Raw genomic sequence first — 55,083 nt, 5'->3', positions numbered from 1 at the left:
CACTGGTCAGCGAGTAGAGCGTGAGGCCGAGCTTGATGGGGGAGGTGAGGGTGGTCATCGGGGCCTCTCAGCGCGCGGTCAGCGTACGGCGGTTGGTCGCGTGGTTGGTCACGTACTTCTCGGGGGCGATCTGCATGTACAGCAGCCGCAGCTCGACGGCCACCTCGACCTCGACCTCGCTTCCCTCGCCCGGCGGCTCGTCGCGCGGGACCACGACCTGGAGACGGTCCTGGATGAACCAGAGCGTGTCCCACTGGTCCGGCAGCTCGTCCACCCGGTAGGTCCGCCCGCCCAGTTCGACCCGGAGTTCGTCGCGGGGGACGCGCTCGCCGTCCAGCGTCACGTCGATGGAGCTGACGCTGGACAGCCACAGGCTGCGGTACCAGGGGACCTTCAGGGCGACGGCCAGGCCGTCGGGGCGCCGGGTCAGGCTGTCGTCGGTCAGGACGGTGTCATCGGTGGACATCTAGTTGTTCCTCTCTGCCGGCCGGCCCACCAGGGCGCGGGCCTCGGCCGGATCGACGATCACGCGCGAGCCGGCCGCTTCGGCGCTCGCCCGGACCAGGGCCTGCTCACCGGCGACGACGTCGAAGGGGTCGTCCCAGTCGTTCCAGTGGAAGCCCTCCCACTCGCTGGAGATCGCCCCCAAGTAGCCGCTCCTGACCCAGAGGTCCACCAACTCCCGCACGGGCACGGAGGGTTCGTCGCCGTCGGCGTCGATCTCGTAGAACTTGCCGTGGGTGTGGACGGTCCAGGGCAGCACGTCGGCCCAGTCGGAGGCGGGGGCGTGGCCGAACAGTCCGGTGATGTTGACGGCCATCTCGATGGCCCGTCCGCCGGCACCGTGGCGGTGCGCCAGCTCCATGACCTGCCGGAACCAGCGCCCGTGCTGGGGCTCGGTCATCGGCGGGCCCTCGGCGTGGTGCTCGCGCCACAGCCGTTCGAGCCCCTGCACCAGGTCCTCGGGGTATCCGGCCGCGCGGTACTTGCGCAGCAGCGTGGACGGCACCGCCCGCAGCGACGCGCCCCAGTCGGGCACGAAGCCGAGCAGCGGGGAGCCGAGCTTCTCGTAGCGTTCCAGCAGCGCCTGGATGCGGGGGTGGCGGGGGTGCTGGTGGGAGTGGATCTCCAGGCCGAGCCGCACGCCGTACTGTTCGGCCACCGGGAGCAGCCGCTCCATGTCGTCGGGGGTGAGCGAGATCTGCACGCGCACGACGGGGAAGCCCAGCTCGCGGGCGACGGCGATCTGGGGGCGCATGTAGTCGACGAGTTCGTCGTCGGTGAGCATCCGGTCGCGGCGCAGCCCCGAGTCCGCGTTCGCGCTGAGGCAGGTCGGCACCAGGCCCGTCTCGTCGGTCAGGGACCGGAAGCGGTCCACGAACGCCGGGTCGACGTCCGGGAAGCCCTTGATGCTCTGGAAGCCGACCAGTTCCAGGCCCGGCCCGAGGCCGCGCCGGGCGACCTCCCGGACCAGTTCCTCGAAGGAGTGGCGGCGCCCGTGGAAGGCGCGGGTGAAGCTGTACAGGGTGACGCCCTGGACGGGCGTGCCGAGAGTGTTCATGCCTCCGCCATCGTCTTGGTGTCGCTCTCCTCGATCCTGAGGACGCCGAGGTCGGTCGTGATGTAGGGGATGTAGAGGCTCAGCGTCACGCTCACCTCGTGCTCGTCCCGGTCCGCGAGGGCCGGCAGCGCACCCTCGATCTCCGCGGAGTCGAGGACGTACCACCACAGGTCGTGGCGGGCGGGCAGTTCGTCGAGCCGGTGGGTGCGGCCGTCCACGGTCCAGGTGATCGACTCCTGCGGGACCTCGGCCCCGTCCACGGTCCAGCCGACGCCGGCGACCGACGACAGGGGCAGTGCCCGGTACCAGGGCATGCGGACGGAGACGCGCACCCGGTCGCCGCGGAACGTCAGGGTTCCGGGTTCGATGATCTGTTCGGACATCATGCGGGGGGTCAGCCTTTCAGTCCGCCTGCGTAGCCCTGGATGAACTTCTTCTGCATGAAGAAGTAGAAGACGAGAATGGGGATCATGGAGATGATCACGACCGCGAAGATCAGGTTCCACTGCGAGACCAGCGAGCCGACGTAGTTGTACATGACCACCGGCAGCGTCTGGTATCCCGAGCCGTTCAGGAAGATCAGCGCGGTGAAGAAGTCGTTCCACACGATGAGCCCCGCCAGGATGGCGACGGTGCCCGTCGCCGGGGCGAGCAGCGGGAACACCACCTGCACGAAGACCCTGGTCCGGGACGCCCCGTCGACCGTCGCGGCCTCCTCGTAGTCGCGCGGCAGCCGCCTGACGAACCCGCTGTAGAGGAAGACGGCGAGCGGGATCAGCATCCCCGTGTAGATCACGACCATCCCGAACGGCGTGCCCACCAGCCCGAGGTTGCGGGCCTCGACGTACAGCGGCACCACACCGAGCTGGGTCGGCAGCAGAATCGCGATCGTGAAGAGGTAGAAGGTGTAGGTGCTCCAGCGGCTGGTGCTGCGCGCGAAGACGTACGCCGCCGGCGCGCCGATCACGATGAGGGCGACGATGGTCCCCGCCGTGATGAGGACGCTGCTGAACAGCCCCTGGAAGATGCTCGACGAGGCGTCGCCGGACGGCGACAGCAGTGTGGTGAAGTTCTCGAAGGTCGGGCTCGTCGGGAAGGACAGCGCCGACGTGCCGAGCACCTGGCTCTGGGTCTTCAGCGAGGTGGAGATCAGGAAGTAGAAGGGCATCAGCATCGCGAGCGTCGCCAGGAGCGTGGCGATCTCGAGGACCAGCGTCTTCTTCGTATAGCGGAACACGGCTCGAGTCCTGTCTAGAGACGGTCGCGGGTGAGGAACTGCTGGACGGCGGTGAAGATGAGGATGAGGACGCTCAGCATCAGGGCCAGGGCCGCGCCGAAACCGAAGTTGCCGAAGACGAACGTGTGCTGGTACACCTCCGTCGCCAGGGTCTGCGTGGCCCCCGACGGGCCGCCACCGGTCAGCGCGAGCACCTGGTCGAAGATCCGCAGGCCCTGGATGAGCGACAGCGTCGTCGCGATGGCGACGGACGGCTGGATGATCGGCAGCGTCACCGACCGGAACCGCCGCAGCGGACCCGCCCCGTCCAGGGCGGCGGCCTCCTCCAGTTCCTCGGGCACACCCGCCAGGCCGGCCAGGTAGATCACCATCGTGAAGCCGATGCTCTGCCAGACCATGACGATGAGGACGGCCGCGAGCGCGAGCTTCGGCTCGGCCAGCCAGTCCTGCCGCCGGCTCTTCAGTCCGACCGCCTGCAGCGTGTCGTTCAGCGGGCCGTCGTAGGCGAAGATGAACTTCCAGATGTACGAGACCGCGACCGGCGCGATCACCACGGGCATGAAAAGCAGGGTCCGCAGGACGAACCGGCTCTTCAGGCCGCGGTTGAGGGCCAGTGCGAACAGCAGCCCCACCACGTTGCTGAAGAACAGGAAGCCGAACGCCAGGAGCAGCGTGTTGACGAGCGCTCCGGTGAGTTCCTCGGTCTGGAAGATCTTGGAGAAGTTCTTCAGGCCGACGAAATGGAAGGAACCGATTCCCGACCAGTCGGTGAAGGCGTAGAAGGCTCCGCTCGCGGTCGTCGCGTAGATGAAGGCCAGCATGAGCAGCATGGCCGGCAGCGCCCACCACCAGTAGCCGAAGCCCATGTGGAACGGGCGTGGTTCAGCCGCCGTGGTCTTCACCTTCACGGCCGCGGCGGCGCGGCTCTCCGTCGTCGTCATTCTGCCGTTCCTCGTCCTGTTCACGGTCCGGCCGGTACGCGGGACGGGCCTGACCCGTCCCGCGCAGCGGTCAGCTTCAGCTGGTCCAGGCGGCGTCGGCCGCCTTGAGCACGTCACCGACCGACTTCTGGCCGGTGAGCAGGCCGGTGACGCCGCTGCCGAGGGCGTCGTAGATCTGGCCGTTCGGCCAGGCGTCGATTCCGTACGGGCGGTACTGCTTGTTCTTGAGCATGTCCGCGATCGGCTGGTACTGCGGCAGCAGGTCGGACGGCGAGATGCTCTTCCCGACCGGGATGCTGCCCTGCGCGTCGGCGAACTTCTTCGCCTCGGCCGGGGAGACGGCGAACTCGATGAAGCTCTGGACGAGCTTCGGGCTCTTCGTCCTGGCGTTCCCCGCCAGACCGATGTTCGCGGTCAGCGCCGGGTAGGTCTTCGTGCCCTTGGGTGCCGGGAACGGCAGGGCGGTCAGCTTCACCGCGCCGTGGGCCGCGTCCATGATGTCCTTGGTCGCTCCGCTCGGCGCGAAGAAGCCGAAGAGCTTGCCCTGGCTGGCGCCGTTGGTGAGGGCGTCGAAGCCGGCCCCGGCCGCGCCGTCCTGGAAGCAGCCGGCCTTCTTCAGGTCGACGACCGCCTGCAGGGCCTGGCGCCAGCCCTCGGTCTTCGCGAACGAGGTCTTGCCCGCGGCGCGGTCCTCGTTCCAGTTCGGGTTCGGGCCGTACACCGTGGACGAGGCGATCGCCATCGTCAGCAGGCCGGTGTTCTGCGATATGGAACCCGCCAGGCCGAAGACCGACTTGCCCGCCTTCTTGGCCTTGGCGCACTGCGACAGCACGTCCTGGAGGGTGGAGGCGGGCGTGATGGTGACGCCGCTCTTCTCGGCCAGGTCGTTGTTGTAGACGATTCCGCTGACGGCCAGGGAGACCGGGACCCCCAGGAACTTCCCGTCGGCCGAGTAGAGCTCCTCCGTCCCCTCGGGCAGGACGCTCTTCAGACTGGAGTCGAGCTCCAGCAGGAGGCCGGCCTTGCCGAGCTGGCCCACCGAGCCGGCCTGTCCGGTACCGGCGTTCACGTACATGACATCCGGGCCGTTCCCGGCCTGCATCTGCGTCGTCAGGGTCTGGTTGTAGGTGTTCAGCGCGATCCGGTTGGTCTTGATGTGGACCCCGGGGTGCGCGGCCATGTAGTCCTTGGCGAGGGTCTCGAACGCCTTCTCCCCTGTGTTGGCGCTCGCGTAGGACAGCGTGATGGTCTTGGGCTCCTCGCCGTTGGCCGAGGTGCCGCCCCCGCTTCCGCAGGCGGTCAGAAGGAGTCCGGCGGCCAGAGGCAGCGCCACGGCCGTGGCGCTGCGGCGGCGCCGGGCGATCGAGAACGTCGTGGGGAGCCTTTCGACGTGGCCAGGGGGCGACCGGAGGAGCGGGTGCCCGCCGGGTTCACTGACTGTGTGTCGCGAGTGTTACAGAGCTTCCGCCGCTCATCAACAAAAGTTTGCTGATAGTGGTCATAGGATCGGTCTATCCGCATCGCAGGCGGTGCCCGGTTCGCTGCCCGCCGGGAACCCTTGGGAGACGGCCGGGAGACCCTCCACGGCGCCGCTTCCCGGGGAGCCGGGACCCACCGGAGCCCGTTCCCTCGGCTTCCTCCGCTCGGCCATGCGGTTGATCCGGAACAGGTGGTACTTTTGCCGGGCAACGGAAAAATGAAGCCCGCGCCGGACAGGACGGGTCGATGAAGGAGGGGACGTGCCCTCTGGGCGAATCGACAGCCTCGCCGCCGTCCTGGCGGCGATCCGCGGCAGTGACGGCATGACGCAGCCCCTGCTCACCCAGCAGGTCGGCCTCGGCCGCAGTGTCATCGCGGCACGCATCGCGGAGCTGGAGTCGGCGGGACTCGTGACCCGCGCGGGAGTGGGGCCCTCCAGCGGCGGCCGCGCTCCCCGCCTGCTCCGCCTGCGCACCGAAGCGGGCCTGGTCATCGGCGTGGCCATCGGCGCGACCGGCATGGAGCTCGGCCTGGCCGACCTGTCGGGCCGCATCCTGGAGAGCGCGGCCGAGCCCATCGACATCGCCGACGGCCCCGAGGTGGTCCTCACCCGGGTCGAGGAAGTCGTCGACGGGATGCTGGCCAGGGCCGGCGAGGGTCAGCCCGTCTGGGGCGTCGGCATCGGCGTCCCGGGCCCCGTCGAGTTCAGCACCGGACTCCCGGTGGCCCCTCCGATCATGCCGGGCTGGGACGGGTACCGGATCCGCGAGCGGTTCTCCCGCCGCTACAACGCCCCGACCTGGGTCGACAACGACGTCAACCTGCTCGCGCTCGGCGAGCTGCGCGGCAACCCCGCCGCCGACGAGACCACCGACCTGCTGTACGTGAAGATCGGCACCGGGATCGGCGCCGGGCTGGTGTCCGGCGGCCGCCTGCACCGCGGGGCCAACGGCTGCGCGGGGGACATCGGTCACGTCCTGGTCGCGGAAGCCGAGAACGTCACCTGCCGCTGCGGCAACGACGGATGCCTGGAGGCGGTCGCGGGCGGGGCGGCACTCGTCCGGGAAGGCCGCCGGCTGGCCAAGAACGGCGGCAGCCAGGCCATGCTGGAGACACTCTCGACGACGGGCACGCTCACCTCGGCGGACATCGCACGGGCCGCCGCGAACGGCGACGCCGCGGCCCGCGCCCTGCTGGCCCGCGCCGGACGCCTGGTCGGGACCACGCTCGCCACGCTCGTCAGCTTCTACAATCCGGCGCTCGTCGTCCTCGGCGGCGGAGTGGTGAGCGCCGGCGACTACGTGCTGGCCGCCATCCGCGAGACCGTCTACCGCCGCTCGCTCCCGCTGGCCACCCGGACGCTGCGCATCGAGCCGTCGTCCAGCCTGCACGCGGGCCTCGCCGGGGCCGTGCACCTGACTCTGGACGAACTGTTCGCCCCACCCCGGCTCGAGCAGTGGCTCCCGTACTCGACCCCGGTCGGACACCCGGACCTGGCCGGTACGACGGCCTGACAGACGCCGACACACGCGACATCTTGCGGGAATTGCCGGAAAGTATTCCGTATCGGCGTCACTGAGAGGCGGGAGCGGTGCGGCTCGCGAACATGAACCTCAACCTGCTGGTGTCCCTCGCCGCGCTGCTCGACCAGCGCAGTGTCACCAGGGCCGCCCAGCAGCTCGGCCTGAGCCAGCCGTCACTGTCGGCTTCCCTGTCCCAGCTCCGCAGGCATTTCGGCGACGAACTGCTCACCCGGGTGGGCAACGAATACCGTCTGACCCCCCTGGCCGAACAGCTCAGGCCCTGGGTCAGGCTCGCCCTCGACGACGCCGAGCGGGTGTTCTCCGCGCGGCTGGCCTTCGACGCGAAGGAGACCACGCGGGAGTTCAGCGTCATCCTCAGCGACTACGCCTGCGCCGTCCTCGGCAACCCCGTCGCCGAACTGCTCGGCCGGGAAGCGCCCAACGCCCGGCTGCGGCTGGTCCACTCCACCACCCAAGCCGTCGACCAGGCCGAGCAGACCCTGCTCACCGCCGACCTGATGGTGGTCCCGCACGGATTCGTCACCGACCTTCCGCACGCGAACGTGCTCACCGACACCTGGGTCGTCGTCGCCTCCGCCGACAATCCCGACGTCGGCGACACCCTCACGGTCGAACAGCTCGAAGCCCTGCCGTGGGTCGCGACCTATCACGGGCTGACGTCCTCCACCTCGGCCGCCCGGCAGATGCGCATCCTCGGGATCGAACCGCGGGTCCAGGTCGTGACGGAGAGCTTCCTGGCCGTCCCCGACCTCGTCGCCGGGACGCGCCGGATAGCGCTGCTCCAGGAGCGGCTGGTACGCCGGCTCCCGGCCGGCGCGGGCATCCGCGCGCTCCCCTGCCCCTTCGGCGTCGGCCCGCTGGTCGACGCCATGTGGTGGCACCCGGTCAACCACGGCGACGCCGAGCACGTCTTCTTCCGCGGCCTGGTGCTCCGGGCCGCCGAGCAGGTGCGCGGGGAGCCGGGTGGCCCCCCGCGCGTCACCGGGCCGTGACCCTGAAGACCCCGCGGGCTCCCCGCTCGGCGTCGCTCATGATGTGCGAGACGAACGGGTAGTCGCCCGCCTGCGGGAAGGAGAGCTCGACGAACCCTCCCGATCCCGGGGCCAGGTCGAGGATCTGCGCACCGCCGTGTCCGGGGTCGTCCGGGCGGAGCCGGTAGGCGCCCTCCTGGTAGACGGTGTCGAACTGGCCGCCGACGACGTGGAACGCGCCGGCCCGGTCGGGCGCCGCGTCCAGCACCCACACCCGGACCCGCTCGCCGACGCGAGCGGTCGGCCGGTCGCGGGTGTACTGGTTGGCGTAGCCGTTGAAGACGACGGCGTCGGGCAGCCCGGCCGACAGTTTCTCCGGGTCGGCCGTCCCGCCCTGCGCGCCGAGGTACAGCTCCGACTGGACGATCACGTACTCCCGGTCGACGTGCGGAAGGTCCGGGGGATCGATGACGACGGCCCCGTACATGCCGTTGGCGATGTGCAGCGACATGGGCATCGTGGAGCAGTGGTACATCCAGATCCCGCTGCGGGTGGCGGTGAACCGGTACGTCAGCGACCGGCCGGGCTGGATGGTGCGCATCGGCCGGTCGGGGGCCAGGGCTCCGGCGTGGAAGTCCACCGAGTGGCCGGTGGTCCCCCGGTTCACCAGCGTGATCTCGAAGGTGTCGCCGACCCGGCCGCGCAGCACGGGGCCGGGGGCGGTCCCGTCGAAGGTCCACAGCTTCTGCCTGACGCCGGGCGCCACCTCCCGTACGACGTCCCGCACGGTGAGGGTCTCGCGGTGCACCGTGTGCCCGGCACCGCCCCGGGCGGGAAGCAGCCGGGCGTCACGGCCGGTGAAGCCGGCGGGCGGTTCGGCCATGGGGTCGAACGCCTTCGCGGCGGAGTCCCGTGCCGACTCGCCGCCGGAGTCCGCCGGGCCGCCGTCCCCCCGCGCCATGGAGTGGCCGGGGGCGGACGTGGGCGCCGTACCGGTGGCTCGGACGGTGAGGACCATGCCCATCTGCCGGTGTCCCACCACGGAGCACCACCCCTCCAGGTCGTGTCCCACGGTGCCCGCGTCGAGGGTGGCCCGCTCCCCCGGCGCGATCCGTCCGGTACGGGCACCCGTGTCCAGCACCAGGTCATGCCGGTCGGTGCCCAGGTTGTGCAGCTTGATCACCAGCCGGTCGCCCCTCGGCACCTTGACGGTGTCCGGGGTGAAGCGCATTCCGCGGATGGTGACCGCCACGGTGGTGGTACGGCCGGTGGGCATCACCGTCCGCCCGTCCTCGGTGGCGGCCGCGGCGGAGCCGGCGTCGGCGGCGGAGGGCAGGGACCGTACGTCCACCGCGCCGCCGGCGGCGACGGCCAGCACCACGACGGCGACCCCGGCGGCCACCCCGCCCAGCACCCGGTGCGGCCGCCGCGGCTCAGCGGCCGGCGCGGTGCGGGCGCCGCGGACCTCGGGTGTCGTGCTCCGTCCCCGCGCACGGTGGCCCAGGACGGCCCGGACCAGCAGCGCGAGGAACGCCACCAGCACGCCCAGCAGCACCACCGAGCAGGTCACCCGCACCATGCCGGGCACCGGCAGCACGCACAGCAGCAGTGCCGCGTTGGCGGCGGTCAGCCTGGCGGCGCCGCCACGCTCCAGCTCCGCCGTGCTGGCCCGTACGGCGGCGGGCCCGCCGCCGAGCACCACCGGCACCAGGAAGCTCAGCGCGCCCAGCAGCACCTGCGCCATCCACCCGGCGGCCAGCGGGGCGGTCAGGGCCGCGGTCCGCTCCGCCGCCGCGGGCCAGGACGGCGACGTCAGCAGCGTCAGCGCCAGAGCCGCCAGCGTGCCGAGCAGCCAGGCGCTGCCCGCCGCCACCGACCAGGTGGCGAACGTGGACGGCGTCTTCCCCCGTGCCTCGCGGACCCAGGGGACGCCCGCGACGACCAGCCCGCCCGCGAAGACGGCGACACCGGCGGCGGCCGCGGGCGGCGGCAGTACGAGTACCGCGGCGACGGCCGCGCCCAGCCCGCCGAGCAGGACGGGCAGGGCCCGGCGGGCCGCCCGCTCCGCGCCGTCCGCGACGCGGGTGCGCAGCATCGTCGGCCAGAGGGTGACCAGCGTTCCGGCCACCGTGAGGCCGAGCCAGCCGAAGAGGTTGATGAGCTTGTGCGCCGTCAGCACGCGGGCGGCGAGGTCGTCGGAGAGACCGCCGCGCGCCATGATCACGCCCAGCGCGGCGCCCAGGGGCAGCAGGGCGGCGGCCGCGACGTAGTAGCGCACGGTCATGGTGAAGCGACCGGGCAGGGCCCGGCGCGCCAGGCCGGCCAGCCGGACGGCGTGCACCGTGACGGCGGCGGCGACCGCGGTGCCGCCCGCGAGCACCGCGGGCCAGGAACCGGCGGCCATGCCGGCCATCACGGCGACGGCTCCGGCGTTGAGGACCGCCAGCCGGAACGCCGCCGGGGCCCCGCGGTCGGACTCGGGCAGCCGCAGCACGGAGGCGGCGAAGTGTCCCGACCAGATCACGACGGCGTTGCTCACCGCCCCGAGCAGCAGCAGATGGACGAGCAGCCAGCGGGCCTGCGGCACGAACGGGTGCGCCAGCGCGGCGACGGCGAACAGCAGCAGCCAGACCGCGACCACGGCGTTCACCCTCAGGTGCCAGGCGGCTCGCGGCAGGCGCCCCGCGGGACGGGAGCCGTGCGGGTCCGCGGACGAGGGGCGCGGCGCGAGGGAGGGTTGCCCGGTCACCGGACCGTCTCCGAGAGTCGCGGCCGGGGGCGTCGAGGCGCGCCGGCAGTCACGGACAGGGTCGCCGCCGTGGCCACGAACAGCAGCACGGCGACGATGTTGAGAACCCCGCCCGTCCGCCAGGCCAGGGTGGAGTCGCGCAGGTCGCCGACCAGGACGCGCAGCGCCAGCGAGAGGTGCAGCAGCCAGGCGGGTACGGCGAACGCGGGGTGGTACGGCAGCGGGCGGCGCAGCACGGCGGGCAGGATCACCGGGGCGTGGGCCATGATCATCGAGATGACGAAGCCGAGGAAGACGCAGTGCACCACCGCGTCGTAGCGGCTGCCGTCGGTGATCGGGCCGTCCAGCAGCCACAGCGCGCCCGCCAGGCCAAGCCAGGCGTACCCCGCCAGCAGGCAGGCGGCCGAGAAGCGGGGCAGGCCGGTGGCGCGGAGCATGCGGCGGGCGACGTCGTGCGCGGTGAGCCAGGCGACCAGGGCGAGCAGGGCGGCGGCCAGCAGCAGGGTGCCCGGGGCGGGCCACAGCAGGGTGGCGACGGTGCCGGTCAGCACGGCGCCGGCACAGGCCAGGAAGGCCTGCTCGGTGCGGGGGGCGAGGAGGGCGACCCGGGCCAGTTCCAGCCGCTCGCCCGCGATGGTCAGCACCAGGAAGGCGGCGAGCCAGGGCAGCAGACGGGGCACGTCCAGTCCGCCCAGCCACAGCAGCGCCGCGCCGAGCCCGGCGAGCGCGCCGGCCGCCTGGGCCAGCAGGGCGGGGCCCGGCTGCCGGCGCCAGAAGCGGACGTACAGCAGGCAGAGCACCGCGGTGCCGAGGACCAGCAGCGACTTTCCGACGCGCAGGTCGGCCGGGGTGAGCAGCAGCAGGCCGCCCGTGCCCAGGAAGAGCGGGGAGAGATGTCCCCAGCGGCGCCCCAGGGCGACGGCGCGCTCCAGCGCCACCAGCGTGCCGGCGAAGCCGAGCACCATCAGCACTCCGTGCACCCGGGGCAGCCGGTCGGCGCGGACCGGGGCGGGGAGCCCGAGCAGCAGCAGTGCGGCGTCGAGACCGGCCAGCAGCGCGAGCCCGGCGGGCACCAGCAGCACCGCCCGCCCCGCGCCGGTCCGCCGGGGCGGTTCCGCGGCGGTCGTCACGGCAGCCTCCGGTCGGGCCGCTGGTGTGGCATCTGGTCCGGCTTCTGGTCCAGCCCCCGGTCCGGCCTCTGGTATCCCCGGTCCGGCCTCTGGCCCAATCCCCGGTCCGGCTCCCGCGACCCGGCGGGGACGAAACTGAGCCGGCAGGCACCGGGCTCGGCGAAGGGGCGCAGGGACACCTCGTCCGGGGCGCCGCCGAGAGCGGCGTAGCCCGCCCGGACAAGGCCGGCGTGGACGCCGCAGATCACGCCGGGGTGCTCGCGGGCGACCTCGATGAAGGGGCAGTGCGGCAGCCGCACGCGGAGCTCCCCCCGTCCGTCGCCCGCGCCCTCGGTCTCACTGTCGGTCTCGCCCTCGGCCTCGGGGGCGAAGCCGATCTCCTCGAGCAGGGCGATGATCCGTCCGCGCGCCTGTGCGGTGTCCCCGGGCGGTTCCTGATCCGCGACCAGGGCGCGGCCCCACTCCTCCCCCGCGGCGCGGGCCTCCGCCTCCGGGTCGGCACTGGACCTGGCGATCTGCCCGGCGAGCACGGCGGCCAGTCCGGCGTACTCCCGCACGGCGGACTGCTGCGGCGGCCGGGACAGGTAACGCCAGGCGGGGCGCCCACGCCCGGCGGCCGCCCCGCGCTCGCGTACCGCGAGGCCGCCGTCCACCAGCGCGTCCAGATGCTCCCGGACGGTGTTGACGTGCAGACCGCACTCCTCGGCGAGCGCGGCCGCCGTGACCGGGCGCGGCCGGCCGCGCAGGTGCTGGAGGACGGCGTGGCGCTGCCGGGAGACGGGCGGCCGGTCACCGCCCCCGGGGAATGGAGCCTTATTTTCCACGGACATGTCCGTAGTATATTCGAAGTGCAGTCCCGCACCCGGCCGTCAGGCCGCCATCCAGCGCTGGAGACTCAGCATGAGCACTGTCACGTTCGCGTCGGACCCCCAGGACGCCCAGGCCGTCGAAGCCGTCGAAGCACACCACGCCCAGCTGGCGGGCGAGCTGGGCGGACGGGTCACCCTGCTGATCGACGCCGTGGACCGCGATCCCGCCTCGGCGGAGGACATCCGCGCCGGTCTCGTCACCTTCTGCGAGCGTGAACTCGTCCCGCACGCCCTGGCCGAGGAGTCCGCTCTCTACCCCGCCGCACACGGCACCGTGGAGGCCCGCCTGCTGATCGACGGCATGCTCGCCGAGCACCGCAGGATCACGGACCTGGTGGACGCGCTGCGCACCGCCCCCTCCCCGGCCCGCGCGGCGAGCGACGCCCGCGCGCTCCAGGTGCTGTTCGAGGAGCATCTGGACAAGGAGAACGAACTCGTCCTGCCGTTGATCGCGGCCTCTCCCGACATCTCCCTGGCCGAACTGCTCGGCGGGATGCACGAACTGCTGGGCGGCCACGCGCACACCGACAGCGAGGCCGAGGGCGAGAAGTCCGGCGGCTGCGGCGGCGGTTGCGGCTGCGGCGGCTCGGACGAGGCCGACGTGCCCGAACTGGACGCCCGCGCCGTCCCGCACGCGCTGCGCCACGCCACCGTCTTCGGCGCCCTCGACGTCGTCGCCCCGGGCCGGGCCATGGTGCTCGTCGCCCCGCACGACCCGCTGCCGCTGCTGAGCCAGATCGAGGCCCGCGACCCCGGCGCCTTCCAGGTGGAGTACGTGGAGCGCGGCCCGGAGGCCTGGCGCCTGCTGTTCACCCGCCGCTGACAGCACGGCGAGCGGACCGTGGCCCGGTGTGCGACGGGCCACGGAACGCGCCCCCGGAGCCGCCCCCCGGCGCGGCTGCCGTCGCGCGCGGGGGGCGGCGCCCGCGAACACCTGCCGCAGCGCACGTCGAAACGTTTATGCGGGGCCCTCGGACATGCCGGCCCGCCGGACGGTTCCGCGCCGGCGGAATCCGCGAGGAAGGGAGCGCACACCCCGCGGAGTCCGGATTCTGCATATGGTCGGAGATTTCCGCATGCTCTTGCCCGATCCTCACGTCCTGCAGCCAACTGGAGCCGCGCCCGCTTCCTGGCCCGGGTTCCGGATGAACTCGGCCGGCCGACGGCACACGGGGCATGCCCCTGAGCCGCCGGCCGGGGAAGCGGTCGGGAGAACCGCACGTGAGGAGTAGTCATGAAGAAGGCATACGAGGCCCCGACACTCGTCCGGCTCGGCGACTTCCGGAAGGAGACCGGGCTGCTGATGCGCTCCGGCAACGACCGGCTGATCCTGAGCAAGAACTGACGACGACGGTTTCCCTGACCCGACGTCATGACTGAGCTGCACGAAAGTGCGGGAACGGGCCCCGGCGACGCGCACTTCACGGTCTTCGCGGACCGTGCGGACGCCGCCGCCGTGGCCCGCTCCTTCTCCCGCCCCCGAGTCCGCACCCTCACACACGCGTCCGGCCGGCCCTGGCTGGTCGGCCACTGGCACGACGACGAGGTCCGCGCGGCCCGCGTCGGCAGCGCCGCCGTCGCCGTCGTCGGCTGCTGCCCGCTCGACACCGACGAACTGCGCCGCCGCACCGCACGGTTGCGCGACCTGGCGGAACTCGACGCGCTGGCCCGGGCCCTGCCCGGCAGCTTCCACCTCGTCGGCGCCCTCGACGGGCGGATCCGGGTCCAGGGCACCGCCTCCGGACTGCGCCTCGTCTTCCACGCGGAGATCGACGGGGTGCGGGTGGCCGCGACCCGCGCCGACACGCTCGCCGCCGCCCTGGGAACCGACCCGGACCCGGAGCGACTTGCGGTCAGGCTGCTGTGGCCCGCCCCCTATCCGCTGTCCGAGGCGTCCATGTGGCGGGCGGTCACCGCCGTCCCGCCGCACGACGCCGTGATCGTCGGCACGGACGGGCGCACCGCGCGGCACACCCGGTGGTGGACCGCGCCCGAACCCGTCCGGCCGCTCGCCGACGCGGCCCCGCTGATCCGGCAGGCGCTGCAAGAGGCCGTCGACGCGCGTACCCGGCCGGGCGGCGTGGTGAGCTGCGACCTGTCCGGCGGCCTGGACTCGACCTCCGTCTGCTTCCTCGCCGACCGCTCCCCCGCCCGGGTGGTGGCCGCCACATGGCCGGGACGCGACCCCGCGGACACCGATCTGCACTGGGCCCGGCGGGCCGCCGGGCACCTGCCGGACGTGGAGCACGTCGTCTGGGACGCCGACGCCTCACCGCTGGTCTACGAGGACCTGCTGGACATCGACGACCTCCTCGACGAACCCACCATCGGCGTCATGGACCGCTCCCGGGTCCTGCACCACCTGCCCGCTCTCGCCGCCCGCGGCAGCCGGCTGCACCTGACCGGCATCGGCGGGGACCATGTGGCGTGGTGCTCCGAGGCGTACTACCACCGGCTGCTGCGCACCCGGCCGCTGTTCGCGCTGCGCCAGTTGCGCGGGTTCCGGGCGCTGTGGCAGTGGCCGCTCGGCGGCACGGTCCGCGCCCTGGCCGACGCCCGGCCGTACGGCAGGTGGCTCGCCGACGCCGCGGGCGGGCTGCGCGGCCCGTTGCCGCCGTCCGTCGCCACGGGGCTCGGCTGGGGCATGGCCCCGCGCCTGTTCGACTGGGTGACCCCCGAGGCCGAACGGATGGCCCGCCGGGCCCTGCTCGCCGCCGCGGCGACGGCCTCTCCGCTGCACCCGGACCGCGGACTGCACACCGACCTGGAGCAGATCCGCTCGTGCTCCCGCGTCATCCGGCAGTTGGACCGGATGGCGGCCCGCGCCGGTCTGCCGATGGCGTCCCCGTTCCTCGACGACCGGGTCATCGAGGCGTGTCTCGCCGTACGCCCGTCCGAGCGCGTGACGCCGTGGGCGTACAAGCCCGTCCTGGGCGCGGCGATGCGCGGGATCGTGCCCGAGGACTGCCTGCGGCGGGCCGACAAGGCCTCGGCCTCCATGGACGCCTCCAACGGGCTGCGCGCACACCGCGCCGACCTGCTGGCGCTGTGGGAGGACTCCCGGCTGGAGCGACTCGGCCTGGTGGACGGCGCCGAACTGCGCCGCCTCGCCCGCCGGCCCGCCTCACCGGGGCTGTCCGACGCCATCCTCTACTCGACGATCGCCACCGAGGTGTGGCTGCGCGGACGTACCCGCGACCACGCCCCCGTTCCCCGACCCTGACCGATCCCGACGTCAGAAAGGCCCTCACATGCCCCTGCGGTTCGGCGACACCGTCTCCACGGCCGAGACCGACTACGGCACCGTGCTGCTGGACGAAGGAGCAGGAACCTACTGGGAGTTGAATCCGACCGCCACCCTCGTGGTGCGCACGCTCATCGGCGGCGGCGAGGAGGCGGACGCGGCTGCCGCGCTCGTCGAGGAGTTCGACGTCGACCGGGCGCAGGCCATGCGGGACGTCGAGGCGCTCGTGCGGCAGCTCCGCGGGTCGGGGCTCGCCTCATGACGACGCCCAGCGCTCTCGAACGGCCCACCGGCGTGCCCCTGACGCGCCGTCTGACCGCCCGCCTCGTGCTGCTCCCCGCGATCGTCATCGCCCTGCTGCCGCCGCGGCGCATCCGGGCCGTCCTCGGCGTCCTGCGGCGCGGCGCCGCGCCCGCCACCGCCGAGCAGGCCCGCAGCGCGCGGGACGCGATGTGCGCCGCCAGCCTGCGCTGCGCCGGACCGAAGGGGTGCCTGCCGCGTTCCCTCGGGGCCGCGCTGCTGTGCCGGCTCGGCGGGACGTGGCCGACCTGGTGCACCGGCGTGCGGGTCGTCCCGCCGTTCACCGCGCACGCCTGGATCGAGGCGGACGGCGCTCCCGTCGGCGAGGGCGTGCCGGAGGGCTACTTCGCACGGCTGATGGCCGTCGGCCCGCCGCCACGGCCGACGGGCCGATGACTGGCACGGCGGTCCCGCCCGGCGAGCGGGCCACGCCCGGCGCGGACAGGTCCGCCCGAAGTCGGGCTCAGTGCCCCGGGGCGTCCAGGGCGTCGCGCCGTCCGGTGTCCTCCTTGTGGTCGTACTGTGCCGCCTCCGGGTGGTGCAGGTCGAAGGCCGGGGACTCGGAGCGGACGCGCGGCAGGGTGGTGAAGTTGTGGCGCGGGGGCGGGCAGGAGGTGGCCCATTCGAGGGAACGCCCGAAGCCCCAGGGATCGTCGACCTCGATCCGCTCGCCGTGCCGGGCGGTCTTCCACACGTTGTAGAGGAACGGCAGCGTGGACAGCCCCAGCAGGAAGGCGCCGATGGAGGAGATGGTGTTGAGGGCGGTGAAGCCGTCGGCGGCCAGGTAGTCGGCGTAGCGGCGGGGCATGCCCGAGGTGCCCAGCCAGTGCTGGACGAGGAAGGTGGTGTGGAAGCCGACGAACAGCGTCCAGAACTGGATCCGCTCCAGTCGTGCGTCGAGCATCTTCCCGGTCATCTTGGGCCACCAGAAGCTGAACCCGCCGAACATCGAGAAGGCGATCGTGCCGAACAGGACGTAGTGGAAGTGCGCGACCACGAAGTAGGTGTCCGTGACCTGCCAGTCCATGGGCGGGGAGGCCAGGATGACGCCGGTCAGGCCGCCGAAGAGGAAGGTGACGAGGAAGCCGAGCGCCCACAGCATCGGCGGTTCGAACGACACCGACCCCTTCCACATGGTGCCGATCCAGTTGAAGAACTTCACGCCGGTGGGTACGGCGATGAGGTAGCTCATGAAGGAGAAGAACGGCAGCAACACCGCCCCGGTGGCGAACATGTGGTGGGCCCACACGGTCATGGACAGTCCCGCGATGGAGATGGTGGCGCCGATCAGGCCGATGTAGCCGAAGACCGGCTTGCGGGAGAACACCGGGATGATCTCGCTGATCACGCCGAAGAACGGCAGGGCGAGGATGTACACCTCGGGGTGGCCGAAGAACCAGAACAGGTGCTGCCACAGCAGCGCTCCGCCGTTGGCGGCGTCGAAGACGCGGGCGCCGAAGCGCCGGTCGGCCTCCAGCACGAGCAGGGAGGCGGCCAGCACGGGGAAGGCGAGCAGCACCAGCACCGAGGTGAGCAGCACGTTCCAGGTGAAGATCGGCATGCGGAACATGGTCATGCCGGGGGCGCGCAGGCAGATGATCGTGGTGACGAAGTTGACCGAGCCGAGGATCGTGCCGAACCCGGCCAGCGCCAGGCCCGTGATCCACAGGTCCCCGCCGACGTAGGCGCTGCGGACGGGTCCGCTGAGGGGGGTGTAGGCGGTCCAGCCGAAGTCGGCGGCGCCCTGCGGGGTGAGGAAGCTGCCGAGGACGATCAGGCCGCCGAAGAGGAACAGCCAGTACGAGAGCATGTTCAGCCGCGGGAAGGCGACGTCGGGGGAGCCGATCTGCAGCGGCATGATCTCGTTGGCGAACCCCGCGAACGTCGGTGTCGCGAAGAGCAGCAGCATGATCGTGCCGTGCATGGTGAACGCCTGGTTGTACTGCTCGGTGGACATCAGCTGCATCCCCGGCCGGGCCAGCTCCGCCCGCATCACCATGGCCAGCGCCCCGCCGACCAGGAAGAAGCAGAACGAGGTGATCAGATACAGATGCCCGATCTTCTTGTGGTCGGTCGTGGTCAGCCAGGTGACGATCACCCGGGCCTTGCCGCGGGGCTTCGCCGCCGGGACGGGTGCGACCGGTTCGGTGTGTGTCGCCATCAGCTACCTCGGGATCCGTCTGTCCACGGAAGGTTCGGCTGCGACCGGTGATCGAGCGCCCACCGAATCCCTCGGGGTGTCGGGCATTGCGTTACCAGGACAAGGGAATCCATTCGCGTTTTTCGACGCCACGCCCTGATCGACTGAGCGATTGAGCTGTACGGCCCCCGCGAACGGGTACTCGACGGCTGCCGTCGCCGGCCGCGCGGACGGCGACGAGGCGAATCGAAGGACCGAGATGATGAACCGGCTGCTCCCCGCCACCGGCCACCAGGGCTCGTCGCCGGGTGGTGTCTCGCCTCTTCTGGGCATCTACCTCAACGACCACCTGGCGGCCGCCACCGCCGGCGCCGGGCGGGCCCGGCACATGGTGCGGTCGTACCGCGGTTCGGCCCTCGCCGCCGCGCTGGAGCCGCTGGCCGCCGACCTCGCCGAGGACCGGGCGGCCCTGCTGGACATCATGCGGCGGCTCGGCATCCCGGTACGGCAGTACAAGGTGTACGCCGGGCGGGCGGCCGAGCGGGCGGGCCGGTTCAAGGCCAACGGCCGCCTCGTACGCCGTTCCCCGCTGACCCCGCTGGTGGAGGTGGAGGCGCTGCGGCTGGGGGTCGAGGGCAAGGTGGCCGCGTGGCGGGCGCTGCGCGAGCTCGCCGACGGCGGTGAGGAGCGGCTGGACGCGGACCTCCTCGACGGCCTGCTGGAACGGGCCCGCCGCCAGCGGGACGCGCTGGAGGAACTGCGCCGCCGACAGGTCGTCACGGCCTTCCGGGAGCAGTGAGGCCCCTTCGGGGCGGGTGTGGCCGAGCCCACGTCGGTGGTGGCGGCTCGGGCATGTCCGGGGGCGGGTGCCGAGAGCTACCGTTTCAGCAGTCCCCCGTTCCCCCTGGAAGCAGTTCGGACGGCCCGCTGTGCTCGCAGACCTCTCCCCCGTCATCGCCGCGACCACGCAATGGCTGATCCGCGCCTATCCGGCGTCCGGCGGGGCGCTGGCCTCCGCCCTGTGCGAGGTGCAGGCTCGTCAGGCGGTCACCGTGGCGGCATGGCTGCGCTATCCGACGGCGATGGACGCCGCGCTGCTCGGCATGACGGGCCCGGGCGGCTCGGCCCGGCTCGACCGGGTCATCGGTTCGGACGTCGGCCAGGACGCGCTGGACCCTGAGGACGCCGAGGACGTTCAGGACGCGGAGGACTCGGCCTGGCGCAGCTGGGTGGACGAGGTCGTGGCGAGCTGGGCGGCCTGTCTGCTCACCGATCCGGCACTCGCCGCGTCGGCGGTGGCCGGGCTGGCCGACGGCGAGCACGCGGCGGGCGTGCCGGTGGAGTTCCGGCGCCTGGTCCGGCCGGACGACCGCGACCGCCGGGCAGCGGCGCTGCTGCGCCACCCCGACCTGCTCGCCCCCGTGGCCGGCCTCCACCGCGCCCCGCTCCTGGACCGGCTCGGACCGGACCAGGCACTCATCGCCTGAGACGGACGAGACCGGGCGAAACTGGCGAGACCGGCGAGAACGATTGAGACCGGCGAGACCAGCGAGACCAGCGAGACCAGCGAGACCAGCGAGACCAGCGAGACCGATTGAAGCCGGTGAGACCGGTGAGACATCGCCGCCCGGGAACGGGCGGCGGGCGGTGAGGCCGCCGTACGCAGCGCCTCCCGGGCCGCCCGGTCGGCCGGCTCCGGCGCGAGCGGCACCGGACGGAGGGCGTGGCGGGACCGGGCCGGCAGGCCCGCGCCGATCGCGCCGATCGCGCCGATCGCGCCGGCGACGAGCGGGCCACCGGTCACCAGCGCTCCGCGCGGTCCCGCGAGTTCCACAGCAGGCTCAGGACGGGCGGGCCGCCGAGGCTCCACACGCCGAGGACGCGACCGCGCGGGTCGGTCTGCAGGACGGCCGTGCCCGCAGTGTCCGAGACGGACTCCGCCACGGCCATGGGCAGGACCGGCGCCGGCGGCACGGCCGGCGCCGGCGGCACGGCCGGCGTCGGCGGCAGTCCCGCCGCCAGTCGCAGCAGCCCGCCCGCCATGGCCGGGGCGCCCGCCCCGCTCGTCAGTCGTCCGTCTTGCCGCGGCCGGTCAGCGCATCGCGCAGCCGGTCGACCAGTCCGGCGCCCGGCGCCAGGAGCTTGTTGGCCGGCGGCTTGTCCGGAGCGGACGGGTGGGGACGGGTCGGGGCCGTCTTCTTCGCCTGCCGGACCTTGTCGCCGATCTCGTCCAGCGCTTCGGCGGAGCACGAGGCGCGCAGCCGGGGGAAGAGGTTCCGCTCCTCGTCCGCGACGTGCTCGCGGATCTCGGTCATCAGCATCCCGATGAGCCGGTCGAACTCGGCGTCGCCCGGCTCGCGGCTCTCCAGGTCCTTCATGATCTGCTCGGCCCGGGCGTGATCCTGCAGCTCCCGGTCGGCCAGCGCGTCGCCGCCGTCGACGTGCTTGCGGACGGCGGGGTAGAGATAGGCCTCCTCCGCCACCGAGTGCCGGACCAGCTCCATCGTGGCCTGCTCGGCGTAGGTCTTGCGGTCCTTCGCACCGGGCGGCAGCGCCTCGATGCGGCCGAAGATCTCCTCGACCTCGCGATGATCGGTCATCAGCTCGTCGATGACGTTCCCACCATGGCCCATGTCCACCACCTCCTGCCTGCGCACGGCGGGTCCGGCCGGACCCGCCTCGGCCCCACCGGGTGCCCCTCGTCGGCACGGCCACACCGCCTCGTCGACGGAGCGCCCCGGTTCACCTCCCCGGCCCCGGGTCCGACCGGGGGGCGGCCGACGGCCGGCGGCCGACGGCTGCGGCGCCTACGTCACTCCTCCGCGGTCCGCTGGGTCCACGTCCAGGCGTACTGCAGCCAGTCCGAGATGGTGACCGCGCCGAGGCCGGCGCAGACCAGGCGGGTGGCGCGGGGGGCGGCGGTGTAGCCGCAGACCAGGGCGCCGGCCAGCCAGACCGAGGTGCAGAAGGGGCACGACACCAGGTCGCCGACGGCGTGGCGCACGCCGCCTCCGCGCGGTTCGTCCATGACCTCGGGGCCTTCGCCCTCCCCCGTGCGGCGGGTGAACGGCGCCCGCACGAAGCTGGTGACCTTGTCGTTGGACAGCAGCCTGGACGCCTTGTACGTCGCCGCTCCCAGCAGGGCCACGTCCCACGGGGGCACCCGCTGCGGCAGCCGTACGCCGCGGCGCCGCGCCACCGCGGTGAACGCCGCGAGGCCCGTCGCGAAGACGCCGCTGAGCACGGCGTAGCCCGCCAGCGGCTCGTCGGACTCGTCGTCGTAGCGCGCGGCGACCGTCGTCATGGGGCCTCCCTGGAACACTGCCCGTCCGGTGTGCCGACCCCGGGTTCCCCCGCGCGGTGACGGTCACACCTGTGCCAAAGGCGGGGTCAGGCCAGGGACAGGAAGAGCTTCTCCAGGCGGGCGCGCATCTGGACGGAGTCCCGCACCTCGGGGTCCTCGCTGGTCATGCACTGTTCCAGCCCGGTCGCGATGATCGAGAACCCGGCCCGGTCCAGGGCCCGGGAGACCGCCGCGAGCTGGGTGACCACGTCCTCGCAGTCCCGGCCCTCCTCGATCATCCGGATGACGCCGGCGAGCTGGCCCTGGGCGCGCCGCAGCCGGTTGAGCGCCGACTTCAGCTCGTCGGCCGACATGTCGAGTTGCACACTTCCTCCTCGTATATACCCCCGCGGGTATCTTAACCCGCCAGGGCAACACGCCCCGGAAGCATTCTGTTCCCGTGACGGCGGCGACAGCGGCCGGGCGGCCCGACGCCGCCCGGACCGATTGTCACCCGCCCGCTCGTCGTGGCGTACGGGATCAGGCCAGCTCGACGAGCAGGTCACCGCCCTCCACCTGCTGGATGCGGTTGATGGCCAGGCGGGCGACCGTGCCGGCCTTGGGCGCGGTGATCGCGGCCTCCATCTTCATCGCCTCGATGGTGGCGACGGTCGCCCCGGCCGCCACCTCGTCGCCCTCGGCGACCGCGAGGGTCACCACGCCGGCGAACGGAGCGGCGACATGGCCGGGGTTGCCGCGGTCGGCCTTCTCCGTCACCGGCACGTCGGAGGCCGCCGCCTTGTCGCGGACCTGGATGGGGCGCAGCTGGCCGTTGAGCGTGGACATCACCGTCCGCATGCCGCGCTCGTCGGCCTCGCCGACCGCCTCCAGCTCGATGAGGAGCCGCACGCCGGGCTCGAGGTCGACGGCGTACTCCTTGCCCGGGCGCAGCCCGTAGAAGAAGTCCTTGCTGTCGAGGACGCTGGTGTCGCCGAAGGCCTGCCGGTGGGTCTCGAAGTCGCGGGTCGGGCCGGGGAACAGCAGCCGGTTGAGTGTGGCGCGCCGGTCCTTGGCCAGGCCCGTGCGGTCGTCCGCCGTCAGCTCCCGCACCGGCCGGGCCTCGGCGCGGCCCTGCAGCGCCTTGGTGCGGAAGGGCTCCGGCCAGCCGCCGGGCGGGGTGCCCAGCTCGCCGCGCAGGAAGCCGATCACGGAGTCGGGGATGTCGAACCGGTTCGGCTCCGCCTCGAAGTCCTCCGGCGTCACGTCCGCGCCGACGAGGTGCAGGGCGAGGTCGCCGACCACCTTGGACGACGGGGTGACCTTGACCAGGTGGCCGAGGATGCGGTCGGCGGCGGCGTACATCGCCTCGATCTCCTCGAAGCGGTCGCCGAGACCGAGGGCGACGGCCTGGGTGCGCAGGTTGGAGAGCTGGCCGCCGGGGATCTCGTGGTGGTAGACGCGCCCGGTCGGGGAGGCTAGGCCCGCCTCGAACGGGGCGTAGATCCTGCGGACGCTCTCCCAGTACGGCTCCAGGTCGCCGACGGCCTGCAGGTCGAGCCCGGTGGGGCGCTCGGAGTGGTCGGTCGCCGCGACGATCGCCGACAGCGAGGGCTGCGAGGTGGTGCCCGCCATGGAGGCCACCGCCCCGTCGACCGCGTCGGCGCCGGCCTGGACCGCGGCGAGGTAGGTGGCGAGCTGGCCGCCCGCGGTGTCGTGGGTGTGCAGGTGCACCGGCAGGTCGAACTCGCGGCGCAGCGCCGAGACGAGCTTCGCGGCGGCCGGCGCGCGCAGCAGGCCCGCCATGTCCTTCACCGCCAGGACGTGGGCGCCCGCCTCGACGATCTGCTCGGCCAGGCGCAGGTAGTAGTCGAGGGTGTACAGGCGCTCGTTCGGGTCGGACAGGTCGGAGGTGTAGCAGAGGGCGACCTCGGCGACCGCGGTGCCGGTGGCCCGTACCGCGTCGATGGCGGGGCGCATCTGGCCGACGTCGTTGAGCGCGTCGAAGATCCGGAAGATGTCGATGCCGGTGGCGGCGGCCTCCTCGACGAAGGCGTCCGTCACCTCGGTCGGGTACGGGGTGTAGCCGACGGTGTTGCGCCCGCGCAGCAGCATCTGCAGGCAGATGTTGGGCACCGCCTCGCGCAGCGCGGCCAGCCGCTCCCACGGGTCCTCGGCGAGGAAGCGCAGGGCGACGTCGTAGGTGGCGCCGCCCCAGCACTCCAGGGACAGCAGCTCGGGCAGGGTCCGCGCGACGACGGGCGCGACGGCGAGCAGGTCCTTGGTGCGCACCCGGGTGGCGAGCAGCGACTGGTGGGCGTCGCGGAAGGTGGTGTCGGTGATGCCGATGGTCGGCGACTCGCGCAGCCGGCGGGCGAAGCCCTCGGGGCCGAGCTCGACGAGCCGCTGCCGGGAGCCCGCGGGCGGCTCGCCGGCGGGCAGCGGGGGCAGCTTGGTGACCGGGTCGATCAGGTCGGGCCGCTCGCCGTGCGGCCGGTTCACGGTGACGTCGGCGAGGTAGGTGAGCAGCTTGGTGCCGCGGTCGGCCGAGGAGCGCGCGGTCAGCAGGTGCGGGCGCTCCTCGATGAACGCCGTCGTCACCCGGCCGGCCTGGAAGTCCGGGTCGTCGAGGACCGCCTGCAGGAACGGGACGTTGGTGGCCACGCCCCGGATGCGGAACTCGGCCACGGCGCGCCGGGCCCGGCCGATCGCGGCCCGGAAGTCGCGTCCCCGGCAGGTGAGCTTGACCAGCATCGAGTCGAAGTGGGCGCTGATCTCCGTGCCGGCGTGCGTGGTGCCGCCGTCCAGCCGGATGCCGGAGCCGCCGGGCGAGCGGTAGGCGCTGATCCGGCCGGTGTCCGGGCGGAAGCCGTTGGCGGGGTCCTCGGTGGTGATACGGCACTGCAGGGCCGCGCCGTGCAGCTTCACGGTGTCCTGGGAGAGGCCGAGGCCGGCGAGCGTCTCGCCGGAGGCGATGCGCAGCTGGGCCTGGACCAGGTCGACGTCGGTGACCTCCTCGGTGACCGTGTGCTCGACCTGGATGCGCGGGTTCATCTCGATGAAGACGTGGTTGCCGTCGCGGTCGAGCAGGAACTCCACGGTGCCCGCGTTGCGGTAGCCGATCTCGCGGGCGAAGCGGACCGCGTCGGCGCAGATGCGGTCCCGCAGCTCCGGGTCCAGGTTGGGCGCGGGCGCCATCTCGATCACCTTCTGGTGCCGGCGCTGGAGCGAGCAGTCGCGCTCGAAGAGGTGGATGACGTTGCCCTCGCCGTCGGCGAGGATCTGCACCTCGATGTGGCGGGGGTCGACGACGGCCTTCTCCAGGAAGACGGTGGGGTCGCCGAACGCGGACGCCGCCTCCCGGGACGCGGCCTCGATCGACTCGCGCAGCTGCGCGGGCTCCGTCACCCGCCGCATGCCGCGGCCGCCGCCGCCCGCGACCGCCTTGACGAAGACGGGGAAGCCGATCTCCTCGGCGGCGCGGACCAGTTCGTCCACGTCCGTGGAGGGCGCGGAGGAACCGAGCACGGGGACGCCGGCCGCGCGGGCGGCGGCCACCGCGCGCGCCTTGTTGCCGGTCAGCTCGAGGGTGTCGGCGCTGGGGCCGACGAAGGTGATGCCGGCCTCCTCGCAGGCGCGCGCCAGCTCGGGGTTCTCGGACAGGAACCCGTACCCCGGGTACACCGCGTCCGCGCCCGCCCGCCGCGCGGCGCGGACGATCTCCTCGACGGAGAGGTACGCCCGCACCGGGTGCCCGGGCTGGCCGATCTCGTACGCCTCGTCGGCCTTGAGCCGGTGCAGCGAGTTGCGGTCCTCGTGCGGGAAGACGGCGACGGTGCGGGCTCCCAGCTCGTAACCCGCCCGGAATGCCCTGATCGCGATCTCACCACGGTTGGCGACCAGCACCTTGCGGAACATCGCCGCTCCCTTCAGCCTGCCAGTGACTGCACCATCGTCGCGGGGGCACCGTCGGCACGCCATGTGAGCCAAGTCACTCTGCCGTCGTGCGGGCCCGTCAGCCGCCCCGCGAGAGCCGTCGCTCAGCCGCGGCGGTAGGGGCGGTCGAGGAAGACCAGGGCGTCGCCGACGGCCCGCTCGGCCGTCCCGCTCGGCCGGTTGACCAGCTGTCCGCGGACCGACATCGCCGTGGAGCCGCCGCCGTCGAGGTTGACCGCGTCCCGCAGGCCCAGCGCCCGGGCGACGGCCGCGGTCTCGTCCATCGTGGTGCCGACGCCGGTGGTCATGCGGCCGTCGACGGTGGCGAGCACGATCCTGCCGTCCTTCGTCGTGCCGGCGATCGTGCGGGGGTTGCGGTCGAAGAAGCCGCCGGTGCCCGCCGGGACGACGACGCGGCCGTCCCGGGTGAGGCGGTAGCGGCCGTTCACGCCGGACAGGCCGGACCGCAGGGGCAGTTCCTCGCCCTCCTCGTCGGTCAGCACGGACGTGGTCCGCAGGCATCCGCCGTCCGCCACCCGCAGCAGGGCCGCCGCGTCCTGGCCGGTGGCCTGCAGCGAGGTCTGGCCGGAGGTCAGCTCCGTGCCCCGCTGCGCCGACGTGCGGACCGCACAGCCACGCCGGTCGAGGACCACCTCCACGCCCGCTCCGGACGGGGTGGCGGCGGCGAACTCGGGGGTGAACTGAACGACATCGCCGGGAAGGCGCACCGCGTCGGGTCGCCGAGGCCGGCGCAGGCGGCCGGCACGACCGGCGGGTGGTTGACGTACTCCAGCGGCAGCACGGCGCCGGTGTTCCGGTTGCGCACGCTGCCGGTCCAGCCCAGGTGGCCCATGAGGACCCTGCCGCTGCGGGCGTCCACGACGAAGTCCGCCTCGGCCGGGTCGCCGGCCGGCTCGCTGAGGAGACGTCCGCCGTACAGCCCGAGCCCCACCGGGTCGCCGGGGTACTGGCGGTTCGCCGTGAACGTGAAGAAGGAGGCGTTGACCCCGGCGAGGGCGCCGGAGGAGCTCACGAGGTCGGTCGTCCTCTCGACGCCGGCCAGGTCCGGCCCGTACGTGGCCGCCAGGTGCCCGCGGGTGCGGTGCGGGTCGACGGTGAGGACGTTCACCCGCCACGGGCCGCGCGTGGTGGTGTTGATCCGGTCCGCCGGGGCGGGTTCGGTGCCCCGGACGATCCGGGTGAGCGTGACGCCGTCGGCGAGGGTCTCGGTGGAGCGGGTCTCCACCAGGTCGGCGTCGCCGAGCGGCAGGGCCGCCGCACCGCCCGGGGCGCCGGCGGCCGTGGCGTGGGCGGCCGGGGCGGGCACGAGGGTCAGCAGGGCGGCGGCCGTGACGGCGGCTGCGCGCAGGAGCACGTGTCCGGAGCCTTTTCCTCCGGAGCCCTTTCCGCGCAAGGAGTCGGCAGTCATGCCCGTCAGCGTGGCCGCCCGGGGTGAACTCCCGCCACGGTGCCTTTCGAGCCACCGGCGACAGGTACGGGATCACTCGGGGGCCGGGTCCGCGGCGCGCAACCCTGTCGCAACGTCGGGTGTGCTGCGCTGGGTTCATGTATGAGGAGATCCCCCGCGTCGAGTTGACGCCCGCGGCCGCCGACCTGGTGCGGCGGCTGCGCGCGGTGCACGGTCCGCTGATGTTCCACCAGTCCGGCGGCTGTTGCGACGGCAGCGCGCCGATGTGCTACCCGGAGGGCGAGTTCCGCACCGGCGGCTCGGACGTGCTGCTGGCGGAACTCCGGGTCGACGGCGTGGCGGAGCCGGTGACGTTCTGGATGTCGCGCAGTCAGTACGAGGTGTGGAGCCACACCCGGCTGATCGTGGACGTCGTCGAGGGACGGGGCAGCGGATTCTCGCTGGAAGCACCCGAGGGGGTGCGTTTTCTCACCCGTTCACGCGTAGTCGACGCCTGACCGCTCCCGCGGTCCGTCGCCGTCTGCTGCACTTCACCGGAAGTGCTGGACAGACGACGAGACCTCAAGGGGCAAGGGTGACGTTACGTCAGAGGCGTTGGGCGGCATACGGATCCGGCAGAGCGGTACTGGCGTTCCTGACGGCGCTCGGCGCGCTGGCCGGGGCCGCCCTCACGGGGGCGCCGCAGGCCGGCGCCGCGCAGCGCGCCACGGTGATCGCGCCGGGTGTCACGTACGAGGAGGTGGACTTCCAGGGGGCCAAGGGCACCGCCCGCGCCCATGTGCTGACCGTGGACCTGAGCGACGAGCGCGTGCGGGTCGGCCTGTTGTATCCGCGGGCGGTGGCCGCGCGGGCCGCGGTGTCCGCGCTGGCGGACGCCCAGGGCGCCGTCGCGGGCGTCAACGGGGACTTCTTCGACATCTCCGAGTCGCAGCATCCGGGCGTCGAGGCGACGGGCGCGACCGTCGGACCGGCGATCGCGGACGGGCGGGCGCTGAAGGCCGCGGTGCCGGCCGGGCAGCGCTTCGGCCCGGCGCTGCCGCCGGGGACCACCACGCGGGACGTGTTCGGCGTGGACGCCGACCGCAGGGCCCGCCTCGACCGCCTGTCGCTGGACGGTTCGGTCCGCACGCCCGCGGGAAGCCTGCCGCTCGGCGGGCTCAACCAGTACGCGCTGCCGGTGGGGTCGATCGGGGCCTTCACCTCCGACTGGGGCAGTGCCTCCCGGGTGCGCGCCACGTGCGGCACGGACACCGACCGGGCGGCGCCGTGCAGCACGGACACCTACGAGGTGACGATCCGTCACGGGCGGGTCGTGGAGACGTCCGACACACCGGGCGGGGGCGCCATCGCCGCCGGGACCACGGTGCTCGTCGGCCGGGAGGCGGGCGCGCAGCGGCTGCGGAAGTTCTCCGAGGGCGAGGCGGTGACGGTGTCGCACCGGCTGGTGGCGTCCGTGGCCCGGACGCCCTACCGTTTCGCGATCGGCGGCTACCCGGTCCTGAAGGACGGACGGCCCCTGCCGGGTCTCGACGACGCGGCCTCGGCCGTGCGCACGGCCGTCGGCGCCGCGGACGGCGGGCGTCGTCTGCTGCTGTTCGCGCTGGACGGCTCCCCGGAGTACCGCACCGGCCTGACGATCGCCGAAGTGGCGCGTGCCATGCGGGCGTTGGGATCGGTGGACGCCTTCAGCCTGGACGGCGGCGGGTCGACGACCCTGGTCGCCCGTGGGCCGGGCGCGGACTCCGTGACGGTGCGCAACCATCCGTCGGGGGGCGCGGAGCGCCTGGTCCCGAACGGCATCGGGGTGTTCAGCACGCCGTGAGCGTCACGGCCGAAGGCTGCCGACGATGTCCGCCGTCGCGGTGAAGCCGCTGTGGATGGTGGGCGCGATGCTGGAGCTCGCCAGGTAGAAGCCGAGCAGCCCGCACACCAGGGCGTGCGAGAACTTCAGTCCGCCGCTGCGCAGGAAGATCACCGCCAGGATCAGGAGCAGCAGCACCACAGAGATGGAAATGGCCATCGTCAACCTCCTCCGCCACGCCCGTTTCGCGGCGTTCGGCCGCAAGTGTGGCGCAGCGGAGGGGCGCTCCGGGTGGCTGACCTGTCCCCCGAACGTGTGGTTACGCCGCTTCGTGGGCGTCCAGGAACGCCTCCAGGCCGGCCAGGTCGTCCGTGTTGAGGTAGTCGACGCCGGCGGCGAGCAGTTCCGCCCACAGCGCGTCGCGGGCCGGTCCCGCCCCGTCCGGCGTGGCCCAGAAGCGCACCTTCTGACCGCGGGCGTGGGCCTGTTGGACGATGCCCCGCAGCCGGGTCCGCTCGGCGTCGGGGAAGGCGCCCACGCCGGGCCAGCTGAAGTTCAGGGTCCAGTTGTCGCTGATCAGCGGGATGAAGGAGGCGGGCGCGGAGCTGCCGAGGTCGGTGAGCCGGCCGTCGTAGAAGGCGTGGCGCACGGTCTGCGCCGCCATGGGGACGCGGGCCGCGCGGTCGCCGGAGACGACGGCGGTGACCGGTCCGGGCCGGACCCGGCCGTGGGCGCAGGCGGTGAACAGGTGCGAGTAGCGCCGGAGGTGGCGGTCGAGTTCGAGGTAGGTCGAGGAGCCCTCGGTCTTGATGTCGACGAGCAGTTGCAGCGGCTCGTGGTGACCCCGGTAGACGGAACCGCGGTTGGCCCTGACCCGGGCGGCCAGCGGGGCGAGGTAGAGGGATTCGAGGGTGCGGGCGGGGTCGAGGTCGACCGGGTCGTGGGCGACGAGGAGTTGGTCGCCGACCAGGTGGATGTCGGCCTCGACGCTGCCGAAGCGGTGGTCGAGGGCGTCGAGGAGGGGGCGCGGGTGCTCGTAGTCGTTGTGGGCGTGGGCGCGCCACAACGGGCGTGGTCCGCGCCCGCGTTCGCCGGCGAGTGCGTCTGCCGCGGGCAGGGCAACGGTGCCCGCGAGGGCGGCGCCGAAGGTGGTGAGGGCTCTGCGACGGGTGGTGAGGGCCATCTCTGCCTCCCTTTGAGGGCCGGGGGAACCTCAAGGAGTATGAGCTGCCCGGGCCCGCAAAGGGCCTGCCGCGCAGAGGAGTTGGCCGGAGTGCCGCCGTGTGTTCACCGCCGCCCCGGTGTCCGGGCGCGCGGAAGAACCCGCCCTGATCCGGGCGCGCGGAAGAGCCCGCCCTGATCCGGGCGCGCGGAAGAGCCCGCCCTGGTCCGGGCGGGCTCGTTCCGTGCGATCTCAGGGGGCTTGGAGGTCGACCAGTCCGGCGAGCGAGGCGCGGTGGGCGCCCGCCGTGCCGTAGGCGATCGAGTCGGCCTTGGCCCGTTTGAGGTACAGGTGGACCGGGTGCTCCCAGGTCATGCCGATGCCGCCGTGCAACTGCAGCGCCTCCTCGGCGGCGTGGACGGCGACGGGCGCCGCGTACGCCTGGGCGACGGCGACCGCGATGTCGGCGTCCTCGCCGACGGTGAGCGCGTCGGCCGCGTTGCGGGCGGCGGCGCGGAGGCTGACGACCTCCAGCCACAGCTGGGCGAGCCGGTGCTTGAGCGCCTGGAAGCCGCCGACGGGCCGGTTGAACTGCTTGCGCTCCTTCAGGTAGCGCACGGTCTCGGTCAGCGTCCACTCGGCGAGGCCGAGTTGCTCGGAGGCGAGCAGCCCGGCGCCGGCGCGCAGGGCACGCCGCACGGCGGGTCCGGCGTCTCCCAGCCGGCGGCCCGGGGCTCCGTCGAGGGCGACGGTGGCGAGCGGCCGGGTGAGGTCGAAGGACACCTGCGGGGTGACCGTGGCGTCGGAGGCGGCGACCGCGTACAGCCCGCCGTCGTCCGCGGGCACCAGCAGCACGTCGGCGCCGGCCGCGTCGGCGATGCCCGTCAGCTCCCCGTGCAGCGTGCCGTCGTCGACGCGTACGGCCGGGAAGGCCGCGCCCGGCGCGGTGTGCAGGCCGACGGCGAGCGCGCCGATCGTCGTCGCGGACGCCAGTTCGGTGAGCAGGTCGTCGGCCCCGCAGGCCAGCACGGCCTCGGTGGCGACGACCGCGCTCGTCAGGTAGGGCACCGGCGCGACGGCACGCCCCAGCTCCTCCAGCACGACGGCGGCCTCCCGGTGGGTGGCGCCCTGCCCGTCCAGTTCCTCGGGCACCAGCAGACCGGCGAGGCCCATGCCGTCGGTGAGCGCCTTCCACAGCCGGATGTCGTGCGGGGCGTCCGACTCGGTGCGCGCGATGACGCCCGCCGCGTCGCAGTGGTCCGCGAGCAGGGCGCGGACGGCGGCGCGCAGCGCCTCTTCCTCCTCCGAGTACAGCAGGTCGGTCATCGGGCCAGGTCCTTCCAGGCGACGTCCTTGTCGGTGCGCGGCTCGGCGGGCAGGCCCAGGACGCGCTCGGCGACGATGTTCAGCAGGACCTCGCTGGTCCCGCCCTCGATGCTGTTGCCCTTCGACCGCAGGTAGCGGTATCCGGCGTCGCGGCCGGTGAAGTCCACCAGCTCCGGCCGGCGCATGGTCCAGTCGTCGTACAACAGGCCCTCTTCGCCGCGGAGTTCGACCTCCAGGCCGCTGATCTCCTGGTTGAGGCGGGCGAACGCGAGCTTCATGCCGGCGCCTTCGGGGCCGGGCTGGCCGACGGTGAGCTGCTGGCGCAGGCGTTCGCCGGTGAGCCGGGCGACCTCGGCCTCCACCCAGAGCCTCAGCAGCCGCTGGTGCAGGTCGTGGGTGCGCAGCTCCGGGCGTTCCCGCCAGGTCTTCGACACCGGGCCGATCATGCCGCCCTCGCGGGGCAGCCGCATGCCGCCGATGGCGACGCGTTCGTTGTTCAGCGTGGTCTGCGCGACCCGCCAGCCGTCGCCGACCTCGCCGAGCCGGCGCGAGTCGGGGATGCGCACGCCGGTGAGGAAGACCTCGTTGAACTCGGCCTCGCCGGTGATCTGGCGCAGCGGGCGGACCTCGACGCCGGGGTCGGTCATGTCGCAGACGAAGTAGGTGATGCCCTGGTGCTTGGGCACGTCCGGGTCGGTGCGGGCGATGAGGATGGCCCAGCGGGCGAGGTGGGCGCTGGACGTCCACACCTTCTGCCCGTCGACCACCCAGGTGTCGCCCTCACGGACGGCGCGGGTGCCCAGCGCGGCCAGGTCGGACCCGGCGCCGGGCTCGCTGAAGAGCTGGCACCAGACCTCCTCTCCGGTCCACAGCGGCCGCAGATAGCGCCGCTTCTGCTCCTCGGTGCCGTACTTCAGGACGGTCGGCGCGGCCATCCCGAGGCCGATGCCGATGCGGCGGGGGTCGTTGTCGGGGGCGCCGGCGGCCTCCAGCTCGGCGTCCACGACGGCCTGGAGGGAGCGGGGTGCGCCGAGACCCCCGAGGCCCTCGGGGTAGTGCACCCAGGCGAGACCGGCGTCGAAGCGGGCCCGCAGGAAGTCCAGGCGGCCGGTGGTCGCGGGCGGGTTGGCGGCCAGCAGGTCGCGTGTACGGCGGCGCAGTTCCTCGACGTCGGTCATGCCGTCTCCTCCAGGGTCACGACGACGCGGCCGGTGGTCAGGCCGTCCGCCACCTTCTGCACGGCGCCCGCCGCCCCGCCCAGCGGCACGCGCTCGCTGACCAGCGGCTTGACGGCGCCCCGGGCGGCCAGCTCGGTGAGCTCCTCGTGGCAGTGCCGGACCAGCTTCGGGTTCTTGGTGTTGTACAGGCCCCAGTGCAGGCCGAGGATCGAGTAGTTCTTCACCAGGGCGTGGTTGAGCGCCGGGCTGGGGATGGTGCCGCTGGCGAAGCCGACGACCACGATCCGCCCCTCGAAGGCGACGGCCTTCGCGGACTGCGCGTACGCCGCGCCGCCGACGGGGTCGTAGATCACATCGGCGCCCCGCCCGCCGGTGGCCTCCTTGACCGCGGCGACGACGTCCTCGGCACGCCGGTCGACGACGAGGTCGCAGCCCAGCTCGCGGGCGACGGCGGCCTTCTCGGCGCCGCCGACGACGCCGATGACCCGGGCGCCCGCCGCCTTCCCGAGCTGGACGGCCGCGCTGCCGACGCCTCCGGCGGCGGCGTGCACCAGCAGCGTCTCGCCGGCCTGGAGACCGGCCCGGCGGTGCAGCCCGAACCAGCCGGTCTGGTAGCCGATGTGCAGGGCGGCGGCCTCGGCGTCGTCCAGGGAGCCGGGCGCGGGCAGGAGGGCGGCGGCGTCCGCGACGGCGTACTCGGCGAGGCCGCCGTACGGCAGCGCCGGGTTGGCGATCACGCGGCGCCCGTCCTCGGTCTCGGCGCAGATCTCCACGCCCGGTGTGAAGGGCAGCGGCGGGCGGACCTGGTACTGGCCCCGGCACAGCAGGGCGTCCGGGAAGTTGATGTTCGCGGCGCGCACCTTCAGCAGGACCTGGCCGTCGCCCGGCGTGGGCGTCGGGACCTGCTCCAGCCGCATCACCTCGCTCGGCTCGCCGTTCTCGTGCACTTGCCATGCCTGCATGCCGCGCCTCCACGGGACTGCGTCGTCGGACCGGGGTCGCCCCCGGGATCGACCGGGGCCGACGGCATACTAAGCGGTCGCTTGCCCATCAGGGAACAGTCGCCGCGCAACCGGCACCGCGTCACGGCCGCCCGGGCCGCAACCGGCACCGCGTCACGGCCGCCCGGGCCGCGCCCGGACGTGCATCCGCTCGCCCTGCGGCCCGAACAGGCTCAGGAACTCCACCGGCCCCTCCCCCGTCGACCCGAACCAGTGCGGCGTCCGCGTGTCGAACTCGGCCGCCTCGCCCGCCGTCAGCACGACGTCGTGCTCGCCCAGCACCAGCCGCAGCCGGCCGGACAGCACGTACAGCCACTCGTAACCCTCGTGGCTGCGCGGCTCGGGCACCTCATTCCGCCGCGGTTCGAGCACCTTGTACGCCCGGAGGCCGCCGGGCCTGCTGGTCAGCGGCCAGTGGGTGCGCCCGCCCCGCACGACCGGCTTCGACCGCACCCGCGGATCGCCGGCCGGCGGGGCGCCGACCAGCTCGTCCAGCGGCACCTGGTGGGCCCGCGCGAGCGGCAGCAGCAGCTCCAGGCTGGGCTTGCGCAGCCCGGACTCCAGCCGCGACAGCGTGCTCACCGAGATGCCGGTCGCCGCCGACAGCGCGGCGAGTGTCGCGCCCCGCTCCTTGCGGAGCCGCCTCAGCCGCGGGCCGACCTCCGCGAGGACCTCGTCCGTGTCGTCACTCATACGGTCATTGCAGTTTCGGCAAACAGGTTTGTCAATGCGGCAGCACCCGGGCCACCTTCTGCGTGGAGGTGGTCATCGATGACCCAGAGCACGATCCGGAAGCCCCGGAAGGCGGAGAAGTACGACGTGGTCGTCGTCGGAGGCGGCGCGGCCGGGCTGTCCGCCGCCCTGGTCCTCGGCCGGGCCCGGCGCAGCACCCTGGTCGTGGACGCGGGCGAGCCGCGCAACGCGCCGGCCGCCCACATGCAGGGCTATCTGTCCCGGGACGGCATGCCCCCGGCCGAGTTCCTGGCCGTCGGCCGCGAGGAGATCGCACGCTACGGCGTCGAGCTGGTGCGGGACCGGGCGGTCGGTGTCGCGCCGGGCTTCACCGTGTCCCTGGAGAGCGGCCGTACCGTGCGCGCCCGCCGCCTGATCGTCGCCACGGGCCTCGCGGACGAACTGCCCGGCGTTCCCGGCGTCGCCGAGCGTTTCGGCCGGGACGTGCTGCACTGCCCGTACTGCCACGGATGGGAGGTGCGCGACCGGGCCTTCGGTGTCCTGGCGACGACGCCGGCGAGCGTGCACCAGGCGCTGATGGTCACCCAGTGGTCGAAGGACGTGACCTTCTTCCCGCACACGGTCACCGGGTCGGACCTGTCGGACGACGACCTGCGCCGGCTCGCCGCGGCCGGTGTGCGGACGGTGCCCGGCGAGGTCGCCGGGCTGGTGGTCGACGACGACCGGCTCACCGCCGTGCGGCTGGCGGACGGGAGCACGCACAGCCTGGAGGTCCTGTTCACCGCGCCCCGTGCCGTCCCGCGCACGGACCTGCTGCGGCGGCTGGGCGCCGAGCTGCACGAGACGCCGTTCGGCGCCTACCCGGTGGTCGACGAGACGGGCCTGACGACCGTGCCCGGCGTGTGGGCGGCCGGCAACGTGCGGGGCTTCGCCGAGCAGGTCGTGAACGCGGCGGCCGGCGGCTACCGGGCGGCCGCCACGCTCAACGGGGAGCTGCTGATGAGCGACCTCGACAGCGCGGTTCGGGCGTAGGCGCAGGTGTGGCGGGGCCGCCCGCGGTGCACCATGACTGCATGCTGCTCGCCCGGCTGGCCCACGTGTCCCGGGAGGTCGCCGCCACCTCGGCGCGGTCCCGGAAGCAAGCCCTGCTCGCCGAGCTGTTCCGGGAGGCCGGGGCGGACGACGTGCCGGTGGTCATCCCCTACCTGGCGGGACGGCTGCCGCAGGGACGGCTCGGCATCGGCTGGAAGGTGCTGAGCCGTCCCGTCCCCCCGGCGGCCGAGCCGTCCCTGACGGTGCGCGAGGTCGACGCCCGCCTGACCGGGCTGGGCAAGGTGTCGGGCGCCGGCGCCCAGGCCGAACGGACCCGGATGGTCGGGGAGTTGATGGGCGCGGCCACGGAGGACGAGCAGCGGTTCCTGATCGGCCTGATCACCGGCGAGGTACGGCAGGGCGCCCTGGACGCCGTCGCGGTCGAGGGGCTGGCGCAGGCCACCGGGGCGCCGCCCGCGGACGTGCGCCGGGCGGTGATGCTGGCGGGCTCGCTGCAGGCGGTGGCGCAGGCGCTGCTCGGGGAGGGGCCGGCGGCGCTGGAGCGGTTCCGGCTCACCGTCGGCCGGCCGGTCCTGCCGATGCTGGCGCACAGCGCCTCGTCGGTGGCCGAGGCGGTCGGCAAGCTCGGCGCCGCGGCGGTGGAGGAGAAGCTGGACGGCATCCGGGTGCAGGTGCACCGCGACGGCGACGCCGTGCGGATCTACACCCGCACCCTCGACGACATCACCGCCCGGCTGCCCGAGGTGGCCGGTGCGGCGCTGCGGCTGAGGGGCGAGCGCTTCGTCCTGGACGGCGAGGTCATCGCCTTCGACGAGGCCGGCCGGCCGCGCCCCTTCCAGGAGATCGCCGGCCGCGTCGGCTCCAGCCTGGACGTGGCCGCGGCCGCGGAGACGGTCCCGGTCAGCCCCGTCTTCTTCGACCTGCTGTCGGTGGCGGACCGCGACCTGCTCGACCTGCCGTTCACCGAGCGGCACGCGGAGCTGGCGCGGCTGGTGCCCGCGCCGATGCGGGTGCGCCGCACCGTGGTCTCCGGCCCCGGTGACACCGCCGAGGCGGAGCGGTTCCTCGCCGGCACGCTGGCGCGCGGCCACGAGGGTGTGGTGGTCAAGGCCCTCGACGCCGCCTACAGCGCGGGCCGGCGCGGCGCGTCCTGGCTGAAGGTCAAGCCCGTGCACACGCTCGACCTGGTGGTCCTCGCCGCCGAATGGGGCCACGGCCGCCGCACGGGCAAGCTGTCCAACCTGCACCTGGGCGCCCGCGACGCCGACGGCTCCTTCGCCATGCTCGGCAAGACCTTCAAGGGCATGACCGACGCGATGCTCGCCTGGCAGACCGAGCGCCTGCGGGAACTGGCCGTCGAGGACAAGGGGTGGGGGGTGACCGTACGCCCCGAACTCGTCGTCGAGATCGCCTACGACGGCCTGCAGCGGTCCACACGCTACCCGGCCGGCGTCACGCTCCGCTTCGCCCGCGTGCTGCGCTACCGCGAGGACAAACGCCCCGAGGAGGCGGACACCGTGGAGACCCTGCTCGCCGCGCATCCGCGGGTGCGCCCGTGACGGCCCGGCACAGCGCGGGCCTGCTGCTGTACCGGCGCACCGGCGAGGGCCTGGAGGTGCTGCTCGGTCACATGGGCGGCCCGTTCTTCGCCCGGCGCGACGCCGGCGCGTGGACCGTGCCGAAGGGCGAGTACGAGCCCGGCGAGGAGAGCGCGCGGGAGGCCGCCCGCCGCGAGTTCCAGGAGGAGCTGGGACTGCCGCCGCCCGACGGCGAGGCCGTCCCGCTCGGCGAGGTCCGGCAGTCCGGCGGCAAGGTCGTCACGGCCTGGGCGGTCGAGGCCGACCTCGATCCGGCCACGGTCGTCCCGGGCACGTTCCGCATGGAGTGGCCGCCGGGATCGGGCCGGCCGGCGGAGTTCCCGGAGCTGGACCGGGTGGCCTGGTTCGCCCTGGAGCGGGCCCGCGAGGTGATCGTCAAAGCGCAGACGGCGTTTCTCGACCGCCTGGCCGAGCACTCGGCCTGACGGTCCCACGCGTTGCGCCGCCCCGCGCCGCGCGGGAAGGTCGAAGCAGGTCCGCTCAGGAGGAGGTCGGTCATGCCCATCGCGACGGTGAACCCGGCGAACGGCGAGACGGTCAAGACGTACGAGGCCATGGACGAGGAGGAGGTCGAGCGGCGGCTCCAGCTCGCCGAGGCCACCTTCCGCACCTACCGCACGACCGGCTTCGCCGACCGCGGGCGCCTGATGAACCGGGCCGCCGAGCTGCTGGACCAGGACCAGCGGGACATCGCACGGGTGATGACCACCGAGATGGGCAAGCCGGTCGGGCAGGCCCGCGCCGAGGCCGCCAAGTGCGCCAAGGCGATGCGCTGGTACGCCGAGCGCGCCGAGGCGCTGCTCGCCGACGAGGAGCCGGACGAGTCCGACGTGCACGACTCCGGCGCCACCCGCGCCCGGGTGCGCTACCGGCCGCTGGGCCCCGTCCTCGCGGTGATGCCGTGGAACTTCCCGCTGTGGCAGGTGGTGCGGTTCGCCGCGCCCGCGCTGATGGCCGGCAACGTGGGCCTGCTCAAGCACGCCTCGAACGTCCCGCAGACCGCGCTGTACCTGGAGGACCTCTTCCACCGGGCCGGCTTCGAGGTGGGCTGCTTCCAGACCCTGCTGATCGGCTCCGCGCAGGTCGACGACGTGCTGCGGGACGAGCGCGTCAAGGCGGCCACGCTGACCGGCAGCGAGCCCGCGGGCCGTGCGGTCGCCTCCACCGCCGGGGAGATGATCAAGAAGACGGTGCTGGAACTGGGCGGCAGCGACCCGTTCGTGGTGATGCCGTCCGCCGACGTCGACCGGGCCGCGCGGGTCGCGGTGACCGCGCGGGTGCAGAACAACGGGCAGTCCTGCATCGCCGCCAAGCGGTTCATCGTGCACACCGACATCTACGACGCCTTCGCCGAGCGGTTCGTCGCGGGGATGGAGTCGCTGAAGGTCGGCGACCCGATGGACGAGGACACCGAGATCGGGCCGCTGGCCAGCGAGCGGGGGCGGACCGACCTGGAGGAACTGGTCGACGACGCCAGGCGCGGCGGGGCGAGCGTGCTGTGCGGCGGTGAACGGCCGGACCGGCCCGGCTGGTACTACCCGCCGACCGTGCTGGCCGGCGTCACCCGGGAGATGCGGATCCACCGGGAGGAGGCCTTCGGTCCGGTGGCCACGCTGTACCGGGCGGGCGACCTGGACGAGGCCTTGCTGATCGCCAACGACTCGCCGTTCGGGCTGAGTTCCAGCGTCTGGACGCGGGACGACGCCGAGGCCGACCGGTTCGCCCGGGACCTGGAGGCGGGCGGCGTGTTCTTCAACGGGATGACCGCCTCCCACCCGGCCTTCCCCTTCGGCGGGGTCAAGCGGTCCGGGTTCGGGCGTGAGCTGTCCGGGCACGGAATACGCGAGTTCTGCAACATCACCACGGTTTGGCACGGTGCGTGAGCGCCGCGCGGCTACCATCCCGTCTGTGAACCGCGAAGTGACCCTGCCTCTGATCGTCGACGACCGCGGTACCTTGCAGGTGGCCGCGGCCGACGTAAGCAAGTTGTTGCGGACCGTGGGCGGGCGGTGGCTGCATCTGGTGGAGGCCGGGGAGGGCGGACTCGACGAGGACACGGTGGCCGCGCTGACGATCGAACTCGCCAAGCTCGCCGACCGCATCGACGTGGCGTGCATCGCGCACAGCAGCGGCCGGACCGGGTGAGCGGCCGGTCAGGCCGTGTGCGTCAGCGTTGACCAGAACATCGCCTCGTAGTTCTGGAGCAGGCGGCCGTAGGTGTACGCGCGGGACTCGTCGAGGGTCCCCTCGTCCAGGGCCGCCCGGACCGCCTCCGTCGCCGCGCGCTCCAGCTCCGGAGCGGGCCGGGCGAAGAGGTCGAAGAACGCGCAGGCGTCGTCCGTGAAGCCGTAGTGGTAGCGCAGGGACGTGGCGATCCGCGCGCAGTAGCCGCCCCAGGCGGAGAAGTTGGCGGTGAGCGCGAGGACCACGTCGGCCGGTGCGGCGTTGAGCGCCAGCCAGGCGACGCCGGCCGGGTACGCCTGGCAGCCCGGCAGCGGCCGGTACTCGCGGGCGCGGGTCTCGTCGACGCCGCAGGCCCGCGCGAACGCCGGCAGCCGCTGCTGCGCCAGCGCCTCTCCCTCGGCGAGCGCCGTGAAGAACGCGGCCGTCTCCGGCCGGTCCGCCGCGCGCCGCGCCAGGTGCAGGAAGGCCCGGCGGTCCGCGGGGATCACCCAGCCCTGTTCCAGGGCGAGCGCCGCGAGCGTCTCGCGCGGGGCGGCGCCTCGCTCGATGAGCGGGACGAGGGGGTTGGCCCGCGGGTCCGGGGCGAGTTGCGCGGTGGTCGTCTCCAGCAGTTCCGTGGCCGTCCGCGGCATCGCGTCCTCCGTGGGTCCGGGCGCGGAGTCCCGGCGGCTCCGCCTCGACGCCCAGCGTCCCGGACCCGGAGCGGACCCGCGAGACGCATTCGGCCGAACGGCGCCGCCCGGTCCGACGGCCGGCGCCGCGGGAACCGGCCGTCGGACAGCCGCGCGGCACCGGCCACCGTGCCACCGCCGACGCGGTGACCCCCCACCGCCCCGAGCGACTGGCTCCGCCGAAGCCGTCGCGGGCCCCGGCACACCCGCCGCGTAGCCGCCAGGCGCCTCCCCGGCCCGCCCCCGGACACGACCCCACCACCCGACCACGACCACCGACCGCTACCCGGCAGCGCGGACCACCGGCCCTCCGCCACCGCAAGCGGCCGAACCGCCAGAACCGCCGTCGGCCCCCGGCACACCCGCCGCCGAACCGCCAACCCTCCCCGGCCAGTCCCCAGACGCGACCCCACCACCCGACCACGACCACCGCTACCCGGCAGCGCGGACCACCGGCCCTCCGCCACCGCAGGCGGCCGAACCGCCAGAACCGCCGTCGGCCCCCGGCACACCCGCCGCCGAACCGCCAACCCTCCCCGGCCAGTCCCCAGACACGACCCCACCACCCGACCACGACCACCGCTACCCGGCAGCGCGGACCACCGGCCCTCCGCCACCGCAGGCGGCCGAACCCGCCGCGATCGCCGCCGGGCCCCCAGGCGGCCGACGGGCCGGTGCTCCGGGCCGCGGCTCCGCCGCCCGGCGCCACCGCCGTTACCGGGAGGCACGACCGTTCGGCGGTGGGTGCCGCCGGACCAGGTGCGCCGCGCTAGCGGATCGGCATCCCGGACAGGGTGCGGGCGATCACCAGGCGCTGGATCTCGCTCGTGCCTTCGAAGATGGTGTAGATCGCGGCGTCGCGGTGCATCCGCTCGACCGGGTACTCCCGGGTGTAGCCGTTGCCGCCGAGGATCTGGATCGCCTGCGCGGTGACCTTCTTGGCGGTCTCGCTCGCGAACAGCTTCGACATGGAGCCCTCGGCCGCCGTGAACGGCTTGCCGTTGATCGCCATCCAGGAGGCGCGCCAGACGAGCAGGCGGGCGGCGTCGATCTGGGTGCGCATGTCCGCGAGCTGGAAGGCGACGCCCTGGTTGTCGATGATCGGGCGGCCGAACTGCTCGCGGGTCTTGGCGTAGTCGAGGGCGACCTCATAGGCGGCGCGCGCGGTGCCGACCGCCATCGCGCCGACGGCCGGGCGGGAGGCCTCGAAGGTGGCCATGGCCGCGTTCTTGACGCGCTCGCCGCCCGACTTCGCCCGCTCGCGGGCGCGGGCCAGCCGCTCGTCCAGCTTCTCCTTGCCGCCCAGGAGGCAGGAGCCGGGGACCCGGACGTCCTCCAGCACGACCTCGGCGGTGTGCGAGGCGCGGATGCCGTGCTTCTTGAACTTCTGCCCCTGCGACAGTCCCGGGGTGTTCGGCGGGACGATGAAGGAGGCGTGGCCCTTGGAGCCCAGCTCGGGGTCGACGACCGCGACGACGACGTGGACGTTGGCGATACCGCCGTTGGTCGCCCAGGTCTTCGTGCCGTTGATCACCCACTCGTCCTTGGCCTCGTCGTAGACGGCGCGGGTGCGCATGGAGGCCACGTCGGAGCCTGCGTCGGGCTCGGAGGAGCAGAAGGCGGCGACCTTGACGTCGTTGACGTCGCCGTACATCTGCGGGATCCAGGTGCCGATCTGCTCCTCGGTCCCGTTGGCGAGGACGCCCACCGCGGCGAGGCCGGTGCCGACGATCGACAGGGCTATGCCGGCGTCCCCCCAGAACAGTTCCTCCATCGCCATCGGGATGCCGAGACCGGTGGCGTCGAAGTACTGCTGGGCATAGAAGTCCAGGGAGTAGATGCCGACCTTCGCGGCCTCCTGGATGACCGGCCAGGGAGTCTCCTCACGCTCGTCCCATTCGGCGGCCGCGGGCCGGATCACGTCGGCGGCGAAGCCGTGCAGCCAGTCGCGGACCTCCTTCTGTTCGTCGTTGAGCTCCATGGTGAACTCGGCCATGTCCCCTCCAGCGGCGGTGCAATGTGTTACTAGCGGTAACAGGAGTCTGTTACCGGTCGGTAGGAAAAGTCAACTCCCGATGACCGGTCGGCAGCCCGTTCGATGCGGAGGGCGGCTTGGGTGTTAGTTTGCGCTGGCGTCACCGAATCAGCACGGGTGGGGAGAGCTCATGGACACCACGCAGCGGACCGATCAGCAGCGGTCCGCCGACCGCCGCCGGCGCGAATTGCTGGAGGCCGCCGACAGAGTGGTGCTGCGCGACGGGCCGCAGGCCTCGATGAACGCCATCGCGGCGGAGGCCGGCATCACCAAGCCGATCCTGTACCGGCACTTCGGTGACAAGGGCGGACTTTACGCGGCGTTGGCCAAGCGGCACACGGACGCCCTCCTCGCCTCGCTGCGGGCCGCGCTGGACGCCCCGGCGGACCGCAGGGAACGCGTGGAGGCCACCCTGGACACGTACCTGGCGGCGATCGAGGCACGGCCGCAGGTCTACCGCTTCCTGATGCACCCGGCGGAGGGGGGCCATCCCGGCGACCCCGGCTTCGACGTGGGCAAGCACTCCGCGCCGCTGCTGCGCAGGATGGGCGAGGAACTGGCGCAGGTCATCGAGGAACGGCTGGACCTCGGACCGGGCACCCAGCAGCTGGCGCGGGTGTGGGGACACGGGATCGTCGGGATGATGCACGCGGCGGGCGACTGGTGGCTGGGCGAACGGCCCTGCTCGCGCGCGGAGTTGGTGCGGAGCCTGGCCGACCTGCTGTGGGGCAGGCTGGCGGCGGCCGGCGACCGGGTGGGCGGTCCGGGTTTCTAGGTCCCGGTTTCCAGGTCCCGGTTCCAGGTCCGGGTTTCCAGGTCCCGGTTCCAGGTCCGGGTCTCCAGGTCCGGGTTTCCAGGTCCCGGTTTCCAGGTCCGGGTTTCCAGGCCCCGGTCACTCCCCGTCCGGCGCGGCGCGGCCCCGGCTCCAGGACGCCTTCGCCACCTGCCTGCGCAGCCTGCGGCCGCGCCACCCCGTGAGGTGATCCGCGTACACCCGGCCCCCGAGGTGGTCGCACTCGTGCTGCAGGCACCGCGCGAAGAACCCCGTCCCGTGCACGGTGACGGGCTCCCCGGTCACCGTGAAGCCCTCGACCACGGCGTGGTCGTACCGTGGCGTGCCGGCCTCCAGTCCGGGCAGGGACAGGCAGCCCTCCGGGCCCCGCACGACCACCCCGTCGGCCTCCACGAGCCGGGGGTTGACCAGGTGTCCGAGGTGCCGCACGTCCTCGTCGTCCGGGCAGTCGTAGACGAACACCCGCACCGGCTCCCCCACCTGGTTCGCCGCCAGCCCCACGCCGCGCGCCGCGTACATCGTGGCGAACAAGTCCTCCACCAGGGCCGCCAGTTCGTCGCCGAAGTCCGTGACCTCCGCGCAGGGCGCGTGCAGCACCGGGTCGCCGAACAAGGTGAGGGGCCGGACGCGTCCGCGTGTGCCCGGAATGGAGCCGTTTCGCATGGCCGCTAGGGTACGGCGATTCGGGAGTGCGAATGGATCTCGAATAGGCTGACCACCACCACGTTGCCGTCAGGCAGAGGCGCGGCGCGTACGCAAGGAGGATCGAGAACTGATGGCAGGCAACTCGGACCCGCTCACGCCGCGGGCCAAGATCGCCGTCACCGCCGGCAAGGCGGTCGCGGCGGCATCGCGCGCCGCAGGGCGCGGCAGCGGTTCGGTGATCGGCGGCCGGGTGGCGCTCAAGCTCGACCCCGACCTCCTCGCCCGGCTGGCCCAGAACCTCGACGTCGTCCTGGTCTCGGCCACCAACGGCAAGACCACGACCACGAGGCTGATCGCCGAGGCGCTGCGGGCCGCGGGCCCGGTCGTGTCCAACGCGCTCGGCGCCAACATGCCCGCCGGCATCACCTCGGCGCTGGCCGGCGGCTCGGACGCGCGCTACGGCGTCATCGAGGTCGACGAGAAGTACCTCGCGGGCGTGGCCCGGGACACCGCCCCCAAGTGCATCGCCCTGCTCAACCTCTCCCGCGACCAGCTCGACCGCGCCGCGGAGACCCGCATGCTCGCCGAGAACTGGCGCGAGGGGCTCGCCGGGTCCAAGGCCGTGATCGTCGCCAACGCCGACGACCCGCTGGTCGTGTGGGCCGCGTCCTCCTCCCCCAACGTGGTCTGGGTCGCCGCCGGGCAGATGTGGAAGGACGACGCCTGGTCCTGCCCGTCCTGCGGCGGCGTGATGCAGCGGCCCGGCGACGACTGGTTCTGCGGCGAGTGCGGCTTCCGGCGGCCCACGCCGAGCTGGGCGCTGTCCGGCGACCACGTCCTCGACCCGCACGGCTCGGCCTGGCCGATCCACCTGCAGCTGCCGGGCCGCGCCAACAAGGCCAACGCCGCCTCCTCCGCGGCCGTCGCCGCCGTCTTCGGAGTGCCGCCGCAGGTGGCGCTGGAGCGGATGTACCAGGTGCAGGCGGTGGCCGGGCGCTACGACGTCGTCCAGTTCCAGGGCCGCGACCTCAGGCTGCTGCTGGCGAAGAACCCGGCCGGCTGGCTGGAGACGTTCAGCCTGATCGATCCGCCGCCCACCCCGGTGATCCTCTCCGTGAACGCGCGCGGCGCCGACGGCACCGACACCTCCTGGCTGTGGGACGTCGACTACACGCGCCTGACCGGCCACCCGATCTGCGTCATCGGTGACCGGAAGCTGGACCTCGCGGTGCGGCTGGAGGTCGCCGACCAGCAGTTCCAGGTGTGCGACAACCTCGACCAGGCGGTGCAGGCCTGCCCGCCGGGCAGGATCGAGGTCATCGCCAACTACACCGCCTTCCAGGACCTGCGCCGCCGCGTCGGCAACTGAGCACGAGACGTCAGGGGACTTTTGTGAGCGACAACCAGCTGCGGATCGTCTGGATCTACCCGGACCTGCTCAGCACGTACGGCGACCAGGGCAACGTGCTGGTCGTGGAGCGCCGGGCCCGGCAGCGCGGGCTCGACGTGGCCCGGCTCGACGTGCGCAGCGACCAGCCGATCCCGACCTCCGGCGACATCTACCTGATCGGCGGCGGCGAGGACCGTCCGCAGCGGCTCGCGGCCGAGCGGCTGCGCCGCGACGGCGGTCTGCACCGGGCCGTCGGCAACGGCGCGATCGTCTTCTCGGTGTGCGCCGGCTACCAGATCCTCGGCCACGAGTTCATCAACGACCTCGGCCAGCGCGAGCCCGGGCTGGGCCTGCTGGACGTGGTGTCCGTGCGCGGCGAGGGCGCGCGGTGCGTGGGTGACGTGCTCGCCGACATCGACCCGCGGCTCGGCCTGCCTCCGCTGACCGGCTTCGAGAACCACCAGGGCGTCACGCATCTGGGCCCGACCGCCCGCCCCTTGGCCAAGACCCGCCTGGGCAACGGCAACGGCACGGGCGACGGCACGGAGGGCGCGTACAACGAGACCGTGTTCGGCACGTACATGCACGGTCCGGTGCTCGCACGCAACCCGCTGATCGCGGACCTGCTGCTGAAGCTGGCGCTCGACGTGAACGCGCTGCCGCCGGCGGACGACCGGTGGTACGAGGCACTTCGCAACGAGCGCATCGCGGCCGCGCAGCAGCCTGCGTGAGTACGGCGGCGCAGCAGCCTGCGTGAGTACGGCGGCGCAGCAGCTGCGTGAGTACGGTGGCGCAGCGGTCCGGCAACCCGCCCGACACCTGCGCTCAAGCTCTCCTTCACCAGCCCGTCCGAGGGCCCGTACGCACAGGTGAGCGGGGTCGTCCAGCAGGCGGACGCACGGTGCGGCCCCGCCCCCGAATGCCGCTAGGGTGGCGGGGATCGAGCCGGACGACGCGGTCCGGCCCCGGCCCACGTTGAGAAGGTTTTTCGGGCTATGCGCATTGGTGTCCTCACGTCCGGCGGCGACTGCCCCGGCCTGAACGCCGTCATCCGGTCCGTCGTGCACCGCGCCGTCGTCGACCACGGCGACGAGGTCATCGGCTTCCGGGACGGCTGGAAGGGCCTCCTGGAGTGCGACTACCTCAAGCTCGACCTCGACGCGGTGAGCGGCATCCTGGCTCGCGGCGGCACGATCCTCGGCTCCTCCCGGGTCCAGCCCTCGCACCTGCGCGACGGCGTCGAGCGGGCCAGGGGCCACCTCGAGGAACTCGGTCTGGACGCGATCATCCCGATCGGCGGCGAGGGCACGCTGAAGGCGGCCCGTCTGATGTCGGACGGCGGGCTGCCCGTGGTGGGCGTGCCGAAGACCATCGACAACGACATCGCTGTCACCGACGTCACCTTCGGCTTCGACACGGCCGTCGGCGTGGCGACCGAGGCGCTGGACCGGCTGAAGACCACCGCGGAGTCCCACCAGCGGGTGCTCGTCGTGGAGGTCATGGGCCGTCACACCGGCTGGATCGCGCTGCACTCCGGCATGGCGGCCGGCGCGCACGCCGTCGTCGTCCCCGAGCGGCCCTTCGACATCGAGGAGCTGGCCGCGCGGGTGGGCGAACGGTTCGACCAGGGCAAGCGGTTCGCCATCGTCGTCGCCGCGGAGGGCGCCAAGCCGCGCCCGGGAACCATGGACTTCGACGAGGGCGGCACGGACGTCTACGGCCACGAGCGCTTCGCCGGCATCGCCCGCCAGCTGTCCGTCGAACTGGAGGAGCGGCTCGGCAAGGAGGCCCGGCCGGTGATCCTCGGGCACGTGCAGCGCGGCGGCACGCCGACGGCGTACGACCGGGTGCTGGCCACCCGCTTCGGGTGGCACGCCGTGGAGGCGGTGCACCGCGGGCAGTTCGGCATGATGACGGCGCTGCGCGGCACCGACATCGTGATGGTGTCGCTGGCGGAGGCCGTGGAGACGCTGAAGACGGTTCCCGCGGAGCGCTACGACGAGGCGGAGTGCGTGCTCTGACTCCGCGGAGCGTTGTCCCGCCCCCGGTCGCAGCCGTGACCGGGGGCGGTTCTACTCTGGTGCGGACAGAGTCGCACAACCCCCACGAATCAGGAGCCGGCCGATGGATCACAGCGGTCACGGCACGACCATGGACCTGCCGCCGTTCACCCTGGGACGGGGGCTGGAGTGGTCCGCGGACCCCTTCTTCCTCGTCGCCTGCCTGCTCGGGCTGGCGCTGTACGGATGGGGGGTCGTGCGGCTGGTCCGGCGCGGTGACAAGTGGCCGGTGGGGCGGACGGTGGCGTTCGTCACCGGCGTGCTGACGATCATGCTCGTGATGTGCACCAGGCTGAACGACTACGGGATGGTCATGTTCAGCGTGCACATGGTGCAGCACATGGTGATCAGCATGCTCTCGCCGATCCTGATCCTGCTCGGCGCCCCCGTGACGCTCGCGCTGCGCGCGCTGCCGACGGCGGGCCGGGGCCGAAAGGGCCCCCGCGAGCTGCTGCTCATGCTGCTGCACAGCCACTACATGCGCTTCATCACGCACCCCCTGTTCACCATCCCGATGTTCATCGCGAGCCTGTACGCGCTGTACTTCACCCCGCTGTTCGACTTCCTGATGGGCTCCAAGACCGGGCACGTCGCGATGATGGTGCACTTCCTCGCCGTCGGCGTCGTGTTCTTCTGGCCGATCATGGGAGTCGACCCGGGACCGAACAGGCCCGGCTACCTGATCCGGATGCTGGAGCTGTTCGCCGGCATGCCGTTCCACGCCTTCTTCGGGATCGCGCTGATGATGGCGTCCACGACCATGGTGGAGACGTTCAAGAACCCGCCCGCCTCGCTCGGCATCGACGCGCTGTCCGACCAGAGCGCGGCCGGCGGCATCGCCTGGGCGTTCAGCGAGGTCCCGTCCGTGCTGGTGCTGCTGGCCCTGCTGTTCCAGTGGTACGGCTCCGAGCAGCGGCAGGCCAGGCGCAAGGACCGGGCCGCCGACCGCGACGGGGACAAGGAGCTCGAGGCGTACAACGCCTACCTGGCCTCGCTGGACGCGCGCGGGCGCTGACGGTCCGCGCCCCGGCGTGGTGAGCCCGCTGCGTGGCGTGGTGAGCCCGCTGCGTGGTGCGCCCGCTGCGTGGAAAGCGCGCAGGGGCGTGTGCGCCGGGGCGCGAGTTTCGCACAGGGGCGCCGTCCGGAGGCAGAACCGGGGCACCATGGAGGGAAGCGGACCATGAGGAGGGTGTCGCGATGCCCGGTTCCCCGGACGGTTCCACGAAGACGATGGGGGTGGTCACCGTCGGCGGGCTCGTCGCGGTGACGGCCTACACGGTGGCGCTCGGCAGCAACGGCTGGCTGTGGTTCGGCTGGGTCGTGCTGGGCCTGATCACTCTCGGCATGGTCGTCACCCGCAGCACCTGAGCCTCACTCCCGGGCGAGCCGCCCGGCCGAGTGCACGCCCGGCTGGTACTTGGGCAGCCGGGCGGTGATCTTCATGCCGGCGCCCGGCGCGGTCTCGATGACGAGGCCGTGGTCGTCGCCGTAGACCTGGCGGAGCCGGTCGTCGACGTTGGACAGGCCGATGCCGCCGGACGGGCTGACCTCGCCCGCGAGGATGCGGCGCAGCAGTTCGGGGTCCATGCCCGCGCCGTCGTCCTCGATCACCACCAGCGCCTCGGCGCCGGCGTCCTGCGCGGTGATCTGTATGTGGCACTTGCCGGTGGACGCCGTCTTGCCCTCCAGGCCGTGCTTGACCGCGTTCTCGACGAGCGGCTGCAGGCACAGGAAGGGCAGGGTGACCGGCAGCACCTCGGGCGCGATCTGCAGGGTGACGGAGAGGCGGTCGCCGAAGCGGGCCCGGACCAGCGCCAGGTAGTGGTCTATGGCGTGGAGTTCGTCGGCGAGGGTGGTGAAGTCGCCGTGCCGGCGGAACGAGTAGCGGGTGAAGTCGGCGAACTCCAGCAGCAGCTCGCGGGCACGCTCGGGGTCCGTACGGACGAACGAGGCGATCACCGCGAGCGAGTTGAAGATGAAGTGCGGGGAGATCTGGGCCCGCAGCGCCTTGATCTCGGCCTCGATGAGCCGGGTGCGCGACTGGTCGAGGTCGGCGAGCTCGAGCTGGACGGAGACCCAGCGGGCGACCTCGCCGGCCGCGCGCACCAGCACCGCGGACTCGCGGGGCGCGCAGGCGACGAGCGTGCCGTGGACCCGGTCGTCGACGGTGAGCGGGGCGACGACCGCCCAGCGCACCGGGCAGTCGGGCGCGTCACAGGTCAGCGGGAAGGCCTCGCCGCGGCCGGTCTCCAGGGGGCCGGCGAGCCGTTCCATGACCTCGGTGCGGTGATGGGCGCCCACGCCGTCCCAGACCAGGACCTCCTTCTCGTCCGTCAGGCACAGCGCATCCGTGCCGAGCAGCGAGCGCAGTCTGCGGGCCGACCTGCGCGCGGTCTCCTCCGTCAGGCCCGCCCGCAGCGGGGGCGCGGCGAGGGACGCGGTGTGCAGGGTCTCGAAGGTGGCGTGCTCGACGGGCGTGCCGAGCTCGCCCAGGTTCCGCGGGCTCGCGGTGCGCCGCCCGAGCCAGAACCCGGCCGCCAGCAGCGGCAGCGCGGCCACGCACAGGCCGGCGAGGAAACCGCTCACGCCTTCGCCTCCGTCCTCAGCTCCTCCGGCAGGTGGAACCGGGCCAGGATCGCCTGGGTGCCCGGCGGCACCCGCCCCGGGGTGGCCAGGGACACCAGCACCATGGTCAGGAAGCCGAACGGCACCGACCACAGCGCGGGCCAGGCGAGCAGGGCGTGCAGCGGCCCCGAGCCCGGGAAGCCCGCCATGGTCGCGGTCACGGCCAGGAACGCCGAGCCGCCCCCGACGATCATCCCGGCGGCCGCGCCCGGCGGGGTCAGCCGCCGCCACCAGATGCCGAGGACGAGCAGCGGGCAGAAGGACGACGCCGACACGGCGAACGCGAGCCCGACCGCGTCCGCGACCGGCAGCCCGCCCACGATGACGCTCGCGGCGAGCGGTACGGCCATGGCGAGCACCGTCCCGAGCCGGAAGTGCCGCACGCCGCGCGAGGGCAGCACGTCCTGGGTGAGCACGCCCGCGACGGCCATGGTCAGCCCGGACGCCGTGGACAGGAACGCCGCGAACGCCCCGCCCGCGACCAGCGCCCCGAGCAGGTCGCCGCCCAGGCCGCCGATCATGCGGTCGGGCAGCAGCAGCACGGCGGCGTCCGCGTCGCCGGTGATCGTGAGCTCGGGGGCGTAGAGGCGGCCGAGTGCGCCGTAGACCGGGGGCAGGAGGTAGAAGGCGCCGGTCAGGGCGAGCACGGCCACGGTGGTGCGGCGGGCGGCGACGCCGTGCGGGCTGGTGTAGAAGCGGACGACGACGTGCGGCAGGCCCATGGTGCCGAGGAACGTGGCGAGGATCAGTCCGTACGTGGCGTACAGTGGGCGTTCCTCGCGGCTCGCGGTCAGCGAGGTGGACATGCCGCCGTCGCTGCCGCGGGCGGCGGCCGGGACCCGGGCGCCCTCGGCGAAGGTCAGCCGGGTGCCCTGGGCGATGCGGTGCGTGCCGGCGGGCAGCCGCACCGGCCGGCCGTCGTGCGGGCGGCCGTCGACGGTGCCGCTCACGGTGACGGTCAGCGGCCGGTCCAGCTCCAGGTCGAGGGCGGCGTCGACGGTGACCACGCGCTGCTCGCGGAAGGACGGCGGTTCCCCGAAGACGTGCCGGGGCGCCCCGTCGGCCTGCCAGGCGAGGACCAGGAAGAGGGCGGGGACGAGCAGCGCGGTGAGCTTCAGCCAGTACTGGAATGCCTGCACGAAGGTGATGCTGCGCATGCCGCCGGCGGCGACGGTGGCGACCACCACGACGGCGACGATGATCCCGCCGAGCGGGTCGGGCGCGCCGGTCAGCACCGCCAGGGTCAGCCCGGCGCCCTGGAGCTGGGGCAGCAGGTAGAGCCAGCCGGCGCCGACGACGAAGGCGCCCGCGAGCCGCCGCACGGTCTGCGAGGCGAGGCGGGCCTCGGCGAAGTCGGGCAGCGTGTAGGCGCCGGAGCGGCGCAGCGGGGCCGCGACGAAGAGCAGCAGCACGAGGTACCCGGCCGTGTAGCCGACCGGGTACCAGAGCATGTCCGGTCCCTGCACCAGCACGAGGCCGGCGATGCCGAGGAAGGAGGCCGCGGAGAGGTACTCGCCGCTGATGGCGGCCGCGTTGAGGCGGGGGCCGACGGTCCGGGAGGCGACGTAGAAGTCGGAGGTGGTGCGGGAGATGCGCAGGCCGAAGGCGCCGACGAGGACGGTGGCCACGACGACGAGGGCGACGGCGGGGACGGCGTAGCTGGAGTTCATCTGCGGTTCTTCATCGGTCGCTCGGTCCCGTCGTTCGTTCGGTCGCAGGCGCCGCTCGGTGGCGTCGGCCGCTCTGCCTCATCGGTCGCACTGCTTCATCGGTCGCTCGGTCTTGTCGGTCGCTCGGCCTTGTCGGTCGCTCGGCCTTGTCGGTCGCTCGGCCTTGTCGGTCGCTCGGCCTTGTCGGTCGCTCGGCCTTGTCGGTCGCTCGGTCTTGTCGGTCGCTCGGTCTTGTCGGTCGTTCGGTGTGGTCCGTCCCGTCGGCCGCTGCGCTTCACCGGTCCTCGACCAGTCGTACGAGGTCCCGTTCGTTGCGTTCGGCGCGGCGGACGTACCAGCGGGCCAGCAGGACCAGCGGGGCGTACAGGCAGAAGCCGAGGACGGCCCACTCGAGGCGGTGGGCGTAGGGCATGGCGGAGAACACCAGCGGCAGCGGTCCGACGAGCAGCACGAGCACCGCGAAGACACCGAGGGCGGCCCGCAACTGGGTGCGCATCAACGAGCGGACGTAGGTGTGGCCCAGGGTGGTCTGCTCGTCGATCTCGGTGCGCGGCCGGTAGTAGCCGGAGGTGTGCGGGTACCGCCCCCGCGAGCGGAGCCGGGCGTGGGGAAGAACGCGCCGTTGCGGGCCGGTGACGACGACGCGGCGCTCGGCGGGGTCCTGCGGCACGGTCACGTCCTCCTCATCAACAGGTCCCGCAGTTCGCGTGCGTGGCGGCGGCTGACCTGCAGCTCCTCGCCGCCGACCACCACGCTCACGGTGCCCGCGTCCAGCCGGAGCTCGCCGATGTGGCGCAGCGCGACCAGGTGGCGGCGGTGGATGCGGACGAAGCCGCGGGCGCGCCAGCGTTCCTCCAGGGTGGACAGCGGGATGCGGAGGAGGTGGCTGCCCTTGTCGGTGTGCAGGCGGGCGTAGTCGCCCTGGGCCTCGACGTGGGTGATGTCGTCGACGGCGACGAACCGGGTGACGCCGCCGAGCTCGACGGGCAGCTGGTCGGGGTCGGGCTCGTGCACGGGGATACGCGGGGCGGCGCCGCCGATCTCGGCGGCCCGGCGCACCGCCTCGGCGAGGCGCTCCTTGCGGACGGGCTTGAGCACGTAGTCGACGGCCTTGAGGTCGAAGGCCTGGACGGCGAAGTCCTCGTGAGCGGTGACGAACACGACGAGCGGCGGCTCGGCGAACCCGCTCAGCAGCCGGGCGAGGTCGAGTCCGTCGAGGCCCGGCATGTGGATGTCGAGGAAGACGACGTCGATGGCCTCGGCCCCGCCCGGCCCCGACTCCAGGGCACGGTTGATGCGGCGCAGCGCCTCGGTCGCGTCGCCGGCGCCCTCCGCGCTGCTGATGCGGGGGTCGGCGTTGAGCAGATAGAGCAGCTCCTCCAGCGAGGGGCGTTCGTCGTCGACGGCGAGGGCGCGCAGCATGAACCCGGAGTGTAGGAGCAATCCGCGCGCCTGGACATGTGCCGGGAGCGGCCGTTCACGCTGGGTACAGTGCCGCCATGAACAGCAGGCCCGCCCCGTTCGACGAGCTCGACCGGAAGATCGTCACCGCGCTGATGGCGAACGCCAGGACCAGCTTCGCCGAGATCGGGGCGGCCATCGGCCTGTCGTCCACGGCGGTGAAGCGGCGCGTGGACCGGCTGCGGGACACGGGGGTGATCACCGGGTTCACGGCCACGGTGCGGCCGTCGGCGCTGGGCTGGCGCACGGAGGCGTACGTCGAGGTGTACTGCGAGGGCGCCGCGCCGCCCCGGCGGCTGGCCGAGGTGGTCCGCAACCATCCGGAGATCACGGCCGCGATGACGGTGACCGGCGGCGCGGACGCGTTGCTGCACGTGCGGGCGCGGGACGTCGAGCACTTCGAGGAGGTGCTGGAGCGGATCCGCCGGGAGCCGTTCATCCGCAAGACGATCAGCGTGATGGTGCTGTCGCATCTGCTGCCGGAGAGCCCCGAGGCGGGCGCCAGTCAGCCCGCGCCCGAATGAGCGCTCCCGAATGAGTCCTCACGACTGTGTGGTGCCGACCGAGTGGCCTCGACGGTCCTCCGGATGAGCGAAGGTACCGGAAGTATGCGCAGCAGGCGTGCGTAATGAGCGGAAAGAACGCAGCATTCCTGCGCTGACGCGCAATATCCGTTTCTTGTCGGTCGTATGGGTCGCTTTCTACCGTGGTGTCAACCCAGCCCACACCCCAGGAAGCGGAGGAACCCCTCTGTGCCCGACTCCCGTGTGCCGCGCCGGCGGCGCTTCCTCGTCTGTGAACCCAGACACTTCGCCGTGCAGTACGCGATCAATCCCTGGATGCGGCCCGACGCACCCGTCGACGCCGACCTGGCCCAGGAACAGTGGCAGGAGCTGATCCGCGCCTACCGCCACCACGGTCACACCGTCGACGTACTGGAGCCGGCCCCCGGCCTGCCCGACATGGTCTTCGCCGCGAACTCGGCGGTCGTCGTCGACGGCCGCGTCTTCGGTTCCCTCTTCCACGCGCCCGAAAGGCGCCCTGAGTCCACGCACTACGACACGTGGTTCAAGTCGGCCGGCTTCGACGTGCACCGGCCCGAGTCCGTCTGCGAGGGCGAGGGCGACCTCGTCTGGACGGGCCGCTACGTCCTGGCCGGCACCGGGTTCCGCACCACCCGCGAGGCCCACCGCGAGGTGCAGGAGTTCTTCGGCCACCCGGTGATCAGCCTGACGCTGGTGGACCCGCGCTTCTACCACCTGGACACCGCGTTGTTCGTCCTCGACGACGACAACATCGCGTACTACCCGGAGGCGTTCTCGGCCGGCAGCCGCGAGGTGCTCGCGCGGCTGTACCCGGACGCGGTGCTCGCCACCCGTGAGGACGCGATGGCGTTCGGTCTCAACTCCGTGTCCGACGGCCGCCACGTCTTCATCGCGCCCCAGGCGGAGGCCCTCGCCTCCGCCCTCGCCGACCGCGGCTACCTCCCCGTCCCCGTCGACCTGTCGGAGTTCCGCAAGGCAGGCGGCGGCATCAAGTGCTGCACTCAGGAGATCCGCTCATGACCGCTCCCGCCACCACGCGCACGTCCGCCGACCTCATCCGCGCCGAGGAGCCGGTCCTGGCCCACAACTACCACCCGCTCCCGGTGGTGGTCGCCCGGGCCGAGGGCACCTGGGTGGAGGACGTGGAGGGCCGCCGCTACCTGGACATGCTGGCCGGCTACTCCGCCCTCAACTTCGGCCACCGGCACCCGCTGCTGGTCGAGGCCGCACACCGCCAGCTGGACCGTCTCACCCTCACCTCGCGCGCCTTCCACAACGACCGCCTGGCCGAGTTCGCCGAGCGCCTGGCGGAGCTGACGGGCCAGGAGATGGTGCTGCCGATGAACACGGGCGCCGAGGCCGTGGAGTCCGGCATCAAGGTGGCCCGTAAGTGGGCGTACGAGGTCAAGGGCGTCCCCGCCGACCGGGCGACGATCGTGGTCGCGGCGGAGAACTTCCACGGCCGCACGACGACGATCGTCAGCTTCTCGACCGACGAGACGGCGCGCAAGGGCTTCGGCCCCTTCACCCCCGGCTTCCGCATCGTCCCCTACAACGACCTCGCGGCCCTGGAGGCGGCGGTCGACGAGACGACGGCCGCGGTGCTGCTGGAGCCCATCCAGGGCGAGGCCGGCGTGATCGTCCCGGACGACGGCTACCTGGCCGGCGTGCGGGAGCTGACCCGCCGCGCGGGCTGTCTGTTCATCGCCGACGAGATCCAGTCGGGCCTGGGCCGCACCGGCCGCACCCTCGCCGTGGAGCACGAGTCGGTCGTCCCCGACATGCTGCTGCTGGGCAAGGCGCTGGGCGGCGGCATCGTGCCGGTGTCCGCGGTCCTCGCCCGGCGGGACGTGCTCGGCGTGCTGGGGCCGGGCGAGCACGGCTCCACGTTCGGCGGCAACCCGCTGGCCGCGGCCGTCGGCACGGCGGTGGTCGAGCTGCTGGAGACGGGCGAGTACCAGCACCGGGCGGCCGAGCTGGGCGTCGTCCTGCGGGACGGTCTGGAGGCCCTCGTCGGCAAGGGCGTCACCGGCTTCCGCGCCCGGGGCCTGTGGGCGGGCGTCGACATCGACCCGGCGATCGGCACCGGCCGGGAGATCGGCGAGCGGCTGCTGGGTGAGGGAATCCTCGTCAAGGACACCCACGGCTCCACGATCCGGCTGGCGCCGCCGCTGACAATCACCGGCGAGGAGCTGGAGTCGGCGCTCGGCACGCTGGAGAAGGTGCTGACGCAGGGGGCCTGACCCTGGCCGGGCCAGATACCGGCCGGGGCCCGGCGCGGGGGGGCCCCCCCCCCCCCCCCCCCGCCGGCCCCCCCCCCCCCCCCGCGGCCCCCCCCCCCCCCGCGCCGGGCGCCCCCCCCCCCACACACCCGGCCCCCCA

At 73.2% G+C, this 55,083-nt stretch carries 55 protein-coding genes and 1 pseudogene (1 of these 56 cut by a window edge); 25 read left to right on the top strand and 31 right to left on the bottom strand.

What is annotated here, in order from left to right; all coding sequences use genetic code 11:
• The 7 genes from ACH4ZX_RS00645 to ACH4ZX_RS00615 form a co-directional block, all read right to left on the bottom strand.
• Positions 1-58, bottom strand: partial view of a sugar phosphate isomerase/epimerase family protein gene (locus ACH4ZX_RS00645; protein WP_398265247.1) — the 5' portion only. It extends 968 nt beyond the left edge of the window; the window shows 58 of its 1,026 coding nt (coding positions 1-58); the start codon lies at positions 56-58; its stop codon lies off the left edge, out of view.
• Between the two features lie 9 nt (positions 59-67).
• Positions 68-466: a DUF6379 domain-containing protein gene (locus ACH4ZX_RS00640; protein ID WP_398265244.1), complete on the bottom strand. Its 399-nt coding sequence runs from the start codon at positions 464-466 to the stop codon at positions 68-70.
• Positions 467-1,561, bottom strand: coding sequence for a sugar phosphate isomerase/epimerase family protein (locus ACH4ZX_RS00635; protein WP_398265241.1), 1,095 nt, complete (start codon positions 1,559-1,561; stop codon positions 467-469).
• Positions 1,558-1,944: a DUF6379 domain-containing protein gene (locus tag ACH4ZX_RS00630; protein ID WP_398265238.1), complete on the bottom strand. Its 387-nt coding sequence runs from the start codon at positions 1,942-1,944 to the stop codon at positions 1,558-1,560. Before ACH4ZX_RS00630 ends, ACH4ZX_RS00635 begins: the two co-directional genes overlap by 4 nt.
• An 11-nt stretch (positions 1,945-1,955) precedes the next feature.
• A complete protein-coding gene (locus tag ACH4ZX_RS00625; RefSeq protein WP_398265235.1) occupies positions 1,956-2,798 on the bottom strand; it encodes a carbohydrate ABC transporter permease in 843 nt (280 codons plus the stop codon).
• Positions 2,799-2,812: 14 nt separating this feature from the next.
• Entirely contained in the window at positions 2,813-3,739 is a 927-nt protein-coding gene (locus tag ACH4ZX_RS00620) for a carbohydrate ABC transporter permease (RefSeq protein WP_398265232.1), read from the bottom strand.
• A 76-nt stretch (positions 3,740-3,815) separates the two neighbouring features.
• Positions 3,816-5,072: an ABC transporter substrate-binding protein gene (locus ACH4ZX_RS00615; protein ID WP_398265229.1), complete on the bottom strand. Its 1,257-nt coding sequence runs from the start codon at positions 5,070-5,072 to the stop codon at positions 3,816-3,818.
• A gap of 406 nt (positions 5,073-5,478) precedes the next feature.
• Here ACH4ZX_RS00615 and ACH4ZX_RS00610 point away from each other — a divergent pair, with 406 nt between their 5' ends.
• Both ACH4ZX_RS00610 and ACH4ZX_RS00605 read left to right on the top strand, forming a co-directional pair.
• Positions 5,479-6,732 carry an ROK family transcriptional regulator gene (locus tag ACH4ZX_RS00610; RefSeq protein WP_398265226.1) on the top strand — a complete coding sequence of 418 codons (1,254 nt, stop codon included), beginning with the start codon at positions 5,479-5,481 and terminating at the stop codon, positions 6,730-6,732.
• A gap of 77 nt (positions 6,733-6,809) precedes the next feature.
• On the top strand, positions 6,810-7,754 hold the full coding sequence (locus ACH4ZX_RS00605; protein ID WP_398265223.1) for a LysR family transcriptional regulator: 945 nt from the start codon (positions 6,810-6,812) through the stop codon (positions 7,752-7,754).
• Here ACH4ZX_RS00605 and ACH4ZX_RS00600 read toward each other — a convergent pair.
• From ACH4ZX_RS00600 to ACH4ZX_RS00590, 3 genes are read right to left on the bottom strand one after another with little or no spacing between them, the layout of a single operon-like run.
• Positions 7,741-10,482, bottom strand: a complete 2,742-nt coding sequence (locus ACH4ZX_RS00600; RefSeq protein ID WP_398265220.1) for a multicopper oxidase domain-containing protein — start codon at positions 10,480-10,482, stop codon at positions 7,741-7,743. The two genes, ACH4ZX_RS00605 and ACH4ZX_RS00600, sit on opposite strands and share 14 nt — an antisense overlap.
• Positions 10,479-11,612, bottom strand: coding sequence for a hypothetical protein (locus ACH4ZX_RS00595; RefSeq protein ID WP_398265217.1), 1,134 nt, complete (start codon positions 11,610-11,612; stop codon positions 10,479-10,481). Before ACH4ZX_RS00595 ends, ACH4ZX_RS00600 begins: the two co-directional genes overlap by 4 nt.
• Positions 11,609-12,442, bottom strand: a complete 834-nt coding sequence (locus ACH4ZX_RS00590) for a helix-turn-helix transcriptional regulator (protein WP_398265214.1) — start codon at positions 12,440-12,442, stop codon at positions 11,609-11,611. The genes ACH4ZX_RS00595 and ACH4ZX_RS00590 overlap by 4 nt, the downstream gene beginning before the upstream one ends.
• Before the next feature lie 70 nt (positions 12,443-12,512).
• On the opposite strand from ACH4ZX_RS00590, the gene ACH4ZX_RS00585 reads away from it, so the two are divergent.
• The 5 genes from ACH4ZX_RS00585 to ACH4ZX_RS00565 all read left to right on the top strand — a co-directional run bounded on the left by ACH4ZX_RS00585 (position 12,513) and on the right by ACH4ZX_RS00565 (position 16,421).
• Complete coding sequence (locus ACH4ZX_RS00585) at positions 12,513-13,304, top strand: DUF2249 domain-containing protein (protein ID WP_398265211.1); 792 nt, start codon at positions 12,513-12,515, stop codon at positions 13,302-13,304.
• 411 nt (positions 13,305-13,715) lie between these two features.
• A complete protein-coding gene (locus tag ACH4ZX_RS00580; RefSeq protein WP_398265209.1) occupies positions 13,716-13,826 on the top strand; it encodes a keywimysin-related RiPP in 111 nt (36 codons plus the stop codon).
• A 27-nt stretch (positions 13,827-13,853) separates the two neighbouring features.
• Positions 13,854-15,704, top strand: coding sequence for a lasso peptide isopeptide bond-forming cyclase (locus ACH4ZX_RS00575; RefSeq protein ID WP_398265206.1), 1,851 nt, complete (start codon positions 13,854-13,856; stop codon positions 15,702-15,704).
• Positions 15,705-15,732: 28 nt separating this feature from the next.
• Positions 15,733-15,987, top strand: coding sequence for a lasso peptide biosynthesis PqqD family chaperone (locus tag ACH4ZX_RS00570; protein ID WP_398265203.1), 255 nt, complete (start codon positions 15,733-15,735; stop codon positions 15,985-15,987).
• Positions 15,984-16,421, top strand: coding sequence for a lasso peptide biosynthesis B2 protein (locus tag ACH4ZX_RS00565; RefSeq protein WP_398265200.1), 438 nt, complete (start codon positions 15,984-15,986; stop codon positions 16,419-16,421). The genes ACH4ZX_RS00570 and ACH4ZX_RS00565 overlap by 4 nt, the downstream gene beginning before the upstream one ends.
• A 67-nt stretch (positions 16,422-16,488) precedes the next feature.
• On the opposite strand, the gene ctaD is transcribed toward ACH4ZX_RS00565, so the two are convergent.
• On the bottom strand, positions 16,489-18,186 hold the full coding sequence (gene ctaD, locus ACH4ZX_RS00560; RefSeq protein WP_398265197.1) for a cytochrome c oxidase subunit I: 1,698 nt from the start codon (positions 18,184-18,186) through the stop codon (positions 16,489-16,491).
• A gap of 241 nt (positions 18,187-18,427) precedes the next feature.
• Between ctaD and ACH4ZX_RS00555 the strand changes: the two genes are divergently transcribed.
• On the top strand, positions 18,428-18,964 hold the full coding sequence (locus ACH4ZX_RS00555; RefSeq protein WP_398266635.1) for a hypothetical protein: 537 nt from the start codon (positions 18,428-18,430) through the stop codon (positions 18,962-18,964).
• A 130-nt stretch (positions 18,965-19,094) separates the two neighbouring features.
• A complete protein-coding gene (locus tag ACH4ZX_RS00550; protein ID WP_398265194.1) occupies positions 19,095-19,652 on the top strand; it encodes a hypothetical protein in 558 nt (185 codons plus the stop codon).
• Positions 19,653-19,816: 164 nt separating this feature from the next.
• Here ACH4ZX_RS00550 and ACH4ZX_RS00545 read toward each other — a convergent pair.
• The 7 genes and pseudogenes from ACH4ZX_RS00545 to ACH4ZX_RS00515 all read right to left on the bottom strand — a co-directional run.
• Positions 19,817-20,220: pseudogene (locus ACH4ZX_RS00545) on the bottom strand (MFS transporter); the annotation flags it as partial.
• Positions 20,221-20,231: 11 nt separating this feature from the next.
• Positions 20,232-20,798 (bottom strand): hemerythrin domain-containing protein, encoded by a 567-nt coding sequence (locus tag ACH4ZX_RS00540; protein WP_398266632.1) that lies wholly within the window; start codon positions 20,796-20,798, stop codon positions 20,232-20,234.
• Between the two features lie 179 nt (positions 20,799-20,977).
• A complete protein-coding gene (locus ACH4ZX_RS00535; RefSeq protein WP_398265191.1) occupies positions 20,978-21,469 on the bottom strand; it encodes a DUF1360 domain-containing protein in 492 nt (163 codons plus the stop codon).
• Between the two features lie 86 nt (positions 21,470-21,555).
• Positions 21,556-21,834 carry a metal-sensitive transcriptional regulator gene (locus ACH4ZX_RS00530; protein WP_324784955.1) on the bottom strand — a complete coding sequence of 93 codons (279 nt, stop codon included), beginning with the start codon at positions 21,832-21,834 and terminating at the stop codon, positions 21,556-21,558.
• Between the two features lie 154 nt (positions 21,835-21,988).
• Entirely contained in the window at positions 21,989-25,363 is a 3,375-nt protein-coding gene (locus ACH4ZX_RS00525; RefSeq protein WP_398265187.1) for a pyruvate carboxylase, read from the bottom strand.
• A gap of 122 nt (positions 25,364-25,485) precedes the next feature.
• Positions 25,486-26,040 carry a phosphodiester glycosidase family protein gene (locus tag ACH4ZX_RS00520; protein WP_398265184.1) on the bottom strand — a complete coding sequence of 185 codons (555 nt, stop codon included), beginning with the start codon at positions 26,038-26,040 and terminating at the stop codon, positions 25,486-25,488.
• Entirely contained in the window at positions 25,974-26,810 is an 837-nt protein-coding gene (locus ACH4ZX_RS00515) for a hypothetical protein (RefSeq protein ID WP_398265181.1), read from the bottom strand. Before ACH4ZX_RS00515 ends, ACH4ZX_RS00520 begins: the two co-directional genes overlap by 67 nt.
• Before the next feature lie 137 nt (positions 26,811-26,947).
• Between ACH4ZX_RS00515 and ACH4ZX_RS00510 the strand changes: the two genes are divergently transcribed.
• Both ACH4ZX_RS00510 and ACH4ZX_RS00505 read left to right on the top strand, forming a co-directional pair.
• Entirely contained in the window at positions 26,948-27,307 is a 360-nt protein-coding gene (locus tag ACH4ZX_RS00510) for a DUF779 domain-containing protein (protein ID WP_398265178.1), read from the top strand.
• 77 nt (positions 27,308-27,384) lie between these two features.
• Positions 27,385-28,632, top strand: a complete 1,248-nt coding sequence (locus tag ACH4ZX_RS00505; protein ID WP_398265175.1) for a phosphodiester glycosidase family protein — start codon at positions 27,385-27,387, stop codon at positions 28,630-28,632.
• A gap of 3 nt (positions 28,633-28,635) precedes the next feature.
• Here the strand turns inward: ACH4ZX_RS00505 and ACH4ZX_RS00500 are convergent, their stop codons facing one another.
• The 6 genes from ACH4ZX_RS00500 to ACH4ZX_RS00475 all read right to left on the bottom strand — a co-directional run bounded on the left by ACH4ZX_RS00500 (position 28,636) and on the right by ACH4ZX_RS00475 (position 33,971).
• Positions 28,636-28,830 (bottom strand): hypothetical protein, encoded by a 195-nt coding sequence (locus ACH4ZX_RS00500; RefSeq protein ID WP_324784951.1) that lies wholly within the window; start codon positions 28,828-28,830, stop codon positions 28,636-28,638.
• 100 nt (positions 28,831-28,930) lie between these two features.
• On the bottom strand, positions 28,931-29,794 hold the full coding sequence (locus tag ACH4ZX_RS00495) for a phosphatidylinositol-specific phospholipase C/glycerophosphodiester phosphodiesterase family protein (protein WP_398265171.1): 864 nt from the start codon (positions 29,792-29,794) through the stop codon (positions 28,931-28,933).
• 231 nt (positions 29,795-30,025) lie between these two features.
• Positions 30,026-31,099 carry an acyl-CoA dehydrogenase family protein gene (locus ACH4ZX_RS00490; RefSeq protein ID WP_398265168.1) on the bottom strand — a complete coding sequence of 358 codons (1,074 nt, stop codon included), beginning with the start codon at positions 31,097-31,099 and terminating at the stop codon, positions 30,026-30,028.
• Entirely contained in the window at positions 31,096-32,277 is a 1,182-nt protein-coding gene (locus tag ACH4ZX_RS00485) for an acyl-CoA dehydrogenase family protein (protein ID WP_398265165.1), read from the bottom strand. Before ACH4ZX_RS00485 ends, ACH4ZX_RS00490 begins: the two co-directional genes overlap by 4 nt.
• Positions 32,274-33,239: an NADPH:quinone oxidoreductase family protein gene (locus tag ACH4ZX_RS00480; protein WP_398265162.1), complete on the bottom strand. Its 966-nt coding sequence runs from the start codon at positions 33,237-33,239 to the stop codon at positions 32,274-32,276. Before ACH4ZX_RS00480 ends, ACH4ZX_RS00485 begins: the two co-directional genes overlap by 4 nt.
• A gap of 153 nt (positions 33,240-33,392) precedes the next feature.
• Positions 33,393-33,971, bottom strand: a complete 579-nt coding sequence (locus ACH4ZX_RS00475) for a helix-turn-helix domain-containing protein (RefSeq protein WP_398265159.1) — start codon at positions 33,969-33,971, stop codon at positions 33,393-33,395.
• A gap of 78 nt (positions 33,972-34,049) precedes the next feature.
• Between ACH4ZX_RS00475 and ACH4ZX_RS00470 the strand changes: the two genes are divergently transcribed.
• From ACH4ZX_RS00470 to ACH4ZX_RS00450, 5 genes are all read left to right on the top strand, one after another.
• On the top strand, positions 34,050-35,003 hold the full coding sequence (locus tag ACH4ZX_RS00470) for an NAD(P)/FAD-dependent oxidoreductase (RefSeq protein ID WP_398265156.1): 954 nt from the start codon (positions 34,050-34,052) through the stop codon (positions 35,001-35,003).
• 41 nt (positions 35,004-35,044) lie between these two features.
• Positions 35,045-36,583: an ATP-dependent DNA ligase gene (locus ACH4ZX_RS00465; RefSeq protein WP_398265153.1), complete on the top strand. Its 1,539-nt coding sequence runs from the start codon at positions 35,045-35,047 to the stop codon at positions 36,581-36,583.
• Entirely contained in the window at positions 36,580-37,047 is a 468-nt protein-coding gene (locus ACH4ZX_RS00460) for an NUDIX domain-containing protein (RefSeq protein ID WP_398265150.1), read from the top strand. The genes ACH4ZX_RS00465 and ACH4ZX_RS00460 overlap by 4 nt, the downstream gene beginning before the upstream one ends.
• A 72-nt stretch (positions 37,048-37,119) precedes the next feature.
• Positions 37,120-38,505, top strand: coding sequence for an NADP-dependent succinic semialdehyde dehydrogenase (locus ACH4ZX_RS00455; RefSeq protein WP_398265147.1), 1,386 nt, complete (start codon positions 37,120-37,122; stop codon positions 38,503-38,505).
• 25 nt (positions 38,506-38,530) lie between these two features.
• The gene (locus tag ACH4ZX_RS00450) at positions 38,531-38,767 is read left to right on the top strand and encodes a DUF6213 family protein (RefSeq protein WP_324784941.1); all 237 of its coding nucleotides are present in this window, start codon (positions 38,531-38,533) and stop codon (positions 38,765-38,767) included.
• A gap of 8 nt (positions 38,768-38,775) precedes the next feature.
• On the opposite strand, the gene ACH4ZX_RS00445 is transcribed toward ACH4ZX_RS00450, so the two are convergent.
• Positions 38,776-39,438 carry a transcriptional regulator gene (locus ACH4ZX_RS00445; RefSeq protein ID WP_398265143.1) on the bottom strand — a complete coding sequence of 221 codons (663 nt, stop codon included), beginning with the start codon at positions 39,436-39,438 and terminating at the stop codon, positions 38,776-38,778.
• Positions 39,439-40,246: 808 nt separating this feature from the next.
• On the bottom strand, positions 40,247-41,473 hold the full coding sequence (locus ACH4ZX_RS00440; RefSeq protein ID WP_398265140.1) for an acyl-CoA dehydrogenase family protein: 1,227 nt from the start codon (positions 41,471-41,473) through the stop codon (positions 40,247-40,249).
• A gap of 169 nt (positions 41,474-41,642) precedes the next feature.
• Between ACH4ZX_RS00440 and ACH4ZX_RS00435 the strand changes: the two genes are divergently transcribed.
• Entirely contained in the window at positions 41,643-42,287 is a 645-nt protein-coding gene (locus ACH4ZX_RS00435; protein WP_324784939.1) for a TetR family transcriptional regulator, read from the top strand.
• A 117-nt stretch (positions 42,288-42,404) separates the two neighbouring features.
• Here the strand turns inward: ACH4ZX_RS00435 and def are convergent, their stop codons facing one another.
• Positions 42,405-42,968 (bottom strand): peptide deformylase, encoded by a 564-nt coding sequence (gene def, locus ACH4ZX_RS00430; RefSeq protein WP_398265137.1) that lies wholly within the window; start codon positions 42,966-42,968, stop codon positions 42,405-42,407.
• Between the two features lie 112 nt (positions 42,969-43,080).
• Here def and ACH4ZX_RS00425 point away from each other — a divergent pair, with 112 nt between their 5' ends.
• The 5 genes from ACH4ZX_RS00425 (at position 43,081) to ACH4ZX_RS00405 (ending at position 47,768) form a co-directional block, all read left to right on the top strand.
• Complete coding sequence (locus ACH4ZX_RS00425; RefSeq protein WP_324784937.1) at positions 43,081-44,319, top strand: MurT ligase domain-containing protein; 1,239 nt, start codon at positions 43,081-43,083, stop codon at positions 44,317-44,319.
• 23 nt (positions 44,320-44,342) lie between these two features.
• A complete protein-coding gene (locus ACH4ZX_RS00420; protein ID WP_324784936.1) occupies positions 44,343-45,071 on the top strand; it encodes a glutamine amidotransferase in 729 nt (242 codons plus the stop codon).
• A 264-nt stretch (positions 45,072-45,335) separates the two neighbouring features.
• The gene (locus ACH4ZX_RS00415) at positions 45,336-46,361 is read left to right on the top strand and encodes a 6-phosphofructokinase (protein ID WP_398265132.1); all 1,026 of its coding nucleotides are present in this window, start codon (positions 45,336-45,338) and stop codon (positions 46,359-46,361) included.
• 103 nt (positions 46,362-46,464) lie between these two features.
• Positions 46,465-47,415 (top strand): cytochrome c oxidase assembly protein, encoded by a 951-nt coding sequence (locus ACH4ZX_RS00410; RefSeq protein ID WP_398265129.1) that lies wholly within the window; start codon positions 46,465-46,467, stop codon positions 47,413-47,415.
• Positions 47,416-47,597: 182 nt separating this feature from the next.
• Entirely contained in the window at positions 47,598-47,768 is a 171-nt protein-coding gene (locus ACH4ZX_RS00405; protein WP_360757409.1) for a hypothetical protein, read from the top strand.
• A 3-nt stretch (positions 47,769-47,771) separates the two neighbouring features.
• Here the strand turns inward: ACH4ZX_RS00405 and ACH4ZX_RS00400 are convergent, their stop codons facing one another.
• From ACH4ZX_RS00400 to ACH4ZX_RS00385, 4 genes are all read right to left on the bottom strand, one after another.
• Complete coding sequence (locus tag ACH4ZX_RS00400; RefSeq protein ID WP_398265125.1) at positions 47,772-48,986, bottom strand: sensor histidine kinase; 1,215 nt, start codon at positions 48,984-48,986, stop codon at positions 47,772-47,774.
• Positions 48,983-50,695, bottom strand: coding sequence for a cation acetate symporter (locus ACH4ZX_RS00395; protein WP_398265122.1), 1,713 nt, complete (start codon positions 50,693-50,695; stop codon positions 48,983-48,985). Before ACH4ZX_RS00395 ends, ACH4ZX_RS00400 begins: the two co-directional genes overlap by 4 nt.
• 274 nt (positions 50,696-50,969) lie before the next feature.
• The gene (locus ACH4ZX_RS00390; RefSeq protein ID WP_398266629.1) at positions 50,970-51,365 is read right to left on the bottom strand and encodes a hypothetical protein; all 396 of its coding nucleotides are present in this window, start codon (positions 51,363-51,365) and stop codon (positions 50,970-50,972) included.
• Positions 51,366-51,367: 2 nt separating this feature from the next.
• On the bottom strand, positions 51,368-52,117 hold the full coding sequence (locus ACH4ZX_RS00385; RefSeq protein ID WP_398265119.1) for a LytR/AlgR family response regulator transcription factor: 750 nt from the start codon (positions 52,115-52,117) through the stop codon (positions 51,368-51,370).
• A 77-nt stretch (positions 52,118-52,194) separates the two neighbouring features.
• On the opposite strand from ACH4ZX_RS00385, the gene ACH4ZX_RS00380 reads away from it, so the two are divergent.
• From ACH4ZX_RS00380 to rocD, 3 genes are all read left to right on the top strand, one after another.
• Positions 52,195-52,680, top strand: a complete 486-nt coding sequence (locus ACH4ZX_RS00380) for an Lrp/AsnC family transcriptional regulator (protein ID WP_324784928.1) — start codon at positions 52,195-52,197, stop codon at positions 52,678-52,680.
• Between the two features lie 228 nt (positions 52,681-52,908).
• Positions 52,909-53,721, top strand: coding sequence for a dimethylargininase (ddaH, locus tag ACH4ZX_RS00375; RefSeq protein WP_360757420.1), 813 nt, complete (start codon positions 52,909-52,911; stop codon positions 53,719-53,721).
• Entirely contained in the window at positions 53,718-54,944 is a 1,227-nt protein-coding gene (gene rocD, locus ACH4ZX_RS00370) for an ornithine--oxo-acid transaminase (RefSeq protein WP_398265114.1), read from the top strand. Before ddaH ends, rocD begins: the two co-directional genes overlap by 4 nt.
• Positions 54,945-55,083 lie beyond the last annotated feature (139 nt).

It is taken from the genome of Streptomyces sp. NPDC020490 (assembly GCF_044335305.1).
Lineage (GTDB): Bacteria > Actinomycetota > Actinomycetes > Streptomycetales > Streptomycetaceae > Streptomyces.
Note: the sequence above shows the minus strand (reverse complement) of the source record. Positions and strands in the feature narration are given on the sequence as shown.

Coding starts and splice junctions, on each gene's coding strand:
- ACH4ZX_RS00535 (WP_398265191.1), bottom strand. CDS start 21,469: ATGACGACGGTCGCCGCGCGCTACGACGACGAGTCCGACGAGCCGCTG.
- ACH4ZX_RS00630 (WP_398265238.1), bottom strand. CDS start 1,944: ATGTCCGAACAGATCATCGAACCCGGAACCCTGACGTTCCGCGGCGAC.
- ACH4ZX_RS00590 (WP_398265214.1), bottom strand. CDS start 12,442: ATGTCCGTGGAAAATAAGGCTCCATTCCCCGGGGGCGGTGACCGGCCG.
- ACH4ZX_RS00500 (WP_324784951.1), bottom strand. CDS start 28,830: ATGGCCATTTCCATCTCTGTGGTGCTGCTGCTCCTGATCCTGGCGGTG.
- ACH4ZX_RS00495 (WP_398265171.1), bottom strand. CDS start 29,794: ATGGCCCTCACCACCCGTCGCAGAGCCCTCACCACCTTCGGCGCCGCC.
- ACH4ZX_RS00395 (WP_398265122.1), bottom strand. CDS start 50,695: ATGAACTCCAGCTACGCCGTCCCCGCCGTCGCCCTCGTCGTCGTGGCC.
- ACH4ZX_RS00565 (WP_398265200.1), top strand. CDS start 15,984: ATGACGACGCCCAGCGCTCTCGAACGGCCCACCGGCGTGCCCCTGACG.
- rocD (WP_398265114.1), top strand. CDS start 53,718: ATGACCGCTCCCGCCACCACGCGCACGTCCGCCGACCTCATCCGCGCC.
- ACH4ZX_RS00435 (WP_324784939.1), top strand. CDS start 41,643: ATGGACACCACGCAGCGGACCGATCAGCAGCGGTCCGCCGACCGCCGC.
- ACH4ZX_RS00640 (WP_398265244.1), bottom strand. CDS start 466: ATGTCCACCGATGACACCGTCCTGACCGACGACAGCCTGACCCGGCGC.
- ACH4ZX_RS00380 (WP_324784928.1), top strand. CDS start 52,195: ATGAACAGCAGGCCCGCCCCGTTCGACGAGCTCGACCGGAAGATCGTC.
- ACH4ZX_RS00580 (WP_398265209.1), top strand. CDS start 13,716: ATGAAGAAGGCATACGAGGCCCCGACACTCGTCCGGCTCGGCGACTTC.
- ACH4ZX_RS00485 (WP_398265165.1), bottom strand. CDS start 32,277: ATGACCGACGTCGAGGAACTGCGCCGCCGTACACGCGACCTGCTGGCC.
- ctaD (WP_398265197.1), bottom strand. CDS start 18,186: ATGGCGACACACACCGAACCGGTCGCACCCGTCCCGGCGGCGAAGCCC.
- ACH4ZX_RS00490 (WP_398265168.1), bottom strand. CDS start 31,099: ATGACCGACCTGCTGTACTCGGAGGAGGAAGAGGCGCTGCGCGCCGCC.
- ACH4ZX_RS00425 (WP_324784937.1), top strand. CDS start 43,081: ATGGCAGGCAACTCGGACCCGCTCACGCCGCGGGCCAAGATCGCCGTC.
- ACH4ZX_RS00635 (WP_398265241.1), bottom strand. CDS start 1,561: ATGAACACTCTCGGCACGCCCGTCCAGGGCGTCACCCTGTACAGCTTC.
- ACH4ZX_RS00470 (WP_398265156.1), top strand. CDS start 34,050: ATGACCCAGAGCACGATCCGGAAGCCCCGGAAGGCGGAGAAGTACGAC.
- ACH4ZX_RS00455 (WP_398265147.1), top strand. CDS start 37,120: ATGCCCATCGCGACGGTGAACCCGGCGAACGGCGAGACGGTCAAGACG.
- ACH4ZX_RS00480 (WP_398265162.1), bottom strand. CDS start 33,239: ATGCAGGCATGGCAAGTGCACGAGAACGGCGAGCCGAGCGAGGTGATG.
- ACH4ZX_RS00445 (WP_398265143.1), bottom strand. CDS start 39,438: ATGCCGCGGACGGCCACGGAACTGCTGGAGACGACCACCGCGCAACTC.
- ACH4ZX_RS00440 (WP_398265140.1), bottom strand. CDS start 41,473: ATGGCCGAGTTCACCATGGAGCTCAACGACGAACAGAAGGAGGTCCGC.
- ACH4ZX_RS00465 (WP_398265153.1), top strand. CDS start 35,045: ATGCTGCTCGCCCGGCTGGCCCACGTGTCCCGGGAGGTCGCCGCCACC.
- ACH4ZX_RS00415 (WP_398265132.1), top strand. CDS start 45,336: ATGCGCATTGGTGTCCTCACGTCCGGCGGCGACTGCCCCGGCCTGAAC.
- ACH4ZX_RS00385 (WP_398265119.1), bottom strand. CDS start 52,117: ATGCTGCGCGCCCTCGCCGTCGACGACGAACGCCCCTCGCTGGAGGAG.
- def (WP_398265137.1), bottom strand. CDS start 42,968: ATGCGAAACGGCTCCATTCCGGGCACACGCGGACGCGTCCGGCCCCTC.
- ACH4ZX_RS00585 (WP_398265211.1), top strand. CDS start 12,513: ATGAGCACTGTCACGTTCGCGTCGGACCCCCAGGACGCCCAGGCCGTC.
- ACH4ZX_RS00540 (WP_398266632.1), bottom strand. CDS start 20,798: ATGGGCCATGGTGGGAACGTCATCGACGAGCTGATGACCGATCATCGC.
- ACH4ZX_RS00575 (WP_398265206.1), top strand. CDS start 13,854: ATGACTGAGCTGCACGAAAGTGCGGGAACGGGCCCCGGCGACGCGCAC.
- ACH4ZX_RS00475 (WP_398265159.1), bottom strand. CDS start 33,971: ATGAGTGACGACACGGACGAGGTCCTCGCGGAGGTCGGCCCGCGGCTG.
- ACH4ZX_RS00620 (WP_398265232.1), bottom strand. CDS start 3,739: ATGACGACGACGGAGAGCCGCGCCGCCGCGGCCGTGAAGGTGAAGACC.
- ACH4ZX_RS00405 (WP_360757409.1), top strand. CDS start 47,598: ATGCCCGGTTCCCCGGACGGTTCCACGAAGACGATGGGGGTGGTCACC.
- ACH4ZX_RS00570 (WP_398265203.1), top strand. CDS start 15,733: ATGCCCCTGCGGTTCGGCGACACCGTCTCCACGGCCGAGACCGACTAC.
- ACH4ZX_RS00515 (WP_398265181.1), bottom strand. CDS start 26,810: ATGACTGCCGACTCCTTGCGCGGAAAGGGCTCCGGAGGAAAAGGCTCC.
- ACH4ZX_RS00410 (WP_398265129.1), top strand. CDS start 46,465: ATGGATCACAGCGGTCACGGCACGACCATGGACCTGCCGCCGTTCACC.
- ACH4ZX_RS00555 (WP_398266635.1), top strand. CDS start 18,428: ATGAACCGGCTGCTCCCCGCCACCGGCCACCAGGGCTCGTCGCCGGGT.
- ACH4ZX_RS00510 (WP_398265178.1), top strand. CDS start 26,948: ATGTATGAGGAGATCCCCCGCGTCGAGTTGACGCCCGCGGCCGCCGAC.
- ACH4ZX_RS00525 (WP_398265187.1), bottom strand. CDS start 25,363: ATGTTCCGCAAGGTGCTGGTCGCCAACCGTGGTGAGATCGCGATCAGG.